Source organism: uncultured Flavonifractor sp., from assembly GCF_944385615.1.
Taxonomy (GTDB): Bacteria; Bacillota; Clostridia; order Oscillospirales; family Oscillospiraceae; genus Flavonifractor.
On sequence record NZ_CALWXV010000008.1, the window covers coordinates 1 to 54,919 of the forward strand.

Consider the following 54,919-nt stretch of genomic DNA (forward strand, 5'->3'; position numbering starts at 1 on the left):
CTCACCACCTCCTCTATTTTATCTCATCTAAATGAAAAAGCCCAGCTTTTGCTGGACTTTTTCGACAGGCTGAAGCCTCCGGTTTTCATCTTGAAAACCGGAGGCTTGCTATTTTCGCTATCCCGCAGGAAAACGGGGCACTCAGGCCAGCTGAGCCTTGGCCATGTCGGTCAGGGCGGTGAAGGCGGCCTTGTCGTTGACAGCCAGCTCGGCCAGCATCTTGCGGTTGATGGCCACGCCGGCCTTCTTCAGGCCGTTCATGAAGGTGGAATAGTTCATGCCGTTCATCTTGCAGGCGGCGGAGATACGGGTGATCCACAGGGAGCGGAAGTCACGCTTCTTCAGCCGGCGGCCGGTGTAGGCGTAGGTCAGGGACTTCATGACCTGCTCGTTGGCCATCTTGAAGTGCTTGCTCTTGGCGCCCCAGTAGCCCTTGGCCAGCTTGAGGATCTTATTTCTTCTCTTGCGCGTCATCATCGCGCCTTTAACTCTAGCCATTGTAAAAAGCCTCCTATGTTAAGGTAAAAGTGGGAATTATCTTATTTGTAGGGGATCATGCGCTTGATGGCGGGCTCGTTGGTCTTGTCCGCATAAGCGCCGGCGCGGAGGCCTCTCTTACGCTTGGTGTCCTTGCCGTGGCCGTTGAGCAGGTGGGACTTGAACGCATGGGCGCGCTTGACCTTGCCGGACTTGGTCAGGCTGAATCTCTTCTTCGCGCCGGAGTGAGTTTTCAGTTTAGGCATGGTGGTTAACTCCTTTGTCTTTGGATTTCAGAAACCGCCTCAGGACTTCTTATTGTCCTTGGCGACCTTGGGAGAGAGGAACATGGACATATGCCGTCCGTCCAGCTTGGGGTCCTTATCCAACGCGGCCACCTCGCTGCACTGTTCCGCGAACTTGAGCAGCAGGCCCTTGCCGATATCGGTGTGGGCCATCTCGCGGCCGCGGAAGCGGACGGTGACCTTCACCCGATTCCCCTGGGTCAGGAACTTCTGGGCGTTGCGGAGCTTGACGTTAAAATCGTTCACGTCGATGCCCGGCGACATGCGGACTTCCTTGATCTCTACGACATGCTGATTCTTCCGGGCCTCTTTTTCCCGCTTGGTCTGCTCGAACTTGTACTTGCCATAGTCCATGAGCTTACACACGGGGGGCACGGCATTGGGAGAGATCTTCACCAGGTCCAGGTTCTGCTCGATGGCACGCTCCAGCGCCTCACGGGCGGACATGATCCCCAGCTGCTCGCCGCTGTCGGAGACAAGCCGGACCTCCTTGTCGCGGATCTCTTCGTTGATTTGATGACCCTGTTTGCTGATACGAAAGCACCTCCAATTCACTTCTGCATACAAAAACGCGGTTACCGATCCGGTACCCGCGCCACAACAGAACAGCAACGCCGAACACACGGCGCGCTGCTGACCTTGTTGACCTCTTTGCTTGCTGCTGGAGGTGAGGACGGGGGTACCTTCCTGCTTTATTGTGCCCAAATAGTATATCAGAGTAAAAAAGCAATGTCAAGTATCAAATGGGAGAAAAAAGAGAGGCTACTTTGTGCTTTCTTTTTTGGCAAAATTGTGGCAGAATGGGGAAGAGGAGGGAGAATTATGGTGCAGAAAGGCTTGAAGCGAATTTTTTTGGCGGTTTTGGCGGCTGCTTTGCTAGCGCTGGCCTGTCCCGCCTGGGGGGCGTCGGGGGAGAGCCATGACGCGGTGATTTTATTTACCCACGATACCCATGACCACTTCTATCCGGCGCCTTCGGAGGACGGCGGCGAATACGGCGGCTATATCCGCCTGGCTACCCTGCTGAAGCAGGAGCGGGTGAAGTACCCCGACGCCATCACTGTGGACGGGGGCGACTTCTCCATGGGCACCCTGTTCCAGACCATCTATGCCACCCAGGCCCCTGAACTGCGGGCTCTGGGAGCCATGGGGTATGATGTGACCACGCTGGGCAACCATGAATTTGACTACCGGGCCGCCGGTCTGGCGCAGATGCTGGAGACGGCGGCGGCCAGCGGCAGCCCGGTTCCCGCCATCGTGCAGTCCAACGGCACTGTGCTGGATGGGACGGGGAGCCAGGAGCTGAAGCAGGCCATGGAGGACTACGGGGTACAGGATCATATCATCCTCACCCGTGGTGGGATCAACTATGGCATTTTTGGCCTGATGGGAGAGGACGCCGACGCCTGCGCGCCCATGTCCGGTATGGCATTTGAACCGGTGGCCGACGCCGCCCGGCGGGCGGTGGCGGAGCTGGAGGAGGAGCTGGCCCAGCTGGAGGGTCCCTCCCTCATCGTCTGCCTGTCCCATACCGGCACGGAGAACGGAAAGGGCGAGGACTACGAGCTGGCCAAGGCGGTGGACGGCATTGACGTCATCATCTCGGGCCACACCCATTCCACCCTGGAGGAGCCCGTTCAGGTCAACGATACCCTGATCGTCTCCTGTGGGGAGTACACCACCAATCTTGGAGTGCTGGAGCTGAAACTGGACGGCACAGGCGCCGTCACCGATTTTGATTACCGGCTGGTGCCGGTGGACGAGACGGTAAGCGCCGACGCCGATATGGAGCGGCTGGCGCAGTCCTTCCAGCCCATGGTGGAGAAGGAATATCTCTCCCAGTTTGGCCTGACCTTTGACCAGGTGCTGGCTCAGTCCACCTTTGATTTTACCCCCATCTCCCAGTTTGGAAAGGAACACCGGGAGGATACCCTGGGCAATCTGATTGCCGACTCCTATGTGTACGCAGTGCAGCAGGCGGAAGGGGAGAACTATGTGCCGGTGGACTTTGCGGTGGTGGCGGCGGGGGTGATCCGGGAGTCCTTTTCCGCTGGGGAGATCACCACGTCCGATGTGTTCAACGTGTCCTCTCTGGGGTCGGGGGCCAACGGCTCACCGGGCTATCCCCTGATCTCTGTGTGGATCACCGGCCGGGAGCTGAAGGATGCCTTTGAAGTGGACGCCTCGGTCACCAGTTTGATGCCTGCCGCCCAAATCTACGGCGCGGGGATGACCTGGACCTGGAACCCCCACCGGATACTGCTCAACCGGGTGAACGACTGCGCCCAGGTGCTGCCCGATGGAACTACTGTTCCGCTGGAGGACGACAAGCTTTACCGGGTGGTCACCGGGCTTTACACCGGCCAGATGCTGGGCACGGTGAACGACCAGTCCTTTGGTATCCTCACCATCACGCCCAAGGACGCCCAGGGTAACGAGGTGACCAATTTTGAGGATCAGATCATCTACACCCCCAACGGCTCCGAATTGAAAGAATGGTACGCTTTGGCCACCTATCTTCAGTCCATGGGAACGGTGGACGGACGCTATGCCGCGCCGGAGGGCCGCAAGGTGGAGGATCTGTCCTGGAATCCTGTCAATCTGCTGAAGGGCCTCAACCTGATCGGATGGATCGCTCTGGTAGTATGTCTGGCAGTGCTGGCCCTCATCATGTTTATTGTGTACCGGCTGGTTACCCGGAAAAGCCGCAGACATGGCGGCAAGAGGAGCGGATACCGTCCCTATCGGGGATAAGTTGACAAGAGATAGAGAAAGAAAAGATGGAGCGCCTGCCCTGGTTTCATGCCGGGGCAGGCGCTTTCTGTTCTATCTGAGGCCGATTGACAAACAGAGTATAATCAACATGACAAAAAGGGGGGACTGCTATGGAACTGAATACCGACGCCAAAGCTGCCTTCGACGCCATGCGGGAGGGAATCACCATCATTGATACGGAAGGGCGGCTGGTGTTCTGCAACCACGCCTATCTGGAGTTTCTGCGCAAGGAGCTGGGGGAGCCTCTGGGCCCTGTGGAGGGAAAGGTGCTGCGAGACCTGCGCCCCGGCGCCCGGCTGCCCGATGTGCTGAAGGCGGGCAAGCCCATTTTGCACATCACCCGGCAGGAGATCAAGGATTTTTACTTTGTCAACCTCTATCCCATTTATGAGGAAGGTGTGCTGGTAGGCGGACTGTCGATAGTCACCTTTCTGGAGGACGCCTATCAGACCAGGGAGGAACTGGAGGCGGTGGAGGCCCGCAGCCGTCAGGTGCTGCGCAGCATCAACAAGGCCAACGGCGCCCGGTACACCTTTGACGATATTGTGGCCGTATCGCCCGCCGTGGTCCGGGTGAAGGATCTGGCCCAGCGGGTGGCCGCCACCGACGCCACCGTTTTACTGGAGAGCGAGAGCGGCACCGGCAAGGAGCTGTACGCCCAGGCCATCCACAACGCCAGCCCCCGGCACGAGGGGGTATTTGTGGCCATCAACTGCTCCAACTTCAACGCCAATATGCTGGAATCGGAGCTCTTCGGCTATGCGGAGGGGGCCTTTACCGGCGCCAAGCGAGGCGGCAAGGTGGGACTGTTTGAGGCAGCGGCAGGGGGGACCCTCTTTCTGGATGAAATCTCCGAGATGGATGTGGGTCTCCAGGCCAAGCTGCTGAGGGCCCTTCAGGAGCACTGTGTCCGTCCGGTGGGAAGCATCAAGGAGGTGGAGGTGGATGTGCGGGTCATTGCCGCCTGTAATGCCAATCTGCCTGACTATGTGGCCGCCGGGAAATTCCGCAAGGATCTGTACTACCGCCTCAACACCTTTCCCATCCATATCCCGCCCCTGCGGGAGCGGCCAGTGGATATTCCAGCTCTGGCCCAGGCCATTCTGGAGGATTTTTCCCATAAGCTTCGCCGGCCCTTTACGCTGACAGAAGACGCGGTGACCTGCCTGCAAGCCCACGACTGGCCGGGCAATGTGCGGGAGCTGCGCAATGTGCTGGAGTTTTCCGCCTACCTGACCCCCTCCGGTATCATCAACCGGGAGGCCCTCCCCAGCGATCTGGTCCAGCAGCGGGAGGATGTGGGCCTGACCCTGGCCCAGCGCACCCGGGCCTTTGAAAAACGGGTGATCCTCAATATGCTGGAGCGGAACGGTACCTCGCTGGAGGGGAAAAAACGGACTGCCGCCCAGCTTGGGATCTCTCTGGCCAGCCTTTATAATAAGCTGAACGGGTAGTTTATTTTTCAATTCTAAAATACTGGAAAGTGATTCTAATATTTTAGAATATCCTGTGGTTTCATAGGCTGTAGGCCGAAAATCCAGAAGAAAGGACTGGAGAATTCTAAAATATTAGAAATCAGAGCGGGCGTTGCGGCAGAGCGGAAACGAGAAAAAGCGCCGGATTGCAAGGGAAAGAGCCGATCCTGACGGACTTTTATAAAATTGGCACGGGCCTTGCTCTTAATTTGGGCAGCGGCAGCTGGAAGAGGGGCTGCCGGAAAGATAAGAGGAGGTATCGTCTATGTCACCCTTAGCAATCCTGGGGTTCCTGACGGTCGTGGTCATGCTGGTGCTGATTATGACCAAGAAGGCATCCCCGCTGGTGGCCCTCATCGTGGTTCCTGTGGTCACCGGCATCATTTCCTGTTTCTTCATCTCGGTCGTACCGGAGGGCGCCCCGGAGGGTACCCAGGGAGTGGTGGACTTTCTGGCCAACTTCAAGTCCCTAGGAGGTATGATTACCGGCGCCAAGGGCATTGGCTCTGTGGCCGCTACCGGCGTCATGTTTATTTTCTCCATCCTGTTTTTCGGTATCCTCACCGATGCCGGTACCTTCCGGCCCATCATCAAAGGTATCCTGAATCTGGTGGGCACAGATCCCATCAAGATCGGTATCGGCACCGCCGTGTTGGCCGCGGTGGTCCACCTGGACGGCTCCGGCGCGGTCACCTTCCTGATCTGTGTGCCTGCTCTGCTGCCTCTGTATGACGCGCTTGGGATGCGGCGGAGTACGCTTGCCACCATTGTGGCGCTGTCTGCCGGTACCATGAACATTCTGCCCTGGGGCGGCCCCACCATCCGGGCGCACACCGCCCTGGCCGCTATGGAGGGGACGGAGGCCAACGTTACAGAGTTCTTTATGCCGGTTCTTCCCGCTGTGCTGGTTGGTATGGTTTGTGTGTTGGTCATTGCCGCATTTTTGGGCAGCCTGGAGAAAAAGCGCATTGGCTCTGTGGCGCTCCAGGCCGTGGGCCATACGGAGCAGGAGCTGACCGAGGAGCAGAAGGCCCTGCTGCGGCCCCATCTGTTCTGGGTCAATATTATCCTCATCGTTGCCGCCATTGTTTCCCTGCTCATCTCCGGCTTTGCCCCCGCTGTGGTGTTCATGGTGTTCTATGTGCTGGCTACCGTCATCAACTACCCCAAGGTGAAGGACTCCAAGGCCCGGGTGGACGCCCACGCCAAGGAGGCGCTGATGATGTGCTCTGTGCTCTTCGCCGCCGGCTGCTTTACCGGCATTATGCAGGGTACCGGCATGATTTCCGAAATGTCCAGCGCGCTGGTGTCCATCATCCCCAACTCTCTGGGTAAGTTCTTCCCTGTGATCGTGGGTATCATCGGTATGCCTGCCTCTCTGCTCTTTGACCCGGACTCCTTCTATTATGGCGTGCTCCCTGTGCTGGCCCAGACCGCCGAGGGCTTTGGCGTGGTGGGCGCCGATGTGGGCCGGGCTGCTATTTTGGGCCAGATGACCGTAGGTTTCCCCATCTCCCCCCTCACCGCCTCCACCTTCCTGCTGGTGGGCCTGGCCGGTGTGGACTTTGGCGAGCACCAGAAAAAGACCATTCCGCTGGCCTGGCTGGTGTCCATCGTTATGGTGGTCGTGGCCGTCATCATCGGCGGTATCGCTCTTTGAGATTGACCAGTTTTTAATCTGTTTCATCATTGGAAAGGAAGCTATGCCATGAAAACCATCCGTATTGGCAGCGGAGCCGGTTATGCCGGTGACCGCCTGGAGCCCTCCCTGGAGCTCATCAAAAAAGGCAACCTGGATTACATCAGCTATGAGTGCCTGGCCGAGCGCACCATCGCCATCGGCCAGCAGGCCAAGCTGAAGGACCCCACCAAGGGGTATAACGGCTTGCTGGAGCACCGCATGGAGAAGGCCCTCCCCCTGTGTTGGGAGCACAAGGTGAAGCTCATTACCAACATGGGTTCGGCCAACCCCCAGGCCGCCGCACAGAAGTGCGTGGAGATCGCCCGCAAGCACGGCCTGAAGGGTATGAAGATTGCCTGCGTTACCGGCGACGATCTGCTGCCCGTCATCGACAAGTACATGGACACCGAAGTGTGGGAAAACCACAAGCCGCTGAAGGAGCTGGGGGGTGAGATCGTCTCGGCCAACGCCTACATGGGGGTGGAGGGTATCCTGAAGGCCCTGGACATGGGGGCCGATGTGGTTATCACCGGCCGTGTGGCCGACCCCGCCATCTTTATGGCCCCCATGATCCACGAATTTGGCTGGTCCATGGACGACTGGGACAAGCTGGGCAAGGGGACCATCATGGGCCACCTGCTGGAGTGCGGCGGCCAGGTTACCGGCGGCTATTTTGCCGAGCCGGGCAAGAAAGATGTGCCCGGTGTGGGCCATCTGGGTTTCCCCATCATTGAGGTGTCTGAGGATGGATCCTTCTTTGTCACCAAGGTGCCTGAGGCCGGCGGTATGGTCACTGTGGAGACCTGCTCCGAGCAGATCTGCTATGAGATTCATGACCCTGAGAACTACCTGACCCCCGATGTGGTGGCCGACTGCAAGCAGATTAAGTTCACCGAGATCGGCAAGGACATGGTGAAGGTGGAGGGCATCACCGGCAAGCCCCGCACCGAGACCTTCAAGTGCTCCATCGGCTACAAGGACTGCTTCATCGGAGACGGTGAGATCAGCTACGGCGGCCCAGGCTGTGTGGCCCGGGGCAAGCTGGCCCTGGATATCCTGAAGGAGCGGCTGGAGCTGGTGGCCCCCAACGTGTTTGAGGAGCTGAAGTTTGACCTCATTGGCTGCAACAGCCTGTACTGGAACCCGGATTACAAGTATCATGAAGAGCCCAGCGAGGTGCGGGTCCGGGTGGCCGGCCGGGCCAAGACCAAGGCGGAGGCCGACCTCATCGGCAATGAGGTAGAGGCTCTGTATACAAACGGTCCCGCCGGCGGCTGCGGCGCGGTGAAGCGCACCCGGGATATCGTCTCTGTGGCCTCCATTCTGGTGAGCCGCTACGACGTCAAGCCCGAGGCCGAGATCTTTGAAGTCTGATTTTGGGACAGAAAGGAAGCGTCTGTTATGAAACTCTGGGATATCGCCCACTCCCGCACCGGCGACAAGGGCAACATCTCCAACATCTCCCTCATTGCCTATGACCCCAAGGACTATGAAATGCTTAAGGAAAAGGTGACTCCCGAGCGGGTCAAGGAACATTTTAAAGGTATGGTCAAGGGCGAGGTGGTCCGCTATGAACTGCCCAACATCCATGCCCTCAACTTTGTGATGTATGCCGCCCTGGGCGGCGGCGTCACCCGCTCCCTGTCTGTGGATATGCACGGAAAGGGCCTGTCCTCCTATCTGCTGGACATGGAAATCTGAGTGTTTCCCCTCTTCTCTCACATAGATACACAAAAAAGCGCGAAGGCCCTGTGGAACCAAATCCGCAGGGTCTTCGCGCCTGTTCCGGCGGGTAAGCGGGGATGCTCCAGCCGGAGGAATCAATAGCCGGGGTTCTCGTTTTTCACAAAGGTTTTGGCTTTCTCTTCGCCCCGGAGGACCCGCAGGCCGCCCAGCGCCAGAGAGCGCATTTCGTCCTCACCGGCATAGACCACAACGGGGGCGATGAAGGAGACTCGCTTCTCAATCTCACTGGTCACATACTTGGAATAGGCGATGCCGCCGGTGAGCAGGATGGCGTCCACCTTGCCGCACACGCCGGGGGCCACCTTGCCGATGTTCTTGGCAATGTTGAGGATCATGGCGTCGTACACCAGCTTGGCGTGCTCGTCACCGTTCTGGATCATCTGCTCTACTTCGCGGCTGTCGGTGGTGCCCAGGTGGGCCAGCAGGCCGCCCTTGCTCTTCACCAGCTTCATCATGCTCTTGTAGTCGTACTCACCGGTGAAGCACATCTTGATGACGTCGAACATGGGCAGGCCGCCGGCCCGCTCGGGTGAGAAGGGGCCCTCCTCATCGTTGATGAAGTCCTCCACCTTGCCATTGTGGTGCAGGTTGACCGAGATGCCGCCGCCCAGATGGGCCACGATGACGGTGATATCCTCATAGGCCTTGCCGTTTTCCCGGGCGTAGCGCATGGCGGCGGCCCGGGTATTCAGGTTATGGCCCATGCCCTTGCGGCGGAGCAGGGGCAGGCCGGTGAGCTTGTTGATGGGCAGCAACTCGTCCACGGTGACGCCGTCGTAGATGTAGGCGGGGATATTCAGCTGGAGGCTGATGGAGCGGGCAATCATGGCGCCCACGTTGGAGGCGTGCTCGTTCTGGGGCTTGTTCTTCAGCTGCCACACCATGTCGTCGTTGACCTCGTAGGCCCCTGCCTCGATGGGGGTGAGCAGGCCGCCCCGGGAGACGATGGCGGTGAGGGACTCCAGGGGGATGTCATGGCGCTTCAGGCAGTCCAGCACTAGGTCCCGGCGGAACTCGTACTGGTCGGCCACACAGTCAAAGGGGGCCAGCTCCTCGGCGGAGTGGGTGATGGACTCCACGAACAGAGGCTCTTCACCGTCAAAGACGGCCAGCTTGGTGGAGGTGGAGCCGGGGTTGAGGATCAAAAGGCGTTCCATAGATGGTACCTCCTTACTGTTTCTGCGCGGCGGCGGCAGAGATGACAATGGACAGATATTTCTCCTCGGCGGAGGAGCCCCGGCTGGTCATGACGATGGGGCACTGAGCGCCCACAATGAAGCCGGCCATTTTGGCCCCGCAGGTGACAGCCAGCATCTTGCCCATAATGTTGCCGGCGTGGATGTTGGGGGCAACCAGCACGTCGCAGTCCCCGGCGCAGGGGCTGACAAAGCCCTTGAAGTCGGCGATCTCCTTGCTGACGGCACAGTCATAGGAGATGGGGCCCTCTACCACGCAGCCGGTGATCTCGCCCTTCTGGTTCATCTGTTTCAGAGCGTCGCCCTCCACGGTCTCAGGCATCTTGGGATTGAGCTTCTCCACACAGGCCAGCACGCCCACCTTGGGATTGTCGTAGCCCATGGCCCGCAGAGCGCCTACAGTGTTTTCAATAATGGCCTTTTTCTGCTCCAGGGTAGGGTAGGTGACCATGCCGCCGTCCACGGGCAGCAGCAGCTTATGGTAGGTGGGCACCTCAAAGGCGGTGAAGTGGCTCATGACGCCCCCCTTGCCCAGGCCGTGCTCCTTGTTGACCACGGCCTTCAGCAGCACGGCGGTGTCCAGCCGGCCCTTCATCAAAAAGTCGGCCTTGCCCTCCTTCACCAGAGCCACCGCCTTGCGGGCGGCCTCGGCCAGATCGGGCTCGTCGTAGATATCCTCGGCGGGGACGCTCTCGCCCAGCTCCGCCAGCACCTGGTCAATGATGGCCTTGTCGCCCACCAGAACGGGGGAGACGATGCCCTCGGCCCGGGCCCGGAGTACGGCCTGGAGGGTGTGCTCATCGCCGGCGGCGGCCACCGCCATGCGGGCCCGGTTGGGCTTGCCCTTCACATGGGCGATGAGTTCATCAAAGTTGTGGAATACCATAAGGAAGATCTCCTTTCCGGATTGAGTCTGTAATGGGCGGGGAAAAGCCCTGTTTATGGAACGCGGGCGCACAGAAGGCCGTGCGCCCGCGTCGGCAGGTCTTTATTTCTGGGCGCGGCCCAGCTCCAGGCCCTTCTCGAAGGCCTGCTTGTTCAGGGGAAGCAGCTTGGGCTTGGAGGCCAGCTTGTGCTCGATGGTGTTCCATACGATATCGGGCTGGATGACCTCGGTATAACCCACATAGACGCCCAGCATGATGACGTTAAGCACCTTGGCGTTGCCCATCTCCAGGGCCAGCTCGGTGACGGGGGCCTTCACCAGCTTCACGTCGACCCGGCCGATGTCGTCGGAGACGATGGAGCTGTTGATGAACAGAGTGCCGCCGCTCTTCAGGGTGCCGATGAACTTAGCCAGAGAGGGGCCGTTCATGACGATCAGGTCGTCCATCACATCGCCCAGAGGGGCGCCGATGGCCTCATCGGAGATGACCACAAAGCAGTTGGCGGTTCCGCCCCGCTGCTCGGCGCCGTAGGAGGGAAAGAAGGTGACGTTCTTATCGGTGGAATTGCAGGTGGCGTCGGCCAGGAACTTGCCCAGCGTCATCACGCCCTGGCCGCCGAAACCGGCCACACACAGATTGGTTTCCATAGTTGCGTACCTCCTTTACCGATCCCGGATGACGCCCAGGGGGAACTCGGGCAGCATCTTCTCTTCGATGTAGTCCAGGGACTTCATGGGGTCCAGGCCCCAGTTGGTGGGGCAGCTGGTGACGATCTCCACCATGGAGAAGCCCTTGCCGTCCAGCTGATTCTGGAAGGCCTTGTGGATGGCCTGCTTGGTCTTGTTCACGTTGGCGGGATTGTTGCAGCTGGTGCGCACCAGATAGGCAGGAGCGGTCAGCTGGTTGAGGATCTCGCACATGTGCATGGGATAGCCGTGCTCCTTGGGGTCCCGGCCCTTGGGGGCGGTGGTGGCCTTCATGCCCACCAGGGTGGTGGGGGCCATCTGACCGCCGGTCATACCGTAAATGCCGTTATTGATAAAGATAACGGTGATGTTCTCGCCCCGGTTGGCAGCGGAAATGGACTCGGCCAGGCCGATGGAGGCAAAGTCGCCGTCGCCCTGATAGGTGAATACCAGGGAGTCGGGGCTGGTGCGCTTCATGCCGGTGGCCACGGCGCAGGCCCGGCCGTGGGGGGCGGTGGTGTTGTCGTAGGCGATGTAGTCCATGTGCAGGCCGCAGCAGCCGATGCCCAGCACACAGGCGGCCTTGTCCACCAGGTCCATCTCCTCCAGAACCTCGCCGATGAGCTTGATAACGGTGGAGTGCATACAGCCGGGGCAGAAGCCGGAGACCTTATCTTCCTGGATGGTTTTCGTTCTTCCGTAGATCTTTTCCATCTTACTTCCCCTCCATGATCTTCTTGGCCGCGGCAATGACTTTGTCGCGGCTCATAATGTTGCCGCCGGAGCACAGACAGGTCTCAATGGGGCAGCGGTCCTTCACACCCACAGCCACGTCGGTGACGAACTGGGCGGGGATGGACATCTCCACATCCAGCACGGCTTTGCACTTGTTGTAGTCGATGTGGTCATAGGACTCATAGGGGAAGGGGTGCACGGTGATGGGCCGGATCAGACCGGCCTTGATGCCCTGGGCCCGGAGCAGGTCCACGGCGGACTTGCAGATGCGGGCAGAGATACCGTAGGCGGTGAGCACGATCTCGGCGTCGGCCACCTGGTACTCCTCCACCTGCACATCCTTCTTCCAGGACTCATACAGGGCGGCGGCGTCCTCGTTGGCCTCCTGCATTTTGAGGGTGGACCACTGACCGGGCTGGATCCAGGACCGGTTGGCATAGTCCAGCTGGTGGCCGACACAGGCCCAGCCCTGCTTGGAGGCCTTGATGGCGGCCACTTCCTCATCGCTCTTCATCTCAGGCAGGACAACGGGCTCCATCATGGTACCGATGACGCCGTCGGCCAGGATGAGGACGGGGTTACGGTCCCGGTCGGCGTAGTCAAAGGCCTTATAGGTCATGTCCACGGCCTCCTGAACGGTGGAGGGAGCAAAAACCAGCATCTGGAAGCCTCCGTTGCCGGAGGCCTTGGTGGCCTGGAAGTAGTCCATCTGGGCGGGCTGGATGGAGCCCACGCCGGGGCCGCCCCGGGAGATGTTGGCGTACACCATGGGGATGCGGGCGGCGGCGCAGTAGGAAATGCCCTCGCTCTTCAGGGCGATGCCGGGGGAGGAGGAGGAGGTCATGGACCGGGTACCGGCGGAAGCGGCGCCGTACACCATGTTCACAGAAGCCACCTCAGACTCGCCCTGGACGAATACGCCGCCCACCTCGGGCAGACGGCGGGAAAAATACTCGGGAATCTCATTCTGCGGGGTGATGGGGTAACCGGCAAAGAACCGGCACCCGGCCCGCACGGCCGCCTCGGCAATGGCCTCGCAGCCCTTCATAAATACTCTTGCCATTTTCCTTACCTCCCCTTACTTGAAAACCTCAATGGCGCCGTCGGGACACATCCGGCCGCAGATGGCGCAGCCGATGCAGTCGTCCGGGTGGACGGGCACCACATATTCGTAGCCTTTGGAATTGACCTTGTCACCGATGGCCAATACCTGCTTGGGGCAGAACTTGATGCAGTAGCCGCAGCTCTTGCACCGCTCCGCCACGATTTGGACCTTTGCCATACCGACATCTCCTTTTTATATATCTTGCATCTTGCAAACTTTGGGGCGCAAGCAAATGCCTGTTTAAATGCCCTCCTGCTCCGGACTGGCCCATGGATAGGTCAGATAGAGCCGGATGGGAAGTACTGGGCAGGGCAGGCCATCCGGCAGACCAAGGCACAGCTCCTTCCGAACCGTGAGGAAATCCACCGGCTTATAGGGCCCTACCATATCCACCAGCTGTTGGGCGCCAATGGCTACTTCGGCGGTGGTGGTTTCCGGTCCCAGGTTGGGGTTGCCGATGAGCCGCAGCCGGGCCAGCTCCACATGGGACACCCCTAATGTCTCACCCAACACCTTGTCGATGTGCTCCAGGGTGGCCGACCAGGGACGGAAGGGATTGATGACATAATAAATGGTGGTACCATCCCGGTTGAGCAGGGGGGCATATCCGCCGATGGACCGGGCGCCGATGTAGTCGCCCCCCACGTCCAGCACGGTGTAGCAGCCCTGGTCGTTGAGCAGCCGCCGCACGCCGCCGGTGAGGGTGGGGGCGTCCATGAACTGCTCTTCATAGTGGACCTCCACGCCAAGGTCTTCAAGCATGGACCGCTGGTCCCGGGAGCGGAACAGGGGCTTGGTCATGTCCAGATCGAAGAAGTGGACCGGCTTGTCCCCGGTTTCTGCCAAGGCTTGGGCCACGTTGAGGGCGATTTCGCTTTTTCCGCCCCCCGCCTCGCCCAGAAATACGAAGTTGGTGCTGGAGTCAAGGGGGAGCAGATCCCGGATGGAATATTGCGCAGCCATGGGTGCCGCCTCCTGTCAAACAAGATATATCTTATATCTTGCAAAATTTATGAGTTAAGGATAGCACACTTTTTGCAAATTGCAAGAGGGGAACAGCGGGTTTGGGAGAAATGTCAAAACAGGTCAGTACAATTTGGAGAAAATGCCGGTAAGGCTTGTCAGCAGGCCAAAGCACTGGTATACTATCTTGCAAGAAATGAGATCTTAGGAGGCGCGGCTATGGCGGCGATCAAAAAGCGTTCCCTGGTGGATCAGGTTTATGAGGCACTACGCGGCGATATTATCATGCTGCGCCGCCCGTTGGGCAGCAAGCTCAATGTCAGTGAGCTTCAGGAGGAGCTGGGGGTGAGCTGTACCCCCATCCGGGAGGCCATCAACCGGTTACAGCAGGAGGGGCTGGTGGTCTATGAGAATAATGTAGGGGCCCATATCCTGGATTTGGACCGGCATGACATTATTGAAATTGAGCAGCTGGCCATGACCCTTCACTGCGCGGCCATCCGGCTGGCCATGGAGCACGGGGACAAGGGTGCAATGGTGATGGAGCTGGAGAAGCATCTGGAGGAATACCGGCGGGCCAAAAATGTCCAAAGCGAGGTGACGGCGGTCAACCGCTTTGTGGGGGTGTTTTACGCCCACTGCGGCAACCGGCGGCTGGACGCCAGCATGATCTCCATCCAGGGCCAGCAGCTCTTGCTGCGGTACATCTACGCCAACTGCCTGGAAGAGCGGGGGAGCCACGCCGAGGATTTCGCCGCTATGCTGGAGGCGGCCAAGGCAGGGGAGGGGGAGAGGGTGTGTGCCCTGCTCCAGGCCAATACCGACCGGCAGATCCCGGTGCTGATGGAGTATGTGCTGCGGGAAAAGGCTGCCCGGTCATAAGAATCAGAATTTTGGAAACACAGAGAACAAAAAAGAGGCTGGTGAGCGGTTGGACATTCCATCTAATTGCTTTACCAGCCTCTTTTTGAGGAGATGGCAAGGAGATTGCCCACAGAACCGGAGCCAGTCTGGCGGTTTTTTGTCCATTGTGACCTGTTGACGGGAGGAAACAGGGATGCTAGACTATTTGTATACAAATAATTTGAAATACAATAGTTTTATGCTGTGGAGGGTTTGTCGTGAGCAAGACAGAATTGGTAAAAAGATATCTCTTTTTCGTGGTGGGCTTGTTTGTCAACTCTATGGGGATCGCGCTGATTACCCGAGCCAACTTGGGTACGTCCCCCATTTCCAGTACGCCCTATGTGCTGAGTCTGTGGCATCCGGCCCTGTCCCTGGGGATGTTTACGCTCTTTTTCAGCCTGTTTCTCATTGTGCTTCAGCTGATCGTGCTGGGTAGACGCTTCCCCAAGCATTTCTGGCTCCAGATTCCGGTTTCTTTCCTGCTGTCTGCCTTTATTGACTTGTCTATGTCCATCTTCTTTTTCGTGGATCCCCAATTCTACCCCCTCCAGATCCTCTCTCTGCTGATCGGCTGTCTGGTGCTGGGCTTTGGCGTGTTCATGGAGGTGGCGGCCAATGTGGTGATGCTCCCTGGCGAGTGTACCGTCAAGGCCATCACCATGCGCTGGCACACCGATTTCGGCAAGACCAAGATCTGCGTGGATGTGACCATGGTGGTGGTGGCCGCTGTTTTGGGCTTTGTCCTGTGCGGCACCCTCACCGGCATCCGGGAGGGATCTGTGATCTCCGCCCTGCTGGTGGGGCTCATCGCCCGCACAGTGGGCAAGCTCATCGGAGAGCCCATCCAGCGGCTGCTGTCTGACAAGAAGGTGCCCAGCGCCTGCGTCTGATTCAAAAAAGTGCATATAAAAAGGCGTGGCCAGTCTCAATCGAGACTGGCCACGCCTTTTTGCGTCAATTTTGGCTGATGGCACGGACGATTTCCAGCAGGTGGGGCAGGCAGGGATTGGCGTTTTCTTCCCGCCACATCAGGCGGACGTTGGCAAAGGGAACCCCCAGCAGGGGGATGAAAGCCACCTTGCCCTGAGAGAGACAGGCCATGTCGTCGCTGAGGGTGGAGATACCAATGCCGCAAGACACCAGAGTGAGAAGTACAGGGACGTGGGTGGCTTCGGCCACCACCTGGGGAGCAAAACCGGCGTCGGCGGCGGTTTTCCAGATGAAGTCATGACCGGGGATGGAGGCGGTGCGGGCCATGACCACAAAGGGTTCGTTCCGTACCTCTTCCATCTGGATGCTGCCACGGGTGGCCAGGGGGTGATCTATGGCGGTAATGATGCACTGATGGTTTTTGTGCAGCAGGATGGAGGGGGCCTCCAGGCCGGTGGGGGCGGGCATGTAGTTGAGGATGGCGTCCACCTCGCCCCGTTCCAGCGCCGTCAGCAGCTTGGAATGGCTGTAGCCCCGAATCACCAGGGAGACCTGGGGATAGGCGGCCCGGAAGCGCTGGAAGAGTACGGAGAGCTTGGGCTCAAAGGTGTCCCGCATGATGCCCAAAGCCACAGAGCCCCGATAGCCCTCCTGAGCCAGCCGGGCGGCCACCACACTGCCCCGGTACTCGTCCAGGATTTTGGGACACTCCTTGAAAAAGGCGGCGCCAGCCGGTGTCAGCGCCACACTGCGGGAGTTGCGGTAAAAGAGCTGGACCTCCAGCTCCTTCTCCAGAGCGGAGACCAGGCGGCTCAGGGCTGGCTGGGCCATAAACAGATCATCCGCCGCTTGGGTAAAGTTTAGCCGTTGGGCCAGTACCATAAAGCACTCCAACTGATTCAGCGTCACCAGAGATTCCCCCGTTTCCAATTGATTTATAGAGTATATCAAACTTGGGTATGGTTTGTCACCGGTGATTTTATGCAATCCACGCATGGCTGTTATGCTCGGCGTAAAGGGAAATTCGTGATAGCCCACAGGAAAGTTAGGAGCTTTTTACAGAATTTGTCCAATTTAACGGCCTTCATTTTCCGGTATCAGGAAAATGAAGGAGAAAAATACTTTACCTAGTCTCAAATTGCATACCTGCGATTCATATACGGTATTTCACAGAAACGCGAAGAAACGGTAAGATGCATACGAAAACAAGGTGATCGGATTGGTGTATGCGGGCAGTTTTCACAAGGCCAGCTGAAACCTCGCCGTTATACCCCACCAGAAAAAGGAGGAGCCGAAATGTCTGTAGAATACCGTCCCATGCGCAGCGTCATTTACGTGGATTGCGTGCGGGAAGAGTACCGGCACAGATTGCAGCGCTGGCTGTATGCCGTCCATGTGCCGGACAGCATTGGAAAATTTACCCCTTACTGCACCAAATACGCCTTTTACAATGCCCTGCCCACCCCGCCGGAGGGGGAGCGGTTCGGCACCCGGCGGATGCAGATGACCGAGCATTACTGGATGGTCAACGAGATGGTGCCCGAGATGAGCGTCAATTCCTTTACCGAGCGGATGCCGGTGGAGGTGCTGCGCTGGCAGGGCATGATCCCCGACGACGGGGCCGACCTGTCCCATGAAGCAAACATGGACGGCGATTCCCACCGCGCTTCCGGCGGCGACAACGGCTGCCCGCCCTTCGTCTTTGCCCATGTGCCTATGAATTGGGAAGAGGACTACAAGGGCAAGGGCCGCACCATTGACGACGGACCCAACTACCGCTGGCAGTTCGTGCTGCGGTGGCCCTGTGAGAAGACCGGCGAGAAGTGGTTCCAGGAGGTCTTTGTACCCTATTTCCAGAACCGGCCCGAGGTCACCCGCTTTTTGTCCAGCAAGATCTACCACGATGTGGTGGGCTGCCAGTTCCACCGGCTGGTAGAGCTGTGGTTCGATGGTCCCGAAGAGTGGTATCAGGCTGCCGTGGAGGGTACCAAGGTTCTGGAGAAGCCCGACTGGGCCCAGCAGGAGCAGTTCCCCTTCCTGAAGTCCAATTACAACATCGTTGGTATGTTCCTCTCCGACATGGCCGCCAGCGATAACCTGACCCAGTATCGGGGTTACATCACCATGCGCTAAAACCAATTTACATAACAGTTCAGAAAGGTTGGATCACGAATGAAAGTTTTAGGTCTGTCCGCCGGTACCCTCAATGGCGCCAACGACTCTCTGTGTAAAGAGGCTCTGATGGCCGCTCAGGAGATGGGCGCCGAGATCGAGTTTGTCAATGTCCATCAGCTGAACATCAAGCACTGCACCGGCTGCAAGGCCTGCGTGGCCAGCCTGTTCTCCGGCCGGGGCAACGGCTGTGTCATCAAGGACGATCTGCAGTGGCTGATCGACAAGATGTTTGATGCCGACGGTATCATTTGGGCCGCCCCCATCTTTGAGAAGTGTGCCCCCGGTATCTTCCACACCATTATGGACCGCTTTGGCCCCCGCATGGACCGGGGCAACCTGATGATCGCCAATAAGATCGCCGAGGAGAAGGGCGGCAAGCCCATTGACCCCAAGTACCTGAAGGAGAAGGTGGTCACCTTCCTGGGCATCGGCGGTTCCGACTGGGCCACCCGCATCCAGTGTGACTTTGCCACCCACGCCCTCACCTGCAAGTGGACCATTATTGACAACCACTGCTTCCCCTGGTCCCTCAGCATCCTGATGAACGACGAGGCCATTGCCAAGGCTCACCAGATGGGTGCCGACCTGGCCGCCGCCGCAAAGAAGGTGGCTGACGGTACCTTCAAGCCCGGCCCCGGCGTGTTCAATGAGGACTATAAGGGCGCCGCCGGCGTGTGCCCCTACTGCCACAGCAACAACTTCTACCTCCAGGAGGACGGTACCGCCGTCTGCTGCCTGTGCGGTACCGAGGGCGTCATGAAGAACGTGGATGGCAAGTACGTCTTTGAGTTCGACGCCGAGAAGTGGCTGCCCCATGCCCATGACTCCATCTCCGGCAAATTCATCCACGGCGACGACATCCAGCGCAACGAGGCCGCTTCCCGTGAGATGATGCAGACCGAAGAGGCCAAGGCCCGCAAGGCCAAGTATAAGGACTTCATCCAGTCCTCCAAGCCCTGCTGATCCCGGTTATTCCGGCAAATCCGTTCCCTGTTGCATGGCGGCCAGGCCGCCAAAACCCGGCCTCTCCGGAGGGGGGAGGCCGGGCAAACAAAACACGATGGAGGGATTCCTCATGCTTCGCAAGGATCAGTTTGGTATTGTATTCAACACCATTTTTGCGATTGTGTTTGCTATCGTCCTGCCCCTGTATATCGATGGCAGCAATATGTACCGGGAGGCCGGTATGATTCTCTGGGGTCCTCTGCTCCAGCAAGTTAGCAAGGACTTTATTATAGGCTTTGCCGTCAGCTTCACGATCGGCACCTACATTGACCTGAAGGCTATGGGTGATAGTTTTGCCCGTCTGTGCGGCGTCAAGAATGAAAACGGCCTGCTGTTCCACATCCTGCGGGTGGCTTCCATCGCCTTTGTGATGGTCGTGCTGATGAGCCTCATTATGATGTTCATAACTATGGGCTACGTTCTTCCCGTGGGTACGTTCTTTATGGGCTGGCTGATGAACCTTCCCCTGACCTATGTGGTGGCTCTGGTGGTTGCCTTTGTGACCTTTGCCATTGGTATGCCCATTACCATAGCTCTGTGCCAGAAGCCCCCCAAGATGATGCCCCATCATTAACAAAAAGAGATCCAAGGCGCACCAATACCGGTGCGCCCGGATCTGTTTCAGAATAAAAAAAGGAGGTTCCTTATGTCTGTTCCTTTTTACGCCAAGAGCCCCAATAATCAGGGCTATATCAAGAACATGGAGGTCGTGGGCTTTTCCGACCTGAACGGCATCAACGCCTTCCAGATGGCCCTCTATAAGACTGACGACGGAAAGTACTACATGTATTGCGGATCCTTCAAGGGTAACGGCGTCAACATCGTGGATGTGACCGATCCGGCCAATCCTCAGGTGGTGGGCATCGTCTACGTCAGCGACCCCAACATTTATTTCGCTCAGTCCACCCCCAAGGTCCAGGTGGCCGACGGCCTGCTCATCGTGGCCCTGGGCGGCGGCGTGCCCTTCCTTCACGGCATCAAGCCCGGCGATCCCGCCCTGGGCGGCCTGCAGATCTATGATCTGAAGAAAGATCCCCTCCACCCCGAGCTGCTCTCCCACTGGGATACCTGCGTGCCCAACGGTATGGGCGTCCACCGCTTTGCCTATAACGGCGGCAAGTATGTGTACATGCCCGCCGAGTGTCCCGGTTTCGTTGGCTTCATCGTCCGCATCCTGGACATCTCCGATCCCCGCAACCCCGTGGAGGCTGGCCGGTGGTGGCTGCCCAAGCAGTTCAAGGATGGCATGGTGGAGGGTACCTACGCCGTGGGCCATGACGCCGAGAAGTTCTGGGGCATGTGCCACGCCTGCAACATCTGCCCCGACCATCCCGACGAGCTGTACATGGGCTACTTCGGCGGCGGCGGTATCATCCTGAACATCTCCGACCCCACCCGGCCCAAGCTGATCTCTCAGCTGATGGTGCAGCCTCCCTTTGCCGGCAAGTTCGACGGCGCTCAGTGCCACACCTATATGCGCCTCACCGGCCGGAACTTTGCCGTGCTCACCAACGAGGGCGAGCGCTTCCCCTTCTTTACCAAGGACAAGATCCTCAACGGTGTGCATAAGGGTGCCCAGCCCATGAACAACCTGCATATGATCGACGTGTCCGATCCCGCCGATCCCACTCTGGTGGCCGAGTTTCCCTACCCCGAGGTGCCCGAGAACTTCCCCTACCCCAACTTCAACGACTGCGGCATCGGCGCGCCCGGCCCCTTCGGCCCCCACAACATCCATGAGCCCATGGGCAAGAGCTGGCTGCAGGACGACCCCAACAAGGTGTATTGCTGCTACTTCCACGCCGGTATGCGGGTGTTTGACGTGTCCGACCCCTACTACATCAAGGAGCTGGCCTATTTCATCCCGCCCAACCCGGAGAAGTTGCTCTTTGACGTGCCCGTGCCCGGCCCCATGATCGCCACCACGGAGGACTGTGTGGTGGACGACCGCGGCTATATCTATATGGATACCTGGCACGATGGTATGTATATCCTGCGCCTGAAGGACGGCATCTGAACCCATCTGCCAACAAGAAAGCCGTATCACGGAAGCTGTGCTCTGTGATACGGCTTTTACTTGTGTGGACGGCTATGCCATAGGAAGCTCAGACGGTTTGACTACCACCGGCAGACGGTGGCCCAGCCGGGAGAGCAGCTCATTGGCAATGGTGCCGCACTGAACGGCTACCTCTTCGGCGGACAGGCGGTTCTTGCCGTCCTGTCCAATCAAAGTCACTCGGTCTCCGGGGGAAACCTGATCCAAAGCAGTCACATCAACCAGCAGCTGGTCCATGCACATCCGTCCCACCATGGGGCAGAACTGCCCCCGAATCAGAACCTGGCCTCCTGACTGGGACAGGGACCGGGGCAGACCGTCGGCATAGCCGATGGTGACCACGGCCAGCGTGGTGTCCCGCTGCGCACGGAAAGCCAGCCCGTAGACAGCCGCAGCCGATCAGGGGAGCGCCGGTCAGCTCCAGCAGCCCCTGTACCGTGCCGTCCTCCCCGTTTTTTCCATGGAGGATGGGAAAAGCGGCGTCAAAGGCCAGCCTTCGGTTGGAGCCGTCCAACAGCAGCAGCTGGGGACAGCCAAAGTCCAGGGACAGGGTACAGGGGACGCCGCCGGCCTGATGCCAGGTGTCGTCCTCCAGCCGGGCCAGGGGACCGCTATAGTACAGCCAACTGCCCTCCCGGGTGATGCCCACCGTCAAAGGCTGGAAACGAGCCCGGTCCAGATGGGATAATACCCCGTGGGCTGATTGCAGAGAGACGCCGTATTCCGTGGAGCGGCCGCCAAAGAGCACCAAAATCGTTTTCATCACCAAAACCTCCCAAAGGCAAAGCGCCTTGTCTTGATACCAATATGGTAGCAGAACCGGAAGCTCGGTGTTTTTCCTTTCTCTTTCACAGTTGCGTCAAAAATCTGTGGAAAACCTTGCAATTTTCTGAAGGATACCTGCCTTGGAGGCTGGTAATATGTCTGGAACAGGGGCGCGGCAGCGGCTGGAAGTTTCCGTTTCCGCTCTTGTATTTCTGAAATAGCCAGTATATAATACTTTATATTAGGCTTTGCTGGAATATAGCTAGCAGGCCTTACCATCTGCCTGTTACCAGGCGGAGTGATTGCTGAATTTGTGAAGGAGGGAGCACAGCCATGAAATTGCTCCAGCTTTTGGAACAAGATTGTACCATGACGCCGGAACAGCTGGCCTCTATGGCGGATATGTCCGTGGAGGAGGTCAAGGCTGCCATCAAGCGCTATGAAGAGGAAAAAATCATTCTGGGCTATAAGGCCATTGTGGACTGGGACCGCACCGACCGGGAGGCGGTCACCGCCCTGATCGAGGTCAAGGTGACCCCCCAGCGGGGCGACGGCTTTGACCGGGTGGCCGAGCGGATCTACCAGTATGACGAGGTGGAGAGCGTCTATCTGATGAGCGGTGCCTATGACCTGACCGTCATCATCTCCGGCCGGACCCTGAAGGAAGTGGCTCAGTTCGTGGGGGAGCGCCTGTCCACCCTGGAGGATGTGACCGGGACCGCCACCCATTTTATCCTGCATAAATATAAAGAAAAGCACCTGATCTTTGAAAAGCAGGAGAAGCAGCCGAAGGAGTGGATTTTCTCATGAATTACGACGAGATATTATGTAAGCGCATTCAGGATATCAAGCCTTCCGGTATCCGGCGCTTTTTTGATATTCTGGAGGAGATGAAGGACGCCATCTCTCTGGGCATCGGCGAGCCTGATTTTGTCACTCCCTGGCATATCCGGGACGCCGGTATTTACTCTTTGGAGAAGGGCTTTACCAAATACACCGGCAACGCCGGTATGGCGGAGCTGCGGCGGGAGATCGCCGCCTATCTGGCCCGCCGCTTTGACCTGCACTATGATTTTGCCCGCCAGATCATTGTCTCCGTAGGCGGCAGCGAGGCCATTGACCTGACTCTGCGCTGCCTGCTCAACCCCGGCGATGAGGTCATCGTACCGGTGCCTTCCTTTGTGTGCTACGGCCCCCTGGCCTCCATGGCGGGGGGAACTCCGGTCTATGTGGAGCTGAAGGCGGAAAACGAGTTCCGTCTCACCCCCGAGCAGCTGAAGGCCGCCATCACCCCCCGTACCAAGGTGCTGGTGCTGCCCTTCCCCTCCAACCCCACCGGCGGCATCATGGGCCGGGAGGACCTGGAGGCCATTGCTGAGGTGCTGCGGGATACCAACATCATGGTACTCTCCGATGAGATCTACGCCGAGCTGACCTACGGCCAGCACCATGTGTCCATGGCCAACCTGCCCGATATGTACGACCGCACCATCGTGGTCAACGGCTTCTCCAAGAGCCACGCTATGACCGGCTGGCGGATGGGCTATGTCTGCGGGCCTGCCCCCATCATCCAGCAGATGCTCAAGCTCCACCAGTTCGGCATCATGTCCGCCCCCACCGTCAGCCAGTACGCCGCTATTGAGGCCATGCGCAACGGCGACAAGGACATTGAGCACATGCGGGACGAGTACGACGGCCGCCGCCGCTACCTGGTGGAGGGCCTGCGCCGCATCGGTCTGCCCTGTTTTGAGCCCAGAGGGGCTTTTTACGTGTTCCCAGACATCCGGGGCACCGGCCTGACTTCCGATGAATTCTGTGAGCGATTCCTGATGGAGGAGAAGGTGGCGGTCATTGCCGGTTCCGCCTTCGGCCCCGGCGGCGAGGGCTTTGTCCGCTGCTGCTATGCCACCTCCATGAAGGACATTGCCGAGGCACTGACCCGTATGGACAACTTCCTGACCAACCTGAAGAAAAAGCAGGCCAGAGAGCAGGAAAGCTAAGGAGGAGAGGATATGTACATCACCTGTCTGGATATGGAGGGCGTTCTGGTCCCGGAGATCTGGATCGCCTTTTCCGAGGCCACCGGTATTCCAGAGCTGCGCCGTACCACCCGGGACGAGCCCGATTATAACAAGCTGATGCAGTTCCGCCTGGACATCCTGAAGGAGCACCATCTGGGCCTGAAGGAGATCCAGCAGACCATTGCCGGCATCGACCCGCTGCCGGGGGCCAAGGAGTTTCTGGATGAGCTGCGTACCTTCAGCCAGGTGATCATCCTCAGCGACACCTTTGAGCAGTTTGCCCAGCCCCTGATGAAAAAGCTGGACTGGCCCACCCTGTTCTGCAATACCCTGGAGGTGGCCCCCGACGGCACCATTACCGGGTTCCGGATGCGCTGCCCCCAGTCCAAACTGACTACGGTGAAGGCCCTCCAGTCCATTGGCTATGACACCATCGCCGCCGGGGACAGCTTCAACGATCTGGGGATGATCCAGGCCAGCAAAGCGGGCTTCCTGTTCAAGAGCACCGACCAGATCAAGGCCGATCATCCCGAAGTGCCTGCCTATGAGGAATTCGGTGACCTGCTGGCCGCCATCCGTAGAGCCATGAATTGAGCGAGACCCCAACTTCACTGGAAAAGAGTGAATGATATGCTGCAGCAATTTGACGGACTGGCCTTCCGGCCGGCCGATATCCTGCTGCCCCGGGACTGCGAATACCGCAAGTGGTCGGTGGTGGCCTGCGATCAGTATACTTCCCAGCCGGATTACTGGCAGCGGGTGGAGAACGAGGTGGGCGCCGCTCCGTCGGCCCTCCGCCTCATCCTGCCTGAAAGCTGCCTGGACGGCCCCAATGTGGAAACCGATATCATGGATGTGAACAATACCATGACCCGCTACCTGCGGGAGGAGCGGTTCAAGGTCCTGCCAAACGCTCTCATCTATGTGGAGCGGCGGCTGGACAATCTGAAGGTGCGCCGGGGCCTGGTGGGTATGGTGGACCTGGAGCAGTATGACTATGAGTCGGGCTCTACCACCTTGGTACGGGCCACCGAGGGGACGGTCATGTCCCGCATCCCGCCCCGGGTGGCGGTGCGTAAGAACGCCCCCCTGGAGCTGCCCCACATCATGCTGCTGGCCGACGATCCCCAGAAAACTGTGATTGAGCCCCTGGCCGCCCGCAAGGACCGGATGGAGCAGGTGTACGATTTCGACTTGATGGAGCAGGGGGGACATATTGCCGGCTGGAAGCTGGACGAGGAGAGCATGGCCCTGGTGGCCAACGCCCTTACCGGACTGGCTGACCCCGCCGCCTTCCGGGAAAAATATGGGGATGTGCCTCTGATGGCCTTTGTCGTGGGAGACGGCAACCACTCTCTGGCCACCGCCAAGGAGTGCTACGAGCGGCAGAAGCGCCTCACCCCCAAGGATCAGTGGGACAGCCTGCCCGCCCGCTTCGCCCTGTGCGAGCTGGTGAATCTCCACGATCCCGCCCTGGAATTTGAGGCCATCCACCGGGTGCTCTTTGGTGTGGAGCCGGAGGCTGTGGTGGATGCCCTGCTGGAGACTTTCCCCGGCGCCTTCCGGGGGGAGGGGGACGGCCACGTCCTCCGCTATGTCCACGCCGGGGGACAGGGAGCGGTTACCGTACCCCACCCCGCCACCCGAATGGAGGTAGCTACCCTTCAGCCCTTCTTGGACGCCTATACCAAGGCCAACGGCGGGCGCATCGACTACATCCACGGGGCCGATGTGGCCCGCGCTCTGGCGGCCCGGCCGGGCAACCTGGCCTTCCTGCTGCCCGCCATGGGGAAGGAACAGCTTTTCTCCACGGTGATCCATGACGGTACTCTCCCCCGTAAGACCTTCTCTATGGGAGAGGCTCACGACAAGCGCTTCTATCTGGAGGCGCGCAAGATCCGATAAGGAGGGGGCCTATGGGGGTTCTGGAGGTCAAGGCCTACGCCAAACTGAATCTTTCCCTGGATGTGCTGGGCAAGCGGCCCGATGGCTACCACGAGATGCGGATGGTCATGCAGACGGTGAGCCTCAGCGATACCCTGCGTCTGGAGACCGGCACCGGGGCGACTCTGCACATGGGGAGCAATTTGGGCTTTCTGCCCGCCAACGAGCACAATCTGGCCGCCGCCGCCGCCCTGCGGCTGTGTGAGGCGGCAGGGGTGGACCCGGGCGGGCTGTCCATCGACCTGGAAAAGGCCATCCCGGTGTGCGCCGGGCTGGCAGGGGGGAGCGCCGACGCCGCCGCCGTCCTCCGGGGCCTGAACCGGCTGCTGGGCCTGGATCTGCCGGGGGAGCGGCTGGAAGAGATCGGGGCCCTGGTGGGCTCCGATGTGCCCTACTGCGTCCGGGGGGGCACCGCCCTGGCCGAGGGCCGGGGGGAGGTCCTCACCGATCTGCCCCCCTTGCCCCATTGCCTGGTGGTACTGTGTAAGCCCTCTTTTCCTATATCCACGCCGGAACTCTTCCGTAGCCTGGATAGCTGCCGTATCCGCCGTCGGCCGGACACCACCGGCCTGCTGGCCGCGCTGAAGGCGGGGGATTTGCAGGGGGTAGCCCGCCGTATGTACAACGTCTTTGAGGATGTGCTGCCGCCCCGGCGGGCTCAGGAGATCGACGGCATCAAAAACGCCATGATCCAGTATGGGGCCCTGGGGGCCTCCATGAGCGGCACCGGTCCCACTGTGTTTGGACTGTTCACCCAGCAAGAGGCGGCGCAAAAGGCCTGGGAGGCGTTGAAGGAGCAGTATGCCGAGACCTTTCTGGCCCAATCCATGGAAAATTTGCTGAGGCAGGTATAAAAAGCACAATCACCGTCCACAATGGAGGCAAACCAATGTGGACGGTGATTTTTTTATGACACAGAGCAAAAAACTGCGCCGGTGGGAGTTGGCTCTTCTGCTGGGGGTAGCCCTGGCCGCCCTGCTGGGGGTGTGGCTGGACAGAAGCCAGACCGCCCTGGCGGATCAGGTGATCCGGCTGCATGTGCTGGCAAACTCCGATTCGGAGGCCGACCAGGCCCTTAAGCTGAAGGTGCGGGACCGGGTGCTGGAGACGGCGGAGGAATATTTTACGCCGGGGGCTACCCTGGAGGAGACGCAGGCGGTACTGACCGCCCATCTGGCCGACATAGCCGCTGCTGGGGCTGAGCAGGTGGCGGAAGAGGGATACCAGTATCCGGTGACCGTTTCCATGGAGGAAAACTACTGGTTTCCCACCAAAGAGTACACAGACTTTGCCCTGCCCGCCGGAAACTATACCGCTTTGCGGGTGGTCATCGGTGAGGGCGGAGGACAGAACTGGTGGTGCGTGGTGTTCCCCCCTCTCTGCCTGGGATCGGTTAGTGAGACCGCCGCCCAGACCGCCCTCAGCGGCGGCTTTTCGGAGGATCAGGTTTCCCTCATCACCGGAGAGGACGAGGGATATGTGGTCAAGTTCAAGGCCATCGAGCTGTGGGAGGAGTTCCAACACTGGCTGGCCGGAGCGTGATAAAACAGACAAAGCTCGCCGGAACTTCTGGCGGGCTTTGCCACTTTTTCGATAATTTTAGGAGTGCTTGTGGAACAAACGGCTGAAGAAACCGCTCTTCTTTTCCTGAGGAACAGGGGCGCTGGCGGCGGCCTGGGCCTCCCGCAGGGCCTGCTCCATCAAGGCTGCCTGCGCATTGACGGCGGGGGTACCCTCGCCCCGGGGGACCGGGGCATAGCTGCCGTCAGGCCCCATATTGCGGGCCTTCACATTGTCGGAGCAGAAGAGCTCTACATAGTGCCGGATCTGGCGGCGCACGTCCGGGTCCACTACCGGACAGGCGATCTCCACCCGGCGCTCCGTGTTGCGGGTCATCAGGTCGGCGGAGCCAATATAAAGGTGGGTGCCCTCTCCCACACCAAAGGCGTAGATTCGGGGGTGCTCCAGATAGCGTCCTACGATGGAAAAGACCCGGATCTGGTCGGTAAGGCCGGGCACGCCGGGCCGCAGACAGCAGATGCCCCGCACGTTGAGGGTCACCGGTACCCCAGCCTGGCTGGCCTGGGCCAGCTTGTCGATGAGCTCCCGGTCAGTGACTGAGTTGACCTTGAAAAAGATCCGGGCGGGCTGGCCCTGGCGGGCCTTCTGGATCTCTCCGTCCATCAGCTCCAAAAGCCGGTTTTTCAGGCTGTTGGGGGCCACCATCAGCTGGTGATACTCGCCGTGGAGGTTGGAGGTGGACATATTCTGGAAGAAAGCTGCGCCATCGCCGCCGATGGCGGGGCTGGCCGTCATGAGGCAGAAGTCGGTATACAGCTTGGCCGTCTTCTCGTTATAGTTGCCGGTGCCGATCTGGGTGATGTACTGGATGCGGCCCTTCTCCCGGCGGGTGATGAGGCAGATCTTGGAGTGGACCTTGTAGTGCTCAAAGCCATAGAGAATGGTACAGCCCGCCTCCTCCAGCCTCTGGGCCCAGGCGATGTTGTTCTGCTCGTCGAACCGGGCCCGCAGCTCCATAAGCACCGTTACGTCCTTACCGTTTTCCGCCGCGGCGGCCAGGTACTCCACCAGCTTGGCGGTGGAGGCCAGCCGGTAGATGGTGATCTTGATGGAGAGTACCGCCGGGTCATTGGCAGCCTCCCGCACCAGCTGGAGGAAGGGCTCCATGGAGTGGTAGGGATAGAACAGCAGCACATCCCGTCTTAAAATCTGGGGAATGAGCTTTTCCCCCTTCACCAGCCCGGCGGGCCACTGGGGAGGATAGGGGGGATAGCACAGAGCGGCGGCGCTCTCCTCGGGCAGTTTGCCCTCCAGGGAGTAGACGTACCCCATGGTAAGAGGGCTCTTGGAGTGGAACACCTGCTCAGCGGTCAGGTTCAATCGCTGACAAAGGAACTGTTGCAGCTCGGCGGAGGCCTCCCCCTGGATCTCCAGACGCACCGGAGCCAGCCGGGCCCGCTTTTTCAGCACCTTCTGCATATGGGCCCGGAAATCCTCGCCTACGTCGTAGTCCTCATCCTCCGGGCTAATATCGGCGTTGCGGGTCACTGAGATGACGCATTTTTCCTCCACCTGATAGGTCTCAAAGAGCTGATCGGCAAAGTGGAGCACCAGCTGCTCGGTGAGCAGGTACCGCAGGCCCTGTTCCTCCAGCTGGAAGTAGGGGGGCAGAGCCTTGGGCAGGGGGACCAGGCCAAAGCAGCGGTTGCCGTTGAGCCGCAGGGTGAGGGCCACCGTCAGGCTGTTGGAGGGCAGATGGGGGAAGGGGTGGTGGCTGTCCACCACGATGGGGGAGAGAATGGGCAGCACATAGTCCTTAAACCAGCGTTCCGCCTGCTTGCGCTCCTTGCCGTCCAGCTCACTGGGGAGCAGGTTGCAGATGTTGCAGGTGCGCAGCCGCTTTTCCAGCTGGGAGATAATCTTGTCCCGCTGCTTGTACAGACCCGGCACAGTTTTAAAGATGGCCTGAAGCTGTTCGGCGGGGGTAAGGCCGCTCTTGCTGTCTACATGGGTCTGCTTGGACAGGGTCATATCGTAGATGGAGCCCACCCGGATCATAAAAAACTCGTCCAGGTTGCTGGTGAAAATGGCGGCGAATTTCAGCCGTTCAAACAGAGGAACGCTTTCGTCCTTGGCCTCCTCCAGCACCCGCTCGTTGAAGCGCAGCCAGGATAGCTCCCGCTCCTGGGTATAGCGGGTATCCACCTCATGACGCATGGCTGTCCACCCCCATCACCCGTTGGAGCAGGTAGCCCTCCCGGACGCCGCAGGCGCTTACCGTTACGGTGGACACCTGGTAGGCGTCTAAAATCTCCTTTAAAATGGCCAGGCCGGGCAGAATGGTGTGGACCCGGTCGGGGACCGAACGAAGGATTTGCCGCAGGGTATCCCGGTCGCTCTTTTTCAGCCCCTTATAAAGGGCGTAAATCTCGTCGGCGGGGATCACCTTATTGTCCGGGTCGGTCCCCGACAGGTCATTGCACAGCTTGGCGGTGGCCCGGAAGGTTCCGCCCACGCCCGTCAGATGACCGCACCGCAGCCCAGCGGTTTTGGCCTTTTCCAGTTCCTCCTCCACCTCGGCCCGGATGGCCTTGCGCTCTTCCTTGGTGGGAAAGAGGCCGGAGACGTGCTTGGTGAAGAGGGACAGGGAGCCCATGGGCAGGGAGCAGCCCGAGGTGATGACCCCGTCCCGGTAGGCCACCAGCTCGGTGGAGCCGCCGCCCACGTCGGCCAGAAGGCCGTTGCCGGGGGCGCCGCCCCCCACTGTGGCTCCCAGGAAGGAGAAGGCGGCCTCGTCCGCACCGGAGAGCACTTCCACCTTCACACCGGTGACCGCCTCAATGGTCTCCAGGGCCTCCTCTGTGTTGACGATGTTGCGCAGGGAAGCGGTGCCGAAGACATGCAGATCGGCAATGTTGAAATTATTCAGCAGGGCCTTGAAGCCGGCCAGCACCCGGCAGGCCACCAGGATACCGCTGTCGGACAGCAGGCCGTTTTTGATGTAGCCGGCCAGACCGGCCATCTCTTTTTTGTTCATTAAAAGCTTGAATTTCTGTCCTTCCCAGTGGTAAATGGACAGACGGATGGTGTTGGAGCCAACATCCACAATGCCGCATTTCATAATAGGGTACACCTCTCTTTGGTTTCCTAGTTTACGCGATTTCCGAGGTATTATCAATGGGATTTACAGAAGATTTACATGAGGTGTCCCACGCCCGGCGGGCGGCAATGAGGGCGATTCCATCTCCCAGGGTACAGAAAAAGGTGGACAGGACGGCAGCCTCCTCAGCGGAGCGGCCCTGGGTGAGCTGGATGGCGGCCAGAGCGGCGACAGCCATCAGGATTTCGCCGGAGGGCGGGGTATACACAAAGCCTCAACTCCCTTCTCTCCAATGTATGGCGGAGACAGTTCCGGGTTGACGGCGGCGGCAGATTTGAGTACAATAGAGAATCAAATGAGCCATTTGTCTGTGGATTTTGAAGGGAGCATCCAAGCATGAACATGCCTTTGGTGTTATTATATAATCTGGACAATCCCAGAGGGGCCAAGATCCGGCGGATGTGCCTGCCGCTGGGCCTGCGTACCCGGCTGGTGACGCCGGAGGAATACGGCCTGCCCTTGGGTGAGCTGGTGGAGGGGGGCACGCCGGAGACCCCTTGGGCGGGGGAGCCCTTTACCGATGAGATGCTGGTGTTGGTCAACTGCCCAGGTCCTCTGCTGGACCGGTTTCTCCAGGGCTTCCGCCGGAATAAGATCCCGTCTGTGGGGCTGAAGGCGGTGCTCACCCCCACCAACCGGACTTGGGACTCCGCAGCCCTCCACGCCGAGCTGGTGCGGGAGCGGGAGGCTATCTGAGCGGGACAGGCTGCCCATCCAAAGACTGAGGCGTAAGGGGGAGGGGCACATGCACAACGAGCTGACCAAAAAGGATATCCAGATGATGCGGGAGGAGCTGGACCACCGCCGGATCGAGCTGCGGCCCCAGCTGTTGGAGGCGGTCAAGGAGGCCCGGGCCTTTGGGGATCTCAGTGAGAATTTTGAGTACAAGGCGGCCAAGCAGGAGAAGAATCGGAACGAGAGCCGCATCCGCTATCTGGAGAACATGATCCGCACCGCCAAAGTGCTCCCTGACGAGCCGGTGAGCGACGGGGTCAGTCTTTATGATAAGGTGACCGTGTTTTTGGAGGACGAGGGAGACACCGAGACCTACCAGATCGTCACCACCATGCGGCAGGACGCCCTCCATGGCCGTATCAGCAAGGAATCCCCTATGGGTAAGGCTTTGCTTGGGCGTAAGGTGGGGGAGACCTTCCACATTCAGGTCAATGATAGCTATGGCTATGACGCCAAGGTGCTGTCCATCGAAAAAGGGGAGGACGATGGCTCCGCACCCCTGACCGGATTTTAAGAGAATAGACAAAACGCCGCCCCCAGGCGGGGGACGGCGTCTTTGAAGGAAACTTACATATTGGCCTTGGTGAGGGAGGCCAGCAGCAGGCGGGCGCCGTGTTGGAGGTATTCTTCCCGACTCAGGCCCAGGGTGCGCTGGATGTAGCTTTCCCGCTGCTCGGCGGTATGGACCATGCCGGACAGGGCGGACCAGAAGAGCAGTACCGTCTCTACCGGCGGCAGCTGAGAGCGAACCGCGCCGTCAGCCGCGCCCCGCACCAGGAAATCGGCCAGTTCCTGCTCGATCTCGTCACTGACCCGCAGAATATCCGCAATGCCTTTTTGTACCGCGTCACCGGCCTGCGCCAGAGGAATAGAGCCGGTGGCCGCGTCATAGGCGGTGGGATTTTCGTCATAGAAGCGGACAATAGCCTGACACACGGCATCATAGGCCTGGAACCAATCGGTGTGGCTTTCAATGGCTTCATGCAGTTTTTTCTTCAAAAGCACCATGCCGCTGAGGAGGATCGCGTTGATGATCTCCTCCTTGCTCTGAAAATAGACGTACAGCGTGGCTTTGCTGTACTCGGCCTCCCGGGCGATATCGTCCATGGTGGTCTTTTCGGTGCCCTTCTCCGCAAAAAGCCGCTCAGCGGCGGCCAGGATGGAGCCCCGATGGAATTCAGTCAACGCCTGTTTTTTGCTCATCGCACTTCCAACCTTTCCATACCCTTTCAGTTATTGTACCTTTGGTTTAAGAAATGATATCACGATTTGATACCGATTGCAAGTTTTTTTGTAAAATTTCGGGGTGGCGTGGGGAAGGATTTTTGCGGACGTCCGCAAAAAAGCCCTTGCAAAACCAGGGTGGGCGTGCTATAATACCAAAGTCAATTGAATTGCAGGTATAGTTCAGTGGCAGAACGTCAGCTTCCCAAGCTGAATATGAGGGTTCGATTCCCTTTACCTGCTCCAAAAAAGAAGGACATCCTCGTGGATGTCCTTCTTTTTGTGTCATTGCCGGTTTTATACGAGGCCAAACGAAGCCAGAGCGTCCCGCAGGCGGCGCCACTCCTGAAACAGCAGATCTCTTTTCTCCCGCCCGGAATCTGTGATGCGATAATATTTTCTGGTAGGTCCCCCAGACGTATTCCCCTCATATTGTACGGTGAAGCCTGCCTTGCACAGCCCGCGGAGCAGAGCGTAAATGGCGCTTTCCTGGGTGCCGGGAAAACCCTCGTGAATCCGGCGAAGGATCTCATATCCATACAGATCTTCCGCTGTCAGCAGCTGGAGCAGGCACAACTCGATCAAATCTTTTTTCAGCACAGAGACACCCCCGTGCCGACGAAACCCACCGCGCCCAGCACACACCATTTGACGGCGTAGGGGGTCCACAAATCTATTATGACCAGGCTGCCCAAAAAGGCATGGATCATCACACACACCACCAACACCGTCAGACCCAGGATATAAAGGGCACTCCAGCGGCGGTCTGAGATCCGTGCGCGTACCAGGCCGAGCACACCGCAAGCTGCCCCCACAATACCAGCCAGAGACAGTGTCCAGTGGGCGGTCATGCCATACCACTCTGGAGGCCAATGGGTCCAAGCACCGGAAATCAGGCAGCCTAACATCCAGCCCACAGCGGCTAAAACTGCAAGCAGGCCCAGAAGGGAAAAGCGAAGGGCTTTCGGAACGGGCGTTTTGCGGGTTCCAGGGTGGGGGTGGAACTGTATCAGACAGGCGCCCATACCCAGAAGGAGCAGGAGCGCCATAGGGACCGTTGACGCCTGGAAAAACGTTGTCCGCAAAAGCATCACTGTGGGCAAGAGCAGGCAGCACACCATCCCGCAAAAAAGAATCAGCCATCTATAATAGGGTTTTCGCTCGGTCAGCAATCTGGCCGCCTGGTAGGGGCTCCCAAGGTCCTGCACAAGGGCGGCATCCTGATCCGTCGGCCGCTGGCCCAGCAGTTCCTCATAATCCGCCAAAACGCCATCCGCTTCCGCTTTTGGTAGTCTCCAGCGCACCTGCCAGGCAAATTGACGCATATATGTGTGTTTGTCCATGATGATCTTCCACCTCTCTACTATAAAAATAACTATTGATAATAATATAGTAGTTACGACTGTATGATAGCACGGAAGATCAAAGTTGTCAATGAAGATCAAAAGGCTGGCCGCCCTCTATTGGGGCAGCCAGCCTTTGACAGATTTCAATTTTAGACCTTTCCCAGTTCCACAGTCCGGCGATAGGCGGCCTCCACCGCCTCAATGACGGCGGAGCGGAAGGCCCGGGCCTCCAGCGCGGCCACACCGGCGATGGTGGAGCCGCCGGGGGAGCACACCTCGTCCTTCAGCTGGCCGGGGTGCTTGCCGCTCTCCAGCACCAGAGCCGCCGAGCCAAGCACCATTTGGGCGGCGTACACCATAGCCTGCTGCCGGGGCAGGCCCACCTTCACCCCGCCGTCGGCCAGAGCCTCAATGAATGGGTAGACAAAGGCAGGGCCGCAGCCCGCTACGGCGGAAAAGGCGTCGATCTGGGCCTCGGTCAGCCGCTCCACCCGGCCTGCCTTGGCCAGGATAGCCTCTACCGCCTGATAGTGCGCCTCCTGGACCTCCGGCCCGCCGGTGAGGGCCAGCATCCCCATGCCGATGGAGGCGGGGGTGTTGGGCATGATGCGCAGGATGGTGGGGGAGAAGGGCAGCTCACTGAGCCAGCCCCGGAGGGTGGCAATCTGGATACCGGCGGCGATGGTCACCAGCACCGTGTCCGGTTTGCTGGCCAGGGCGGGGACCAGATCCTTTACCACCCCTTCCATCACCTGGGGCTTGACGCACAGAAAAACGTACTCCGCCTGACTCAGGGCGTCCCGGTTATCCACCGCTACCGTACAGCCCAGTTCCTGGGCCAGAGTTTCCGCCTTGGTGTGGGAGTGGTCGGTGATGACCACCTGCTCCGGCCCGATGGCCTGACAGGCCGCCTGAATGAGGGCGCCGCCCATATTGCCGGCGCCGATAAATGCCGCTTTTTTCAACATTGATCCCAGCTTTCCTTGAAAATATGAGATGAGAGCCAGCTTGTCCCGCCTGCGCAGCCGTTTGATGGCGTATTCCCGCCGGAGAGCCGCCCCCTTATCGGGGCAGGACTCCCGGTAGACCACCTCCACCGGCAGACGGGAGCGGGTGTATTTGGCCCCCTTGCCCCTGTTGTGGACCGCCGCCCGCCGGTCTACGTCGGCGGCGGTGCCGGTATATAAGGTATCGTCGGCGCACCGGAGGATGTAGACCCAGTATGCCATTGCCGTTACCAGTCCGGTTGGAGGACGGGGGAGAGGGCCAGTTCCCGGAACACCGCCTGTACCGCGCTTTCGTAGTCCAGGGGGTCCCGGGCCTTTTTGATGGCCTTGGACAGCTTGTCCCCGTCCACAAACAGGCGGATCAGGTAGAACCACACCTCTTTCATCCGCAGCATGGCGTTGCGGCGGCTGCCGAAGGCGGTGGCGTAGGATTCATAGACCTGGTCCACAAAGCCCGCCAGGGCCTCTTTATCGGCAGGGGGACCGCCCTTGAGCCGCCGGGCCAGCGCCGGGTCCCCCGCCAGCCCTCGGCCCAGCATGAGCCGCTCCGTGCCGGGGAACCGGGCCTGAAGTGCGGCCACGCCGTCGGGGGTATACAGGTCCCCGTTGTAGCACACCGGGAAGGGAGAGCCCTCCAACGCCGCCCCAAAGCAGTCCAGCCGGGGGGTGTTTTTGTACAGGTCCTTCTGGACCCGGGGGTGGGCGATGAGCTCCTCCACAGGGTATTTGCGGTAGATGGCCAGCAGGGCGGGAAACTCCGCCGGGTCTTTCAGGCCAATGCGGGTCTTGATGGAGATGGCGCAGGGGGCCTTTGTGAAAATCTCATCCAGAAACCGGTCCAGCTCCTCTGGAAAGGCCAGAAAGCCGGAGCCCTTGCCCTTGGCCACCACTGTTCCCGAGGGACAGCCCAGGTTCAGATTGACCTCCCGGTAGCCCATGGCGGCCAGTTCCCCCGCCGCCCACAGAAAATCCTCCGCCTTGCGGGTGAGCAGCTGGGGGATGGTGGGCAGCCCCTCATTCTGCTCCGGCAGGACCTCCCGCAGCTCCCGCTTGGTGAAGCGGTGGTCCTGGGTGGGGGTGAGGAAGGGGGTAAAATACCGGTCCACCCCGCCAAACCAGCGGGCCAGAGCCTGCCGGTAGTAGACTGTAGTCAGCCCCTCCATGGGGGCAAGCGCAACGATCAAACAACTCGCTCCTTCTTGATGGTCGGTTCTCCTGAAAATTGTAACAGGGCGGGCTTTTATCGTCAAGCGGCCCACAGAGCAAAAAAGAGGGTTGACAGGGCGGTAGTTCTGTGCTATTTTAATGACATAGTTAGCGATTGCTAACCAAAAATAATCGACAGTAGTTAGCTTATACTAACATAGAGAGGAGCCGCCGCCATGTCCCTGCAAGCCGCCCTGATCGAGCACTGCTCGCCCACGTTGGCGGGCCTGAAGCCCGCCAGCCTGTTCCGGTTCCAGCCGGAGGAAGGCGTGGACTTTACCGCCCAGTTTCTGGCCTGCCGGAAGGAACTGGAGGGGCGTGGCCTGGTGCTCACTCTGCTGAAGGGCTGCCGCAAGACGGGTGCCTATCTGGTCTATCTGTATCGGGCGGACGCCCTGGAGCAATTGCTGAACAGGGCCGACCACCGGACTTTTCTCCGGGAAATGGGCTACCGGCCCTGGAAGGCGGGGCGGGACTGTCTGCGGCAGCTGGCGGCCCGGCTGTGTCTGGAAGGGGAGTTTCCCCATGAGATTGGGGTCTTTCTGGGCTATCCTCTGGAGGATGTGAAGGGCTTTATCCGCCACAAGGGAAAACACTTTACCCTCTGCGGCTGCTGGAAGTGTTATGGTGATCCGACGGAGGCGGCCCGGCAGTTCCAGCGATTCAAGGATTGTACCCAAGATTACCGCCGCTGGTTTGCCGGTGGGGCTACCCTGCGGCAGCTGACCGTGGCGGCATAATGATAAACTATCATAGAAAGGAAGGTTGTATATGAGCAAGATCGCGGTGGTGTATTGGAGCGGAACCGGCAATACCGAGGCCATGGCCAGATTGGTAGAGGAGGGCATCATCTCTGCCGGTGGTGAGGCCGATCTGCTGACACCCGCCCTTTTTACCCCTGACATGGTGGGAAACTATGACGCCATTGCCTTCGGTTGCCCCTCCATGGGCGCGGAGCAGCTGGAAGAGGAGGAATTTGAGCCTATGTTCTCTGCCGTCAAGGGCAGCCTGAGTGGTAAGACCATCGGTCTGTTCGGCTCCTATGGCTGGGGAGACGGGGAGTGGATGCGCACCTGGGCGGAGGAGTGCGAGAACGCCGGGTGCCAAATGGCGACGGAGCCGGTGATTGCCTGCGGCGCCCCGGAGGGAGAGGCCGCCGACGCCTGCCGGGCGTTGGGCAAGGCTCTGGTGGGCTAAATCAGAGAAAACAATACGGGCGTGCTGCGGTTTGCAGCACGCCCAAAATCAGCTTTTATGCCATCTCACCAGCTAAAGAGCGCTCCATATAGTCCCGGATGATCTCCGGGTCGTCGGTCTGGCCCAGTACCCACATTAGTTTGGTGACCGCCGCCTCGGTGGTCATGTCCCGGCCCTGAATGACCCCCTGAGCCAGCACCTTCTGGCCCACCTCGTAGACGGAAAAGTCGCTGGGCTCGTACAGACACTGACTGCACACCACCACCGTCATCCCAGCCTGGGCCGCCGTCTGCAATTTGGCGATCAGGTCCCGGCGGACAAAGTGGAGCCCGCCCGCCCCAAAGGCCTCGATGACAATGCCACGGTAGTGCATCTGTAGGAGCATATCAAAAATTTCCGGGTCCAGCCCGGGGGTGAGCTTGATGAGAAAGACCTTATCGCACAGCTTATCCCGCAAAGAACAGGCCCCCGAGGGGGTGGGAATAGCCTCCCGGCAGATTTGCAGGCCCTTGCCATCCACCGCCGCGGCCAGAGGCCAGTTGACGCTTTCAAAGGCGTCAAAGTCGGTGGTACGGGTCTTGACCGCCCGGCAGCCCAGAATCACCTTCCGGTCAAAGGCCAGAAACACGCCCGCTACCCCGGAGGCCGCCATAGCCAGGGCGGTGCGCAGGTTCTCCATGCCGTCGCTGAGGGGGTGGGTCATGGGGAGTTGAGCCCCCGTCAACACCACTGGGATAGACATACCCCGCAACATAAAGGACAGCACCGAGGCGGTGTAGGCCATGGTGTCGGTGCCGTGGGTGATGACAATGCCGTCGTAGGCGTTTCGCTGGGCGAAAACATGGCGGGCAATGGTCTGCCACTCCTCCGGCTGAATGTTGGAGGAGTCTAGGTGGAGAATGTCCTGGATGGTGATATCATAGGCGTCGGTGATCCCCCGTGGAAGCAGCTCGGCCAGATCCTCTCCGTCCAGACCGGGGGCCAGCCCCTCCGCCGTAGGCAGGGAGGCGATGGTGCCGCCGGTGGTGAGCAGCAGGATGCGGGTTTTCACTTAAAACACCTCCGCCAGGGCGTCCGCCCGGCCCATGGCCTCAGCCAGAATAGCCTCCTTGTCCCGGCGAATATCGTCCAGCCCCTCGGCGGCCAGACACTGGAAGGAGGGGATACCGTACATGGCGCACAGGGCTTCCAGCTGCCGGGCCCCCATCTCCATCCAGGCGGTCTCCGGACGGGAGAAATCCCCGCCCCGGGTGGTAATAAACAGCAGCTTCTTTGCCTTGCACAGCCCTATATTCTTACCCTGTTCGTCATAGCCAAAGGTGATGTCGGTAACCGTGATCCGTTCCAGATAGATTTTCAGGATAGCAGGGAAGGACAGCTCCCAGAATGGCGCGGCGATGACGATCTTATCGGCGGCGGCGAACTGTCGGGCGGGGGCAAACATGGGGTGGTCCAGCTGTCCCGCGTTCCATAGGGCGTCCCGCTCTGCCAGCACCTCGGGATACTGGGGTACCAGCCGGTCTTTGCACAGATCCACTTCGGTGATCTGGCCGTTGGGGTGGGCCTTGTGCCAGCTGTCCAGAAACCGCTGGGCCAGCTTGAGCGAGCGGGACTTTTCTCCCCGCACACAGGCGTTGATAAACAAGAGATGTTCCATATCATTCACACTCCTAGTTTTTGTCTATGCTATCACAGATCAGGGCAGGGCGCAAGCGGCGATACCTCAGCCATGCTGCTCCTGCCCAAAACCGGCGGACAAAAAGAACTACAAAAAATGAAAAAGGGTGTTGACAATCTCTATTCGACGTGGTAATATAAACCTCGCGCTGAACGACAGCGCAACAACAGATGCGCGAGTGGTGGAATTGGCAGACTCGCTAGATTCAGGTTCTAGTGTGCATTACGCACGTGCGGGTTCAAGTCCCGCCTCGCGCACCACCAAAAGAAGGACATCCGTATGGATGTCCTTCTTTTTTGCTGTCGGCCGAGCTTTCTTAAAGAGTAAGGACCGACTCACAGCAGCGGAAGTCTGTGTCAATGCTGTTTGCGATCAGCCGGACCTGGAACTGGCGGGGACTGCACAGACAGCCGCAGGACAGACTGAGATCCTCCGGCACCACAAACCGGATGCACTTGACCTGGATATCCCGGCAGTCGGGAAAATCGTGGGCGGGAATGGTCATGGTTTTCATACCCCGCTGGTGCTCCATGCCGTCCCGATCCAACTCGGTGAGAATGGCGGCCAGCGCGACCCGTTTGCCGGGACAAACGTTTTTAATCGTCGCGTCCATCTGGATGATCCGCCCTTGTCCCTCCAGAAAGACATCGCCCAGATCCACATGAATCGCATCGGAGCAGCCCTCCGCGATCAGGTCTGTGGGTGTGGGACAGGGCTCAGGATGGACTACGATATCGCATTTTACCAGCACGGAGGGGTCGGGGAAGGTGACCATGTTGCCCTCGGCGTCGGAGTAGGTGATGGACTGATTCACCAGCTTTTGCCCCTGGGTCTGGCCGATGTGGCGTACAAAAAAGTCCAATACCGCGCTTTCACTGCTGCTCACACCCAGCTGGGGAATCTTCCAGCGCAGAGTATGGGTGTCCAGTATGACGGCGGACCCCTTTGTGGGGGAGAGGAGATTGGTGATGATAAAGTCGGGGCTGACCATTTCGTCAATGACAATGTCGGTGGCGCCGGGGTTAGAGATATTTGCGGCCAGCTCCGCGAAGAGTGCCTCCAGGTCGGCGGCGTCCGGAGTTACAGCCACATGGGAGGCGTCCGGGTCGGTAGCCCAATTGTTGAGCGCATCCACATCCAGACCGTCCGAGCCGATCAGGCCAATGCAGTAGATGATGATGCCCTGTGCCCGGGCGGCGGCGGCCACCGGGGCCGGGGGAGCGCCGGTGGTGGTGTTTCCGTCGGTGAACATGACGATGACTTTGGCATTGACTGAGGCAGGATCAAACAGCTCCGTGGCTTTGGAGAAGGCGTCTGCGTGATTGGTGGTGCCTCCGGCGGACAGAGCATTCACCGCGGCTTTCAGGTCGTCCACTGAGGTGATGAGCTGAGTATCCGCCGTGGCCAGGTTGGAAAAGCTGACTACAGCCATGCGGCTGCCCGAGCCGATCTGGCCGTCTTTTGTGCCGTCGGTGGATTCATCAATGACGTCGATGAAGGTTTTGGCGCCCAGCTTCATATTGGATAGCGGGGTGCCGGTCATGCTGCCGGAGCGGTCCAGTACCAGCACAATATCGGTGGGGTGGGAGACGGATATCGGGAGCGGCCGTCAACGCCAGCGTGACCCGCAGGGACCCATCGCAGGCGATCTGGTCGGTATTGATGACTTTATTGGAATTTGTAACACCCATATGTGTTACCTCCTTCTGGGGATGGCCCCGTACTATCCTATACGCCGCGCCGCCGGACTGACACAGGCTGGGATCCTTGTCCCGGTGGAATGGGGACATGCTGAGGAATCGCCTGCCAAAAAGCAGGCAGATAGCAGGAAAAAGGATATAAAAAAGAAAAATGATCCCAATTGCGGTTTCCGGTACCAATTGATTGCTGGCTATGGTATAATAAATAAATAAGGCATGGAGGAGCGAATACTGAATTCTGTTAGACTGCTCTATTTTACTCAAATCCTCTGGGAATTCAGTAAAATAGATCCGTGCCGCGGAAACTGAATTTATAGGAGGCGACCATGACACTGATCGTAAGCGACAGGCATTTGGAGGTACCGGAAATCCAGCGTGCCGCAATAGAGTTCATTGATCTGTCAAAGTTAAAAATAGCAAACTGCGTGGGCTGTTTTGGGTGCTGGACCAAAACGCCGGGGAAGTGCGTGATTCGGGACGACGCCGTTCAGGTCTATCCCCGCATCGCAGCCAGTGACAGACTGATGTATGTCAGCCGGGTCAGATACGGAAGCTATGACACCATCATGAAAACCATGCTGGAACGAGCCATCCCGGTTCAGCAGGCCTTTATCCGGCTTCACCACGGTGAGACACACCATTTCCAGCGGGATGTGGCGCCTAAGGAGGCGATTATTGTGGGTTACGGCGATCTGTCTGCCGAGGAGCAGGACATTTTCCGGCAGCTGATCGCACGCAATGCCAATAACATGAACTTTACACAATACCGGGTGGTGTTCGCCCAAGAGCAGGACCTGGAGCAGACGGTAAGAAATGAGGTGCTGACATGGGAAAGATCCTGATTATCAATGGAAGCCCCAGGGCGCCCAAGTCCAACTCCAAGCAGTATGCGGCCTTATTCTCAAAGGCCTGTTCTTGGGAGAGCCACTATAGGGATTTGACCAGGGCCAATCATCTGGAGCTCTGCCAGGCGGCAGATGAAGTTTCAGATGTGTTGTTCGTCTTTCCGTTGTACGCGGATGGAATTCCCGTCACGCTGCTGAACTTCCTGAAGACGTGGGAGGAATATGGATCCCGGCAAAAGCCCACGGTGTCTGTTCTGATTAACTGCGGCTTTCTTGAGGCGGAACAAAATAATGTTGCGGTAAAGATGATGGAGCTCTACTGCCGGGAAAACGGGCTGCCCTTCGGCTCTGTTTTGAAAATCGGCGGTGGAGAGGCCATTCTCTCCACTCCATTTCGGATTTTGGTCCAGGCAAAGATCAAAAAGCTGGCCCGGGCAATCGTACGGCAGGAAAACCGTACCTTCCAGGTCACGATGCCCCTGTCCAAAAAGATGTTTCTCAACGCCTCCACAAGCTATTGGATCCGCTATGGAGAGCGACATGGCATTACCAGAGAACAGATGGCTTCCATGCAGATTGAGCCGTAACAATATGGCGGGACTGGCGACGCTATAGACCACTCCGCAGCATGTGCTGTCCCTTCCTGATGCGTCGGTCTCTATTACGCAAAAAAGTAAATAGCGGATAAATAGACCGGATTTTTCCCGGGAAAGGATGGGAAGAGTGGATAGGAGTAAGCTGAGAGGCAAAAATCCCAGAGAAGGGGAGCCTTCAGCTGTATAAGAATATATCCGTATTTTTGGTTAATATATGGATAGTTTTGCACTTGAAAATGGAATCGCCTTATGCTAAGATATACATAAAAAATATTGTTATTTTAGCCGTTCAATGGAAGCAGCTGAAAGTGGGGCTGTGCGTGTCGTGTTTTACCGGTACGGACAGCCTAATCATGTCATGAATCGGACTGCCAAAGTGAGCGGCCCCTTTTTGAACCTGACTCAAGTCGGGCAAGTATGCAGAGTTTCTTTGAAAAGGAGAGAGAGGAGCATGGGTACAATAGAAAAGGGTGTTAAGACCAAAAAGAATCTGCGCGGACGAATCATGGAAGGGTATTTGAAGATTATCTTCTTCTCGGCCATTTTGGGGGTCATCACAATTGTCATGTTGTGCATCCTCTCCGGCTACTACCACACCATGTCCACGCTGGAGTCTGAACGTACCCAGATTGGCGAAACCATTAATGGCCATTATGAATTGCGTTCGGAACTGATCAGCAGCCTTGAGAAAGGCACTTCCTTTAACGGTAGCCTGGACGCGAGCACCTGTTCCTTCGGCCAGTGGCTGAGTGGGCACACAAACGACCATACTCCTTCTGAGGTTGTTTCGCTGGCACAGCAGATCACCGGCTCCCATGAGGAGATTCACAGCCTGGCGGAGAACCTGATCAACATGCGTTCCAGTGATCGGGAGGGGGCAATCGACCAGTTTTTCTCCCAGCTGGACCCCAAGACAACTGAAGTGATCGATGGCCTGCGCAGCATTGACAAGGTCTACGCTGCTAAGATCGAAGGCATTCAGCAGGCGTTCGATGCACTGCTGATCGCTATCGTGGTCATCATCGTGGTTGTTATGTGCGCCATCGGTGCGTTTTCCATCCTCTATGCCAGACGTCTGGCCCAACAGATTGCCTCTCCCATCATGCGGGTGGCCGACTGGGCCAATCATCTGTCTTTGGGTGCGGTGGAGTTTGACTTTGACGATGAGTTTGCCAAAATGGAAAAGGAAAACTCCGATAACGAGGTTGGAGTGATGATTGCAGCCTTCCGCGCCATGGCCGACAATATCCGTGAGAATGTGGAGGTTGTCAAGCGCATCGCCGACGGCGATATGACCGCTTTCGTCAAGATCCGCTCCCGTCGTGACAGCTTGGGCAGAAGCCTGTATCGCCTGGTGCAGTCCAACGACGTCATGTTTAATGAGATCGTGGAGTCGGCCCACTCGGTGGCTGCCGGCGCCAGCGAAATCGCCAACGCCAGCCATCTGCTGGCTGAGAGCACCACGGCGCAGGCCTCCGCCGCACATAATCTCTCGGAAGAGATGGAGCATGTCAGCAGCCTGATCCACTTCAATGATGAAAAGGCTCAGGAGGCCTTCGAGATCACCAAGGCCATTGAGACCGATCTGGAAACCAACAATCAGCACATGAAGGTGCTCTTTGATTCCGTGGCTCATATGCGTGAGGCGTCCAAGAAGATTGCCACCGTTATGAAGACCATTGATGACATCACCTTTGAGACCAACATCCTGGCGTTGAATGCCGCCATTGAGGCCGCTCGGGCCGGCGCCGCCGGCAAGGGCTTTGCCGTGGTAGCCGACGAGGTGCGCGCCCTAGCGCTGAAGAGCACCGAGGCGGCCAAGGAGAGCCGCGTCCTGATCGAAAACAGCATTACCCAGACCGACCGGGGCACCGCCATTGCCACAGAGTCCGCCGCTATTTTTGAGGAGATCAACAACAAGATCGGCAAGATCGTCAAGATCGTGGAGCAGGTTTCCGGCCTGTCCACCGATCAGCTGGAGAGCGTCAAGCACGTTGCCGAGTCGGTGGCTCAGATCACCGAGGCGGCCACCAGCAACGCAGCGGTCAGCGAAGAGTCCGATGCCTCCAGCCAGGAGATGAGCCGTCAGGCCGCGTTCCTGCGCAACCGGATGCAGCACTTCAACCTGCGCGCCCGTCAGAAGGGGCAGGCTTACATCCCCAACGAAAAGCAGAACGACGCCGAGTTTATCAAGTACGCCAACGAGGCATACAAGATCAAGGAGACTACCGGCCAGTTCGGCAACGAGTACATCGATCCCTATGGTCAGCAGCTGGAAGAGCGTCTGATGGAAGCGGATCACAAGAGAGCCGCCAGAGATGGCTGAGTTTTAAATGTATGAAAAAATCCATCCCACCGGGAAAGAGAAAACCCGGTGGGATGGATTTTTCCTTGCGAAAAGCCCGGAAAAGAAGCGGGGCTTTATTTCTGCTGCCATGCTTTGATGTAGGTCCAGTCAATAAACTGATTTCGGATCTGAGCGGTTTGAGAGGGACTGATGGGAATGAGCGTCCCATCCGACATACGAAAGGCGTTTCCCTCCAGACTGTCCACATAGTTCATATTCAGCAGAAAGCTGCGATGGCAGCGGAGGAAGTCAGGGCTTTGGATGGAGACTTCCAGGTCGTCCAGCCCCCGCCGTACCACCAGCACAGATTGGGTGGTGTGGATGCGGGAGCGGTGCCCGTACACATCGATGTATTGGATGGTGGAGAGGGGCAGCTCTCGCTGCTCCCATTCCGAGTAGACAGACAGGCACCGGACGGACTCGGGGATGTGCTCCAGACACCAGTCCAAAGCCTGAGAGACATCCTCCTGCCGGAAGGGCTTTAGCAGATAATCGGAGGCCTGCACATCAAAGCTGTCCCGGCCGTGGTCCTGGCTGGTTGTGGCAAAGACAATGGCAGTATCGTCATGGGCAGCCCGGATCTGTCGGGCAACCTCCATACCGGAGCAGTTGGGCATGTAGATATCCAGAAAAACAATGTGAAACTGCTGGGAGCGATGAAAGGCGTCCAGCAATTCCTCCCCGCTGCTGAAGAAACAAAGCTGGATGGGCAGATCCCGCTCCTGGCTGTAGGTTTGGATCATCCGGGCCAGATTGGCCCGTTCCTCTACCAGATCGTCGCATATTGCAATGACAACTTCCAAACTGGATTCACCACTTTCTGTTGGTGTCTGCTATAGCTGTAGCTGTCCCTCCCGCAGCAGGCGAAACTGCTGATAGGCTTCCCATACAGCGTCCTTCTGGCAGCGGCCCAGAGGAATCTCCGTACCGTCGGAGAGAAAGGCGCTCTGCCTGGAGAGCTTTTGAATGTGGAAAAGATTGACTACAAAGCTGCGTTGGCAGCGGACAAAAATGCGCGGGGGCAGGCGGCTTTCCAGGCTGTACAGGGGTTCCCGCACAGAAAAGGTCTGCAGGGAGCTATGGACCAGACAACCCTTTCTGGTGCCTTCGATCTGGGTCACATTGCAAAACGGGACCTGAGTCCGTACCCGGCCGGATAAGATCTCCAGCCGCTCCAGAGCGTTCCACCAAAGGGGAATGCAGCGTTTGAGAGCCGCCTCCACCTGATCCATGCAGATGGGCTTTTGCAGAAAGCCGTTGGGGTGGAAAGGGTAGCTGTGTATGGCGGCCTGGTGGTCGGCGGCACAGACAAAAAGAGCGTGGGAGGAATCCGGCGGAAAGCGGGGGGGCAGAGTGCCGCTGTCCAGATCCCAGAAAAGAATGACCGGAGGCTGAATGGGTAGGGAGGGCTCTGTTACCAATTCCATAGGGGCGCAATAGAGCTCCATCCAGGCGCTGAGGATCTGGAAGAGCCTGGAACGCTCCTCTGTATCATGCATGTGTATCACCAATCGGGTTTTCTCCATGCCGACTGCTCCTTGTCTGTCAATTCTTCTTCTGTGCATTTCATTCCAACTATACCCTACCACAAAAAGAAGGCAGAAAGGGGACTTCCGACGTAAACGGTCTTTTATGGGCGCAAACGGCAACTTGCTGGCACGAACAACCAGTATATTACCCCATTCTTTTCCAGAAAAGGTCAGATGAAGTGTAGCAAGAGAGGCAGACGTTCCGGGCTGATGGAGGCTGAGTTGGCAGAGGAGATATAAAATCCATCTTTCCAAATGGCTAAAAAAGGATTACAATATTACCAGCTATTTCTAGGTCTTGCCGCTGGGGAGACGGTCAATACCCATCGGGCCCAGCTGACCAAGCTGAAGCGGATCCGGGACAGCCTGGGGGCGCCTGTGGCTACCATTCTGAACATCAAATGAAAAACAAACTCCCGCTGTACCGGACCCGGCACAGCGGGAGCTTGTTTTAGATGGGAGAATATTGTCAGCCCTGTTCCACCAGATGGGCGGCAATGCGGGTGAGCAGTTCCACCGAACCCACATGGTACCCGCTGACGCCGTACACGGCCTGGCCCTTGCCATTGCACACCACCGCCAGCGGGGGTCGGTCGGGGTCGCAGGTCAGGTGGCGGGCGGCGGTCTCCAGGTCAAAGGCCCAGTCGTCCAGCAGCACCCGGATGTCCGGCCAGTCCCGGAGTACTCCGGCCAGGGTGCGCTGGTTCAGGCTCTCTTTGCCCCGGAGCAGGAACACCAGATTCACCGGCAGGGCCTGGAGGGCCTGCCGGCCGGCGGCCAGCTCATTGAGCACATGCTCGGTGGGCTCATTGCCCTCCTCCATCCAGAACAGCAGGGTGGGACGGCCGTTCAGGCGGCAGAAGTCCGGGACTTCACTGCCCTCCAAAGTACAGGCAGGCATAACGGGCATTTCATGGCATCCCAGCAGGTCCTCCAAAGCATAGGCCCGCAGCCGCAGATCAGACTGGACGGTTTCTCCTGCCTTGACCAGCAGCACCCGGCTGGAAGCAAACTGGTTGCCGTTGGGCATCCGCACCGAGGTGGTAAGGCGATACCGCCCGGCGGGGAGGGAGGGGGTGCGTTGGCCGTTCTGCCAGTCCTCGTCAGAGAGCTGGAGCAGCTGCCAGCTGCCGCCATTCCACTGAGAGAGGGACCAGTTCTGCCGGTAGAGGGGATTCTGATTCTCTTCGCACTGGAGGGTCAGCGTGCCCTCTGCCTGGGGGTACAGGGGGCGGAAGGTTCCGTCCTGCCAGGACTCCGGCAACCCGTCCAGCGTCCGCAGACGAGCGGGGACTCCCAAAGCCCGCAGCAGAGCCACATACAAAATACGCAGACTCCGTTCATCGCATCGCCCGGCCTGCCAGGCCTCCAGCGGGGTCCACACCAGGCCGGTGGACTGCCCGGCGTAGACCTGAGACAGGTGGGTGTCCATCCGGCGGCACAGGGTATCCCACAGAGCAGCGGGCTGAGCCCGGTAGGCCTCCGCCTCTGCCGGGGAAAACACCTGTTGTAAAGCCTGCCGCCAGGGGGTGAGGGGCTCCAGCTGGATGCGGGGGCAGAGGACCCAGGCGGTATACACCTCTTGGGGCAGCGTATCCATATTGGGGGTGTGGGTCAGGTGGTCGGAGAGAACTTCCGTTGTTACGTCCCGCAGGTCCTTCTGGGTGAGGGTACGGAGGATGGCCTCCCGTCGGGGATCGTCGTCTTCGGACAGGAAGGCGGCGATCACGTTCCCATTGCCTCGGGCGGCCTGCACCAGGTCCCGCCACCGCTCCGGTACTTGGGCCGAGCGGTCCAGTCCCTCAAGCTTGCCCTCCCGGTGGGCGGAGCCGGTAGCCAGGACAGCGGCCCGCTCCTCCTTCTGGGCCGGGGTCAGCAGGACAGGGTGGATAGGGGCATCCTTGGGGGCGGTCATGGTAAAGTCCTGCCAATCGGTGGCCACCTGTCCGGGTTGCTCCAGCTCCAAAGTGAGGGTGGGACCGGTGCAATCCCCCTCCGCCGTCATGCCGTCCAGCTGGGCCTGCACGTGGAAGTCCCCCAGACCCAGCTCCACCTGGGCCTGCCCCGCTCCGTCGGCGGTGAGGGTAGTGATGGTGTGGAAGCTGGCCTCATTGAGGACTTGGATGTGGACCGCAGCTCCAGCGGCAGGCAGGCCGTCCCGCAGGAGCTGGAAGGTGTAGGTCCGGGTATGGGCGTAACGGGCCGTCTGGTTGTACCAGGCCACCGCCCCGGTGGAGCACAGCAGAGTGCCGTGGAGGGGAGAGGTACCGGTACCGAACAGCCGGGAGTGGACCAGAATGGCCCGGGAGGCGGCGGTGTTGAACCAGCCCCGGTCCAGAATGGGTTCGGGCTCGCAGGCCCCCAAAAAGCGCCACTGACCGTCACACAGGGCTTCTACCCAGGCGTGGTTATCGTCACAGTGGGCCCAGCGGGGGGAGTAGACCTGCCGGGCGGCAATGCCCACGCTGCGCAGGGCGGCCACCAGAAAGGCCGACTCCTCACCACACCGGCCGCTGCCGTTGCGGAACACCGTCAGGGGGGAGGCGGTGCGGTCGTCCTGAAACTGATAGGAGGCCTCCTCATGGCACCAGCGGTTTACCGCCAGCACCCGGTCCTCATCGGAGGCCAGACCGGCTACCCGCTCCCACAGGGCATTATGGAAGAGGGTGCGGTGGAAGGACAGATCCTCGTCGTTGACCCGGGGGAAGAGGACATAGTGGAGGAAAAGTTCTTCATCCAACCCGGCACACCAGGGGGCCTGCTGCCGCAGGGCCAGGGCGTGATCGGCAAACTGGAGGAAGAGGGAGAAGGGGTAACAGTACAGGTCACTGGCGGGCAGGTGGGACTGCAAAAATACCATCGCCTTTCGGCGCTCCGGGGAGAGGGATTCCAGTTGCGTATTCCAGTGTTCCATCTCAGACCTCCTGGGCGTAGCCCTTGCACAGCTCATACAGGGTGGTGACTCCGGCGCCGGTGGCCCCCTTGGTCTGGTACTCGAACCGGGGAGAATCCACCCAGGCGGTGCCGGCGATGTCGATGTGAATCCAAGGCTTGTCCTCAGCAAAGGCTCCGATGAAAAGCCCGGCGGTGATGGTGCCGCAGCCGTCGCTGGAAGTGTTGGACAGGTCGGCCAGAGGGCTTTCGATCATCTTCCGGTACTCGGGGAAGGTGGGCAGGGGCCAGTACTGCTCCCCGCTGCGGCGGTAGGCGGCCCGGAACGCGTCGGAGAAGCCGTCGTCGTTGGACAGGTATCCGGCGGTGGTAAAGCCGAACATCCCCACCACCGCGCCGGTGAGGGTGGCGATGTCCACAATCTTGGCGGCGTGCTCCTCCCGGATGGCGTAGGTCACCCCGTCGGCCAGGATGAGACGGCCCTCGGCGTCGGTGTTGCCCACCTCAATGGTCTTGCCCGACATGGAGCCGATGACATCGCCGGGGATATAGCTGTCGGGGGAGATGCGGTTTTCTACCGAGGGGATGACGGCGGTGACATTCACCGGAACGTGGTTGGCGGCCAGAGCCAGCACCGCCCCCCACACAGCGGCAGCGCCTGCCATGTCCCCCTTGATGCCCTTCATGGAAGAGGCGGCCTTCAGGCAGTAGCCGCCGGTGTCGCAGGTGACCCCCTTGCCCACCAGACAGATGGGGTCCTCATCGCCGCCGCCCCGATAGCGCAGGACGATGAGGCGGGGGGGATGGAGGGCGCTGTTCCCCACGGTGAGAAAGGCCTCCATGCCCAGTGTGCGGGCCTGGTGCTCGTCCAGCACCTGGCACTGGATGCCCAGGGCTTCAGCCTCACGGGTCATCTCCTCCGCCATCAGGGCGGGGGTGAGCTTGTTGGCCGGGCAGTTCACCAGATCCCGGGCCAGGCAGATGGAGCGGGTAAGGTGGGCCGACTCCTGAAGGGCCTGGTCCAACCCGTCACAGTCACCATCCAGCCAGAGGGTAATGGGTTCCTTAGGGGTGCCGGTGGCAAAGGAGGGGGCCTCGTGGAGGGCCAGCTCGGCTCCCTGGGTCAGAGCGGCCCCGGCGGCGGGGCCCAGAATGGGCAGCAGGGGAGCGGCATCCAGAACGCCGGTCTTGCCCCCCAGCTCCTTCATGGTCTTGACGGCCTTGGCGGCGGCACGGCGGAGCCGCTCCGGGGTGAGCTCGTCAGAGCTGCCAACATGGACAGTCCAGGTACAAGGCCCGTCGCCGGGGGTGAGGGTCATAGACTTTTCAGAATCGGATACAAAGGACAGCCGCCACTGGGCCTGCTGTCCCTGATAACGTTGGATCATGGGAGTACCTCCTTATAAAAAAGGCCCCGCCCGCCTAAGCGGACGGGGCTCAGTGATAAAGCCTTTTAGAGCGGTCTTAGTTGACCTGGTGACAGGCCACAAAGTGTCCCGGAGCCACCTCTTTGAAGGCCGGACTCTCCGTCCGGCAGCGGTCGGTGGCGTAGGGGCAGCGGCCTGCGAAGCGGCAGCCAGGGCCCAGATTCACCGGGCTGGGGATGCTGCCGTGGAGCATGATGCGCTTGCGGTTGTTCTCCAGCTCCGGGTCGGCCAGGGGGATGGCGGAGAACATGGCCTGGGTGTAGGGGTGCAGGGGGTGGTCGAAGATCTCATCGCTGGTGGTCAGTTCCACCAGACTGCCCAGGTACATGACGCCCACCCGGTCAGAGATGTGCTTAATCATGGACAGGTCATGGGCGATGAAGAGATAGGTCAGACCCCGCTCCTTCTGGAGATCCTGGAACAGGTTGATGACCTGGGCCTGGATGGATACGTCCAGGGCGGAGATAGGCTCGTCAGCGATGATGAAGTCGGGGTTGAGAGCTAGGGCACGGGCAATGCCCACCCGCTGGCGCTGGCCGCCGGAGAACTCATGGGGGAACCGGTTGGCGTGTTCCTGCTGCAAACCCACGGTATTCAACAGGTCAATCACCATCTGGTCCCGTTCCTTGCGGCTTTTGGCCAGGCCGTGGTTGTCGATACCCTCGGCCACAATATCCATCACCTTCATCCGGGGGTTCAGAGAGGCGTAGGGGTCCTGGAACACCATCTGCACCCGACGGGTGAACTCCTTATGGACGGCAGCGGACTGCTTGCCGTCCATCACCTGGCCGTCAAAGACCACATGGCCGTCAGTAGGGGGATAGAGGCCGATGATGGTACGGCCCAGAGTGGACTTACCGCAGCCTGACTCACCCACCAGACCCAAGGTCTCGCCCTTATAGATGTCAAAGGTCACATCGTCCACGGCCTTCAGGGTCTGCTTTTTCCCCACAGGGAAGTATTTTTTCAAATGCTGGACGGAAACCAGCACCTTCTGCTCACTCATGGCTGTTTCCCTCCTCGAGATGGCATCTGGGGTCGTGGAGCCAGCAGGCGGAGGTATGACCCTCCTCAAACTGGGTGAAGGGCGGCTGATACTGCTGGCACACCTTCATGGTATGGGAGCACCGGGCGGCAAAGGGGCAGCCCTGGGGGGGATTCATCAGGTCGGGGGGCGTTCCCAAAATGGTGTGGAGCTTGTCCGTCTTCTCGTGGAGCTTGGGCACGGCGGACAGCAGGCCCTTGGTGTAGGGGTGCTGGGGCCGGTAGAAGATATCCGCCACATTGCCGGTCTCCACCACCTGGCCGCCGTACATGACGCACACCCGCTTGGCGATGTTGGCCACCACCCCCAGGTTGTGGGTGATGATGATGATGGAGGTGTCGATCTTGTTTTGAAGCTCCTTCATCAGGTCCAGGATCTGGGCCTGGATGGTTACGTCCAGAGCGGTGGTGGGCTCGTCGGCGATAAGCACCTTGGGGTCGCAGGCCAGAGCGATGGCGATGACCACACGCTGGCGCATACCGCCGGACAGCTCGTGGGGGTACTGTTTGTAGCGCATCTCCGGGTTGGAGATGCCCACCAGCTCCAGCAGCTCCACCGCCCGCTTCTTCATATCGGCGGCGCTCATGTCCTTCCGGTGAGCCTTGAGCATCTCCACGATCTGCTTGCCCACCGTCATGGTGGGGTTCAGGCTGGTCATGGGGTCCTGGAAGATCATGGCGATATCGGAGCCCCGGATCTTCAGCATCTCCCGCTCGGAGAGGCTGATCAGCTCCCGGCCCTCCAGCTGGACACTGCCCCTGGAGATGCGGCCGTTGGAGGGGAGCAGGCGCATGGTGGCCTTGACGCTGATGGACTTGCCGCAGCCCGACTCGCCCACGATGGCCAGAGTCTCCTTGGGAGCCAGGTGGAAGCTGACCCCCCGCACGGCTTTGACGATGCCGTGATGGGTTTTGATCTCCACATGGAGATCTTTTACATTCAAAATATCATCCATGCCAATCACCTACTTACTCATTCTGGGGTCCAGAGCGTCCCGCAGGCCGTCGCCCAAAATGCTGAAGCACACCATGATGAGAATGATCACGATGGCGGGGCAGATGAGCAGATAGGGGGAATTCTGGAGGACAGCATAGCCGTTGTTGATGAGCACGCCCAGGGAGGCCTTGGGCTCGCTGAGGCCGATACCGATGAAGCTGAGGAAGGCCTCGGTGAAGATGGCGCTGGGGATGGTGAACATGGCGTTGATGACGATGACGCCCACAGTGTTGGGGATCAGGTGTCGCAGGATGATGTTCTTCTGGGAGGTGCCCAGCACCTGGGCGGCCATGACGAACTCCTGGCCCTTCAGCTGGAGGATGCGGGCACGGACCAGCCGGGCCATGTTGACCCAGCCGGTGATGGCCAGGGCCACGATGATGGTGCCCACGCCGGCGGGCAGCACCATCATGAGCAGGATGACGATGATGAGGTGGGGGATGCCAACCAGCACCTCAATGATGCGCTGCATGATGGCGTCCACCTTGCCGCCCAGCAGGGCGGAGACGGCGCCATAGGTGACGCCCACGAACAGGTCCAGGCAGGCAGCCACAAAGCCGATGAGCAGGGAAATGCGGGTGCCGTACCAGATGCGGGTGAACTGGTCCCGGCCAAAGCCGTCGGTACCGAAGAGGTGGGCGGCGCTGGGACCCTGGTAGATGGCGCTGTAGTCGGTCTGGGCAAAGTCATAGGGGCTGAAAATGGGAGCCAGCAGGGCCATAGCCACAATGACAATGATGATAAACAGGCTGACCACAGCGGCCTTGTTTTGCTTCAGGCGCAGCCAGCCGTCCTGCCAGGCGGTGAGGCTGGGGCGGCTGATCCGCTCCCGCTCGCTCTGGTCCACCTGGACGGGGACAAAGAGCTCCTGAGGGATATTGGCATTGATGTTGTTTTCTTTCGCGTTCATGCTTATCCCTCCTTGGTGCCCTGGATGCGGATCCGGGGGTCAATGACGCAGTAGAGGATATCCACCACAAGGATCACAAAGATATAAAAGGCGCTGTAGAAGATGGTGATGCCCATAATGGTGGAGTAGTCGTTGTTCTTGATACAGTCTACAAACAGAGAGCCGATGCCGGGCACCGAGTAGATGCTCTCCACGGCCAGAGAACCGGTGAGCAGATTGACCACCACAGGGCCCAGAATGGTGACCACCGGGATGATGGAGTTGCGCACCGCGTGGACCATCAGCACCTTGAACTGGCTCAGGCCCTTGGCCCGGGCGGTGGTGATGTAATCCTGCTCCAGCACGTCCAGCATCTCGGTGCGGATGAACCGGGCGAACATGGCGGTGGCGCTGAAGGACAGGGCGATGGAGGGAAGCACCGAACAGAACCAGTTGGTCCAGAAGGCCACCGGCAGGATGCCCCACTTCAAACCCACAAAATATTGCAGCAGGGCGGCTACCACGAAGTTGGGGACGCTGACGCCCAGAACGGCGATGACCATGGTAAAGTAGTCAATACCACTGTTGTGTTTCCAGGCGGCTATGATGCCTAAAGTCAGGCCCACCAAAAGGCCCAGCAGAACGGCCTGGATACCGATCAGCAGGGAGGGGCCCAGACGGCTGAAGATAACGTCGGACACCGGCCGGCCGGTGTAGAGGAAGGACGTGCCCAGATCGCCCCGGAGCAGGTTGCCCAGATACTTGATATACTGTACCGGCACAGGGTCGTTGAGGCCGTATTTCTCCAGCATCTGCTCCTGCTGGGCGGGGGTCAGATTGTTGAAGCGTTCGGTATCAAAGGGGGTACCGGGGAGCTGCTTCATCAGGAAGAAGGTGACGGTAACGATAATGAGGAGAGTGAGAACGAGATATATCAGACGCTTGCCGATATATTTCAGCATTCTGATTCCTCCTTTCCATGGAGTGGTTGATCCTTATCCGGTCTGAATCTGGACAGCGGCCGACGGCCGAACGGCGGTTCAGCCGCCTGCCGCGGTCCAGAGCTCCATCAAAGGACAGGAAGAACCGCGCGGGGCCAAGATGTACCCGGCCCCGCGCGGGTTGTGATTACTCAGCGGTAGAGAAGCTGGCGTACTTGAATTCCACGGGGTTGCCCAGGGGGTGCACGATCAGGTTCTGTACGTCGCTGCGCTGCAGATAGGCAAAGCCCTTGAAATACAGGGGGGAGATAACCGCGTCGGTGTCCACCAGCAGCTTCTCGGCGTCCAGCAGGCTCTGCAGACGGGTCTCGGAGTTGGCGTCAGCCTTGGCGGAGGTGATGAGGGCGCTGTAGTCGGCGTTGCCGTAGTTGCCGCGGTAGGGAGTGCTCTTGCCGGTATCGGACTGGGCGATCCACAGATCCAGGAAGGTCATGGCGTCGTCATAGTCGGCGCCCCAGGCGGTGATGGCGAACTGGTAGTTGTTGTTGTCCATCAGCTCGTTGCGGGCCTTGCTGGTCTTGGAGTCGATGGCGACCTCAATACCCAGGTTGTCCCGGAACTGGCTCTGAACGAAGGTGGCGATCTGCTTGGTGGCGGAGTCGTCGGCGATGAGCATGGACAGCTCAGGCTCATAGCCCAGCTCCTCTACGCCCTTGGCCCAGTATTCCTTGGCCAGGTCGGCGTCGAAGGGAGACAGATTGCCGTTGAGCTCGCGGAAGGTCTGGGTGCCGTTGCCGGACACGCC

58 protein-coding genes and 2 tRNA genes (1 of these 60 cut by a window edge) are annotated in these 54,919 nt (G+C 59.3%); 27 read left to right on the forward strand and 33 right to left on the reverse strand.

What is annotated here, in order from left to right:
- Positions 1-141 precede the first annotated feature (141 nt).
- From rplT to infC, 3 genes are read right to left on the reverse strand one after another with little or no spacing between them, the layout of a single operon-like run.
- Positions 142-498 carry a 50S ribosomal protein L20 gene (gene rplT / locus Q0J75_RS03775; protein ID WP_297196942.1) on the reverse strand — a complete coding sequence of 119 codons (357 nt, stop codon included), beginning with the start codon at positions 496-498 and terminating at the stop codon, positions 142-144.
- 41 nt (positions 499-539) lie between these two features.
- Positions 540-743, reverse strand: a complete 204-nt coding sequence (rpmI, locus tag Q0J75_RS03780) for a 50S ribosomal protein L35 (RefSeq protein WP_087188806.1) — start codon at positions 741-743, stop codon at positions 540-542.
- A gap of 39 nt (positions 744-782) precedes the next feature.
- A complete protein-coding gene (gene infC / locus Q0J75_RS03785) occupies positions 783-1,349 on the reverse strand; it encodes a translation initiation factor IF-3 (protein ID WP_297196945.1) in 567 nt (188 codons plus the stop codon).
- A gap of 255 nt (positions 1,350-1,604) precedes the next feature.
- Here infC and Q0J75_RS03790 point away from each other — a divergent pair, with 255 nt between their 5' ends.
- The 5 genes from Q0J75_RS03790 (at position 1,605) to Q0J75_RS03810 (ending at position 8,414) form a co-directional block, all read left to right on the forward strand.
- Positions 1,605-3,536: a bifunctional metallophosphatase/5'-nucleotidase gene (locus Q0J75_RS03790; protein ID WP_297196947.1), complete on the forward strand. Its 1,932-nt coding sequence runs from the start codon at positions 1,605-1,607 to the stop codon at positions 3,534-3,536.
- Positions 3,537-3,667: 131 nt separating this feature from the next.
- The gene (locus tag Q0J75_RS03795; protein WP_297196949.1) at positions 3,668-5,011 is read left to right on the forward strand and encodes a sigma-54 interaction domain-containing protein; all 1,344 of its coding nucleotides are present in this window, start codon (positions 3,668-3,670) and stop codon (positions 5,009-5,011) included.
- 286 nt (positions 5,012-5,297) lie between these two features.
- On the forward strand, positions 5,298-6,692 hold the full coding sequence (locus Q0J75_RS03800) for a CitMHS family transporter (protein WP_297196951.1): 1,395 nt from the start codon (positions 5,298-5,300) through the stop codon (positions 6,690-6,692).
- A 48-nt stretch (positions 6,693-6,740) separates the two neighbouring features.
- The gene (locus Q0J75_RS03805) at positions 6,741-8,087 is read left to right on the forward strand and encodes an acyclic terpene utilization AtuA family protein (protein WP_297196953.1); all 1,347 of its coding nucleotides are present in this window, start codon (positions 6,741-6,743) and stop codon (positions 8,085-8,087) included.
- A 27-nt stretch (positions 8,088-8,114) separates the two neighbouring features.
- Complete coding sequence (locus tag Q0J75_RS03810) at positions 8,115-8,414, forward strand: AtuA-related protein (protein WP_297196956.1); 300 nt, start codon at positions 8,115-8,117, stop codon at positions 8,412-8,414.
- 119 nt (positions 8,415-8,533) lie between these two features.
- Here Q0J75_RS03810 and buk read toward each other — a convergent pair whose 3' ends face one another.
- From buk to Q0J75_RS03845, 7 genes are all read right to left on the reverse strand, one after another.
- Positions 8,534-9,616: a butyrate kinase gene (gene buk / locus Q0J75_RS03815; RefSeq protein ID WP_297196958.1), complete on the reverse strand. Its 1,083-nt coding sequence runs from the start codon at positions 9,614-9,616 to the stop codon at positions 8,534-8,536.
- A gap of 13 nt (positions 9,617-9,629) precedes the next feature.
- A complete protein-coding gene (locus tag Q0J75_RS03820; protein ID WP_297196959.1) occupies positions 9,630-10,541 on the reverse strand; it encodes a phosphate acyltransferase in 912 nt (303 codons plus the stop codon).
- A 102-nt stretch (positions 10,542-10,643) separates the two neighbouring features.
- Positions 10,644-11,189, reverse strand: coding sequence for a 2-oxoacid:acceptor oxidoreductase family protein (locus Q0J75_RS03825; RefSeq protein ID WP_297196961.1), 546 nt, complete (start codon positions 11,187-11,189; stop codon positions 10,644-10,646).
- A 15-nt stretch (positions 11,190-11,204) separates the two neighbouring features.
- Positions 11,205-11,942 carry a thiamine pyrophosphate-dependent enzyme gene (locus Q0J75_RS03830; protein WP_297196964.1) on the reverse strand — a complete coding sequence of 246 codons (738 nt, stop codon included), beginning with the start codon at positions 11,940-11,942 and terminating at the stop codon, positions 11,205-11,207.
- 1 nt (position 11,943) lies between these two features.
- Positions 11,944-13,026, reverse strand: a complete 1,083-nt coding sequence (gene vorB, locus Q0J75_RS03835; RefSeq protein WP_297196966.1) for a 3-methyl-2-oxobutanoate dehydrogenase subunit VorB — start codon at positions 13,024-13,026, stop codon at positions 11,944-11,946.
- A 15-nt stretch (positions 13,027-13,041) separates the two neighbouring features.
- Complete coding sequence (locus tag Q0J75_RS03840) at positions 13,042-13,245, reverse strand: 4Fe-4S dicluster domain-containing protein (protein WP_297196968.1); 204 nt, start codon at positions 13,243-13,245, stop codon at positions 13,042-13,044.
- Positions 13,246-13,308: 63 nt separating this feature from the next.
- Positions 13,309-14,031 carry a hypothetical protein gene (locus tag Q0J75_RS03845; RefSeq protein WP_297196971.1) on the reverse strand — a complete coding sequence of 241 codons (723 nt, stop codon included), beginning with the start codon at positions 14,029-14,031 and terminating at the stop codon, positions 13,309-13,311.
- A gap of 219 nt (positions 14,032-14,250) precedes the next feature.
- Between Q0J75_RS03845 and Q0J75_RS03850 the strand changes: the two genes are divergently transcribed.
- On the forward strand, positions 14,251-14,913 hold the full coding sequence (locus Q0J75_RS03850; protein ID WP_297196973.1) for a GntR family transcriptional regulator: 663 nt from the start codon (positions 14,251-14,253) through the stop codon (positions 14,911-14,913).
- 239 nt (positions 14,914-15,152) lie between these two features.
- The gene (locus tag Q0J75_RS03855; protein WP_297196974.1) at positions 15,153-15,827 is read left to right on the forward strand and encodes a YczE/YyaS/YitT family protein; all 675 of its coding nucleotides are present in this window, start codon (positions 15,153-15,155) and stop codon (positions 15,825-15,827) included.
- A gap of 64 nt (positions 15,828-15,891) precedes the next feature.
- On the opposite strand, the gene Q0J75_RS03860 is transcribed toward Q0J75_RS03855, so the two are convergent.
- A complete protein-coding gene (locus Q0J75_RS03860) occupies positions 15,892-16,776 on the reverse strand; it encodes a LysR substrate-binding domain-containing protein (protein ID WP_297196976.1) in 885 nt (294 codons plus the stop codon).
- 387 nt (positions 16,777-17,163) lie between these two features.
- Between Q0J75_RS03860 and Q0J75_RS03865 the strand changes: the two genes are divergently transcribed.
- The 4 genes from Q0J75_RS03865 to Q0J75_RS03880 all read left to right on the forward strand — a co-directional run bounded on the left by Q0J75_RS03865 (position 17,164) and on the right by Q0J75_RS03880 (position 21,064).
- Entirely contained in the window at positions 17,164-18,000 is an 837-nt protein-coding gene (locus tag Q0J75_RS03865; RefSeq protein WP_297196978.1) for an acetyl-CoA hydrolase, read from the forward strand.
- Positions 18,001-18,039: 39 nt separating this feature from the next.
- The gene (locus Q0J75_RS03870; RefSeq protein ID WP_297196980.1) at positions 18,040-19,005 is read left to right on the forward strand and encodes a flavodoxin family protein; all 966 of its coding nucleotides are present in this window, start codon (positions 18,040-18,042) and stop codon (positions 19,003-19,005) included.
- A 112-nt stretch (positions 19,006-19,117) separates the two neighbouring features.
- Complete coding sequence (locus Q0J75_RS03875) at positions 19,118-19,621, forward strand: hypothetical protein (protein WP_297196982.1); 504 nt, start codon at positions 19,118-19,120, stop codon at positions 19,619-19,621.
- 72 nt (positions 19,622-19,693) lie between these two features.
- Positions 19,694-21,064 carry an LVIVD repeat-containing protein gene (locus tag Q0J75_RS03880; RefSeq protein ID WP_297196984.1) on the forward strand — a complete coding sequence of 457 codons (1,371 nt, stop codon included), beginning with the start codon at positions 19,694-19,696 and terminating at the stop codon, positions 21,062-21,064.
- A gap of 72 nt (positions 21,065-21,136) precedes the next feature.
- Here Q0J75_RS03880 and Q0J75_RS03885 read toward each other — a convergent pair whose 3' ends face one another.
- Both Q0J75_RS03885 and Q0J75_RS03890 read right to left on the reverse strand, forming a co-directional pair.
- The gene (locus Q0J75_RS03885; RefSeq protein ID WP_297197064.1) at positions 21,137-21,436 is read right to left on the reverse strand and encodes an alanine racemase C-terminal domain-containing protein; all 300 of its coding nucleotides are present in this window, start codon (positions 21,434-21,436) and stop codon (positions 21,137-21,139) included.
- Positions 21,321-21,866 (reverse strand): hypothetical protein, encoded by a 546-nt coding sequence (locus Q0J75_RS03890; protein ID WP_297196986.1) that lies wholly within the window; start codon positions 21,864-21,866, stop codon positions 21,321-21,323. The genes Q0J75_RS03885 and Q0J75_RS03890 overlap by 116 nt, the downstream gene beginning before the upstream one ends.
- A 335-nt stretch (positions 21,867-22,201) precedes the next feature.
- Here Q0J75_RS03890 and Q0J75_RS03895 point away from each other — a divergent pair, with 335 nt between their 5' ends.
- The 6 genes from Q0J75_RS03895 to spoIIR are packed head-to-tail and all read left to right on the forward strand — an operon-like array spanning position 22,202 to position 27,375.
- Entirely contained in the window at positions 22,202-22,678 is a 477-nt protein-coding gene (locus tag Q0J75_RS03895) for an Lrp/AsnC family transcriptional regulator (RefSeq protein ID WP_297196988.1), read from the forward strand.
- Complete coding sequence (locus Q0J75_RS03900; protein ID WP_297196990.1) at positions 22,675-23,868, forward strand: aminotransferase class I/II-fold pyridoxal phosphate-dependent enzyme; 1,194 nt, start codon at positions 22,675-22,677, stop codon at positions 23,866-23,868. The genes Q0J75_RS03895 and Q0J75_RS03900 overlap by 4 nt, the downstream gene beginning before the upstream one ends.
- 12 nt (positions 23,869-23,880) lie before the next feature.
- Positions 23,881-24,483, forward strand: coding sequence for a bifunctional phosphoserine phosphatase/homoserine phosphotransferase ThrH (thrH, locus tag Q0J75_RS03905; RefSeq protein WP_297196993.1), 603 nt, complete (start codon positions 23,881-23,883; stop codon positions 24,481-24,483).
- A gap of 36 nt (positions 24,484-24,519) precedes the next feature.
- Positions 24,520-25,794, forward strand: a complete 1,275-nt coding sequence (locus Q0J75_RS03910; RefSeq protein WP_297196995.1) for a DUF1015 domain-containing protein — start codon at positions 24,520-24,522, stop codon at positions 25,792-25,794.
- A gap of 11 nt (positions 25,795-25,805) precedes the next feature.
- On the forward strand, positions 25,806-26,687 hold the full coding sequence (gene ispE / locus Q0J75_RS03915; RefSeq protein WP_297196997.1) for a 4-(cytidine 5'-diphospho)-2-C-methyl-D-erythritol kinase: 882 nt from the start codon (positions 25,806-25,808) through the stop codon (positions 26,685-26,687).
- A 37-nt stretch (positions 26,688-26,724) separates the two neighbouring features.
- A complete protein-coding gene (spoIIR, locus tag Q0J75_RS03920; RefSeq protein ID WP_297196999.1) occupies positions 26,725-27,375 on the forward strand; it encodes a stage II sporulation protein R in 651 nt (216 codons plus the stop codon).
- A gap of 57 nt (positions 27,376-27,432) precedes the next feature.
- On the opposite strand, the gene ppk1 is transcribed toward spoIIR, so the two are convergent.
- Genes ppk1 through Q0J75_RS03935 form a run of 3 tightly spaced genes read right to left on the reverse strand, consistent with a single transcriptional unit; the run spans position 27,433 to position 30,722 of the window.
- Complete coding sequence (gene ppk1, locus Q0J75_RS03925) at positions 27,433-29,571, reverse strand: polyphosphate kinase 1 (RefSeq protein ID WP_297197001.1); 2,139 nt, start codon at positions 29,569-29,571, stop codon at positions 27,433-27,435.
- The gene (locus Q0J75_RS03930; protein ID WP_297197002.1) at positions 29,561-30,475 is read right to left on the reverse strand and encodes a phosphatase; all 915 of its coding nucleotides are present in this window, start codon (positions 30,473-30,475) and stop codon (positions 29,561-29,563) included. Before Q0J75_RS03930 ends, ppk1 begins: the two co-directional genes overlap by 11 nt.
- A gap of 31 nt (positions 30,476-30,506) precedes the next feature.
- Positions 30,507-30,722, reverse strand: coding sequence for a hypothetical protein (locus tag Q0J75_RS03935; RefSeq protein ID WP_297197004.1), 216 nt, complete (start codon positions 30,720-30,722; stop codon positions 30,507-30,509).
- A 128-nt stretch (positions 30,723-30,850) separates the two neighbouring features.
- Between Q0J75_RS03935 and Q0J75_RS03940 the strand changes: the two genes are divergently transcribed.
- Entirely contained in the window at positions 30,851-31,210 is a 360-nt protein-coding gene (locus tag Q0J75_RS03940) for a DUF3783 domain-containing protein (protein WP_297197006.1), read from the forward strand.
- A gap of 49 nt (positions 31,211-31,259) precedes the next feature.
- Complete coding sequence (gene greA, locus Q0J75_RS03945; RefSeq protein WP_297197008.1) at positions 31,260-31,763, forward strand: GreA/GreB family elongation factor; 504 nt, start codon at positions 31,260-31,262, stop codon at positions 31,761-31,763.
- Between the two features lie 53 nt (positions 31,764-31,816).
- Here greA and Q0J75_RS03950 read toward each other — a convergent pair whose 3' ends face one another.
- Positions 31,817-32,452, reverse strand: coding sequence for a TetR/AcrR family transcriptional regulator (locus tag Q0J75_RS03950; RefSeq protein WP_297197010.1), 636 nt, complete (start codon positions 32,450-32,452; stop codon positions 31,817-31,819).
- 193 nt (positions 32,453-32,645) lie between these two features.
- On the opposite strand from Q0J75_RS03950, the gene Q0J75_RS03955 reads away from it, so the two are divergent.
- Positions 32,646-32,719 (forward strand) — tRNA-Gly (locus Q0J75_RS03955).
- A 51-nt stretch (positions 32,720-32,770) separates the two neighbouring features.
- Here the strand turns inward: Q0J75_RS03955 and Q0J75_RS03960 are convergent.
- The 4 genes from Q0J75_RS03960 to Q0J75_RS03980 form a co-directional block, all read right to left on the reverse strand.
- On the reverse strand, positions 32,771-33,073 hold the full coding sequence (locus Q0J75_RS03960) for a PadR family transcriptional regulator (RefSeq protein WP_297197012.1): 303 nt from the start codon (positions 33,071-33,073) through the stop codon (positions 32,771-32,773).
- Positions 33,067-33,816, reverse strand: coding sequence for a hypothetical protein (locus Q0J75_RS03965; RefSeq protein ID WP_297197014.1), 750 nt, complete (start codon positions 33,814-33,816; stop codon positions 33,067-33,069). The genes Q0J75_RS03960 and Q0J75_RS03965 overlap by 7 nt, the downstream gene beginning before the upstream one ends.
- A gap of 152 nt (positions 33,817-33,968) precedes the next feature.
- Positions 33,969-35,048, reverse strand: coding sequence for a pyrroline-5-carboxylate reductase (proC, locus tag Q0J75_RS03970; protein WP_363315701.1), 1,080 nt, complete (start codon positions 35,046-35,048; stop codon positions 33,969-33,971).
- Positions 35,049-35,053: 5 nt separating this feature from the next.
- Complete coding sequence (locus Q0J75_RS03980) at positions 35,054-36,010, reverse strand: tRNA dihydrouridine synthase (protein ID WP_297197016.1); 957 nt, start codon at positions 36,008-36,010, stop codon at positions 35,054-35,056.
- A gap of 198 nt (positions 36,011-36,208) precedes the next feature.
- On the opposite strand from Q0J75_RS03980, the gene Q0J75_RS03985 reads away from it, so the two are divergent.
- Positions 36,209-36,772, forward strand: a complete 564-nt coding sequence (locus Q0J75_RS03985) for a DUF3793 family protein (protein ID WP_297197018.1) — start codon at positions 36,209-36,211, stop codon at positions 36,770-36,772.
- A gap of 31 nt (positions 36,773-36,803) precedes the next feature.
- Positions 36,804-37,229, forward strand: a complete 426-nt coding sequence (locus Q0J75_RS03990) for a flavodoxin (RefSeq protein WP_297197020.1) — start codon at positions 36,804-36,806, stop codon at positions 37,227-37,229.
- A gap of 55 nt (positions 37,230-37,284) precedes the next feature.
- On the opposite strand, the gene Q0J75_RS03995 is transcribed toward Q0J75_RS03990, so the two are convergent.
- Positions 37,285-38,280: an asparaginase gene (locus Q0J75_RS03995; RefSeq protein ID WP_297197022.1), complete on the reverse strand. Its 996-nt coding sequence runs from the start codon at positions 38,278-38,280 to the stop codon at positions 37,285-37,287.
- The gene (locus Q0J75_RS04000; protein WP_297197024.1) at positions 38,281-38,886 is read right to left on the reverse strand and encodes an FMN-dependent NADH-azoreductase; all 606 of its coding nucleotides are present in this window, start codon (positions 38,884-38,886) and stop codon (positions 38,281-38,283) included.
- A gap of 193 nt (positions 38,887-39,079) precedes the next feature.
- Between Q0J75_RS04000 and Q0J75_RS04005 the strand changes: the two genes are divergently transcribed.
- Positions 39,080-39,167: transfer RNA gene (locus tag Q0J75_RS04005), tRNA-Leu, on the forward strand.
- 56 nt (positions 39,168-39,223) lie between these two features.
- Here Q0J75_RS04005 and Q0J75_RS04010 read toward each other — a convergent pair.
- The gene (locus Q0J75_RS04010) at positions 39,224-40,477 is read right to left on the reverse strand and encodes a vWA domain-containing protein (protein WP_297197026.1); all 1,254 of its coding nucleotides are present in this window, start codon (positions 40,475-40,477) and stop codon (positions 39,224-39,226) included.
- Positions 40,478-40,933: 456 nt separating this feature from the next.
- Here Q0J75_RS04010 and Q0J75_RS04015 point away from each other — a divergent pair, with 456 nt between their 5' ends.
- The 3 genes from Q0J75_RS04015 to Q0J75_RS04025 all read left to right on the forward strand — a co-directional run bounded on the left by Q0J75_RS04015 (position 40,934) and on the right by Q0J75_RS04025 (position 44,374).
- Positions 40,934-41,449, forward strand: a complete 516-nt coding sequence (locus Q0J75_RS04015; RefSeq protein WP_297197028.1) for a flavodoxin family protein — start codon at positions 40,934-40,936, stop codon at positions 41,447-41,449.
- Entirely contained in the window at positions 41,434-42,039 is a 606-nt protein-coding gene (locus Q0J75_RS04020; RefSeq protein WP_297197031.1) for a hypothetical protein, read from the forward strand. The genes Q0J75_RS04015 and Q0J75_RS04020 overlap by 16 nt, the downstream gene beginning before the upstream one ends.
- Positions 42,040-42,499: 460 nt before the next feature.
- The gene (locus Q0J75_RS04025) at positions 42,500-44,374 is read left to right on the forward strand and encodes a methyl-accepting chemotaxis protein (RefSeq protein WP_297197033.1); all 1,875 of its coding nucleotides are present in this window, start codon (positions 42,500-42,502) and stop codon (positions 44,372-44,374) included.
- Positions 44,375-44,469: 95 nt separating this feature from the next.
- Here the strand turns inward: Q0J75_RS04025 and Q0J75_RS04030 are convergent, their stop codons facing one another.
- Together Q0J75_RS04030 and Q0J75_RS04035 are read right to left on the reverse strand one after the other, a co-directional pair.
- Complete coding sequence (locus Q0J75_RS04030; RefSeq protein ID WP_297197035.1) at positions 44,470-45,198, reverse strand: LytR/AlgR family response regulator transcription factor; 729 nt, start codon at positions 45,196-45,198, stop codon at positions 44,470-44,472.
- A 30-nt stretch (positions 45,199-45,228) separates the two neighbouring features.
- A complete protein-coding gene (locus Q0J75_RS04035; protein ID WP_297197037.1) occupies positions 45,229-45,921 on the reverse strand; it encodes a LytR/AlgR family response regulator transcription factor in 693 nt (230 codons plus the stop codon).
- A 258-nt stretch (positions 45,922-46,179) separates the two neighbouring features.
- On the opposite strand from Q0J75_RS04035, the gene Q0J75_RS04040 reads away from it, so the two are divergent.
- Positions 46,180-46,329: a hypothetical protein gene (locus Q0J75_RS04040; protein WP_297197039.1), complete on the forward strand. Its 150-nt coding sequence runs from the start codon at positions 46,180-46,182 to the stop codon at positions 46,327-46,329.
- A 64-nt stretch (positions 46,330-46,393) separates the two neighbouring features.
- Here Q0J75_RS04040 and Q0J75_RS04045 read toward each other — a convergent pair whose 3' ends face one another.
- The 7 genes from Q0J75_RS04045 to Q0J75_RS04075 form a co-directional block, all read right to left on the reverse strand.
- Complete coding sequence (locus Q0J75_RS04045) at positions 46,394-48,838, reverse strand: transglutaminase-like domain-containing protein (protein ID WP_297197041.1); 2,445 nt, start codon at positions 48,836-48,838, stop codon at positions 46,394-46,396.
- A gap of 1 nt (position 48,839) precedes the next feature.
- Positions 48,840-50,204 carry a leucyl aminopeptidase family protein gene (locus Q0J75_RS04050; RefSeq protein ID WP_297197043.1) on the reverse strand — a complete coding sequence of 455 codons (1,365 nt, stop codon included), beginning with the start codon at positions 50,202-50,204 and terminating at the stop codon, positions 48,840-48,842.
- Positions 50,205-50,280: 76 nt separating this feature from the next.
- Positions 50,281-51,249: an ABC transporter ATP-binding protein gene (locus Q0J75_RS04055; protein WP_297197045.1), complete on the reverse strand. Its 969-nt coding sequence runs from the start codon at positions 51,247-51,249 to the stop codon at positions 50,281-50,283.
- Positions 51,242-52,243 carry an ABC transporter ATP-binding protein gene (locus Q0J75_RS04060; RefSeq protein ID WP_297197047.1) on the reverse strand — a complete coding sequence of 334 codons (1,002 nt, stop codon included), beginning with the start codon at positions 52,241-52,243 and terminating at the stop codon, positions 51,242-51,244. Before Q0J75_RS04060 ends, Q0J75_RS04055 begins: the two co-directional genes overlap by 8 nt.
- 9 nt (positions 52,244-52,252) lie before the next feature.
- Complete coding sequence (locus tag Q0J75_RS04065; RefSeq protein WP_297197049.1) at positions 52,253-53,194, reverse strand: ABC transporter permease; 942 nt, start codon at positions 53,192-53,194, stop codon at positions 52,253-52,255.
- A 2-nt stretch (positions 53,195-53,196) separates the two neighbouring features.
- Positions 53,197-54,135, reverse strand: coding sequence for an ABC transporter permease (locus tag Q0J75_RS04070; protein ID WP_297197051.1), 939 nt, complete (start codon positions 54,133-54,135; stop codon positions 53,197-53,199).
- A gap of 166 nt (positions 54,136-54,301) precedes the next feature.
- On the reverse strand, positions 54,302-54,919 hold the 3' portion of the coding sequence (locus Q0J75_RS04075; protein WP_297197053.1) for a peptide ABC transporter substrate-binding protein. The gene runs 1,044 nt beyond the window's last position; 618 of the gene's 1,662 nt are visible here — the last part of the coding sequence; its start codon lies beyond the right edge, outside the window — the gene reads right to left on this strand; the stop codon is at positions 54,302-54,304.

What these genes read in the sequence shown, in the direction of transcription:
- Q0J75_RS04065 (WP_297197049.1), bottom strand. Translation starts at nt 53,194, where the DNA reads ATGAACGCGAAAGAAAACAACATCAATGCCAATATCCCTCAGGAGCTC.
- Q0J75_RS04045 (WP_297197041.1), bottom strand. Translation starts at nt 48,838, where the DNA reads ATGGAACACTGGAATACGCAACTGGAATCCCTCTCCCCGGAGCGCCGA.
- Q0J75_RS04070 (WP_297197051.1), bottom strand. Translation starts at nt 54,135, where the DNA reads ATGCTGAAATATATCGGCAAGCGTCTGATATATCTCGTTCTCACTCTC.
- Q0J75_RS04060 (WP_297197047.1), bottom strand. Translation starts at nt 52,243, where the DNA reads ATGGATGATATTTTGAATGTAAAAGATCTCCATGTGGAGATCAAAACC.
- Q0J75_RS04055 (WP_297197045.1), bottom strand. Translation starts at nt 51,249, where the DNA reads ATGAGTGAGCAGAAGGTGCTGGTTTCCGTCCAGCATTTGAAAAAATAC.
- greA (WP_297197008.1), top strand. Translation starts at nt 31,260, where the DNA reads ATGCACAACGAGCTGACCAAAAAGGATATCCAGATGATGCGGGAGGAG.
- Q0J75_RS04015 (WP_297197028.1), top strand. Translation starts at nt 40,934, where the DNA reads ATGACACTGATCGTAAGCGACAGGCATTTGGAGGTACCGGAAATCCAG.
- Q0J75_RS03950 (WP_297197010.1), bottom strand. Translation starts at nt 32,452, where the DNA reads ATGAGCAAAAAACAGGCGTTGACTGAATTCCATCGGGGCTCCATCCTG.
- Q0J75_RS03990 (WP_297197020.1), top strand. Translation starts at nt 36,804, where the DNA reads ATGAGCAAGATCGCGGTGGTGTATTGGAGCGGAACCGGCAATACCGAG.
- Q0J75_RS03820 (WP_297196959.1), bottom strand. Translation starts at nt 10,541, where the DNA reads ATGGTATTCCACAACTTTGATGAACTCATCGCCCATGTGAAGGGCAAG.
- Q0J75_RS03840 (WP_297196968.1), bottom strand. Translation starts at nt 13,245, where the DNA reads ATGGCAAAGGTCCAAATCGTGGCGGAGCGGTGCAAGAGCTGCGGCTAC.
- Q0J75_RS03900 (WP_297196990.1), top strand. Translation starts at nt 22,675, where the DNA reads ATGAATTACGACGAGATATTATGTAAGCGCATTCAGGATATCAAGCCT.
- Q0J75_RS03870 (WP_297196980.1), top strand. Translation starts at nt 18,040, where the DNA reads ATGAAAGTTTTAGGTCTGTCCGCCGGTACCCTCAATGGCGCCAACGAC.
- Q0J75_RS03865 (WP_297196978.1), top strand. Translation starts at nt 17,164, where the DNA reads ATGTCTGTAGAATACCGTCCCATGCGCAGCGTCATTTACGTGGATTGC.
- Q0J75_RS04025 (WP_297197033.1), top strand. Translation starts at nt 42,500, where the DNA reads ATGGGTACAATAGAAAAGGGTGTTAAGACCAAAAAGAATCTGCGCGGA.
- Q0J75_RS03875 (WP_297196982.1), top strand. Translation starts at nt 19,118, where the DNA reads ATGCTTCGCAAGGATCAGTTTGGTATTGTATTCAACACCATTTTTGCG.
- ppk1 (WP_297197001.1), bottom strand. Translation starts at nt 29,571, where the DNA reads ATGCGTCATGAGGTGGATACCCGCTATACCCAGGAGCGGGAGCTATCC.
- Q0J75_RS03825 (WP_297196961.1), bottom strand. Translation starts at nt 11,189, where the DNA reads ATGGAAACCAATCTGTGTGTGGCCGGTTTCGGCGGCCAGGGCGTGATG.
- Q0J75_RS04020 (WP_297197031.1), top strand. Translation starts at nt 41,434, where the DNA reads ATGGGAAAGATCCTGATTATCAATGGAAGCCCCAGGGCGCCCAAGTCC.
- Q0J75_RS03890 (WP_297196986.1), bottom strand. Translation starts at nt 21,866, where the DNA reads ATGAAAACGATTTTGGTGCTCTTTGGCGGCCGCTCCACGGAATACGGC.
- Q0J75_RS03845 (WP_297196971.1), bottom strand. Translation starts at nt 14,031, where the DNA reads ATGGCTGCGCAATATTCCATCCGGGATCTGCTCCCCCTTGACTCCAGC.
- Q0J75_RS03830 (WP_297196964.1), bottom strand. Translation starts at nt 11,942, where the DNA reads ATGGAAAAGATCTACGGAAGAACGAAAACCATCCAGGAAGATAAGGTC.
- Q0J75_RS03940 (WP_297197006.1), top strand. Translation starts at nt 30,851, where the DNA reads ATGAACATGCCTTTGGTGTTATTATATAATCTGGACAATCCCAGAGGG.
- Q0J75_RS03985 (WP_297197018.1), top strand. Translation starts at nt 36,209, where the DNA reads ATGTCCCTGCAAGCCGCCCTGATCGAGCACTGCTCGCCCACGTTGGCG.
- Q0J75_RS03895 (WP_297196988.1), top strand. Translation starts at nt 22,202, where the DNA reads ATGAAATTGCTCCAGCTTTTGGAACAAGATTGTACCATGACGCCGGAA.
- vorB (WP_297196966.1), bottom strand. Translation starts at nt 13,026, where the DNA reads ATGGCAAGAGTATTTATGAAGGGCTGCGAGGCCATTGCCGAGGCGGCC.
- Q0J75_RS03910 (WP_297196995.1), top strand. Translation starts at nt 24,520, where the DNA reads ATGCTGCAGCAATTTGACGGACTGGCCTTCCGGCCGGCCGATATCCTG.
- rplT (WP_297196942.1), bottom strand. Translation starts at nt 498, where the DNA reads ATGGCTAGAGTTAAAGGCGCGATGATGACGCGCAAGAGAAGAAATAAG.
- Q0J75_RS03930 (WP_297197002.1), bottom strand. Translation starts at nt 30,475, where the DNA reads ATGAAATGCGGCATTGTGGATGTTGGCTCCAACACCATCCGTCTGTCC.
- Q0J75_RS04000 (WP_297197024.1), bottom strand. Translation starts at nt 38,886, where the DNA reads ATGGAACATCTCTTGTTTATCAACGCCTGTGTGCGGGGAGAAAAGTCC.
- Q0J75_RS03805 (WP_297196953.1), top strand. Translation starts at nt 6,741, where the DNA reads ATGAAAACCATCCGTATTGGCAGCGGAGCCGGTTATGCCGGTGACCGC.
- Q0J75_RS04050 (WP_297197043.1), bottom strand. Translation starts at nt 50,204, where the DNA reads ATGATCCAACGTTATCAGGGACAGCAGGCCCAGTGGCGGCTGTCCTTT.
- Q0J75_RS03880 (WP_297196984.1), top strand. Translation starts at nt 19,694, where the DNA reads ATGTCTGTTCCTTTTTACGCCAAGAGCCCCAATAATCAGGGCTATATC.
- ispE (WP_297196997.1), top strand. Translation starts at nt 25,806, where the DNA reads ATGGGGGTTCTGGAGGTCAAGGCCTACGCCAAACTGAATCTTTCCCTG.
- Q0J75_RS03850 (WP_297196973.1), top strand. Translation starts at nt 14,251, where the DNA reads ATGGCGGCGATCAAAAAGCGTTCCCTGGTGGATCAGGTTTATGAGGCA.
- Q0J75_RS03810 (WP_297196956.1), top strand. Translation starts at nt 8,115, where the DNA reads ATGAAACTCTGGGATATCGCCCACTCCCGCACCGGCGACAAGGGCAAC.
- Q0J75_RS03965 (WP_297197014.1), bottom strand. Translation starts at nt 33,816, where the DNA reads ATGGACAAACACACATATATGCGTCAATTTGCCTGGCAGGTGCGCTGG.
- Q0J75_RS04035 (WP_297197037.1), bottom strand. Translation starts at nt 45,921, where the DNA reads ATGGAGAAAACCCGATTGGTGATACACATGCATGATACAGAGGAGCGT.
- rpmI (WP_087188806.1), bottom strand. Translation starts at nt 743, where the DNA reads ATGCCTAAACTGAAAACTCACTCCGGCGCGAAGAAGAGATTCAGCCTG.
- thrH (WP_297196993.1), top strand. Translation starts at nt 23,881, where the DNA reads ATGTACATCACCTGTCTGGATATGGAGGGCGTTCTGGTCCCGGAGATC.
- Q0J75_RS03800 (WP_297196951.1), top strand. Translation starts at nt 5,298, where the DNA reads ATGTCACCCTTAGCAATCCTGGGGTTCCTGACGGTCGTGGTCATGCTG.
- Q0J75_RS03790 (WP_297196947.1), top strand. Translation starts at nt 1,605, where the DNA reads ATGGTGCAGAAAGGCTTGAAGCGAATTTTTTTGGCGGTTTTGGCGGCT.
- buk (WP_297196958.1), bottom strand. Translation starts at nt 9,616, where the DNA reads ATGGAACGCCTTTTGATCCTCAACCCCGGCTCCACCTCCACCAAGCTG.
- Q0J75_RS03795 (WP_297196949.1), top strand. Translation starts at nt 3,668, where the DNA reads ATGGAACTGAATACCGACGCCAAAGCTGCCTTCGACGCCATGCGGGAG.
- proC (WP_363315701.1), bottom strand. Translation starts at nt 35,048, where the DNA reads ATGGCATACTGGGTCTACATCCTCCGGTGCGCCGACGATACCTTATAT.
- Q0J75_RS04040 (WP_297197039.1), top strand. Translation starts at nt 46,180, where the DNA reads ATGGCTAAAAAAGGATTACAATATTACCAGCTATTTCTAGGTCTTGCC.